The sequence below is a fragment of the Streptomyces sp. NPDC051218 genome, from assembly GCF_044455475.1.
Taxonomy (GTDB): Bacteria; Actinomycetota; Actinomycetes; order Streptomycetales; family Streptomycetaceae; genus Streptomyces.
The window spans coordinates 1-54,547 of the sequence record NZ_JBITEU010000013.1 but is presented as its reverse complement, the minus strand read 5'-3'; the positions used below and the strand labels follow the sequence as shown (position 1 = coordinate 54,547).

The window sequence follows — 54,547 nt, the reverse complement described above, 5'->3', positions numbered from 1 at the left end:
CGACCCGCCGGCTACCCCTCCCGGGTCCCCGCGGCAGCGAACTGGATCTCGGCGCGTGTTCCGCGGCCGTCGGGGACCTCGTCGAGTCGCAGGGCCGCTTCGTGCAGAGTCGCCTGCTGCGCCACGAGGGCGAGCCCGAGACCATGCCCGTCGCTGTCGGGCGCACGATGAAACCGTTCGAGGACCGTCTGCCGCAGGTGGGGTGCGATGCCCGGCCCGCTGTCGTCGACCCGCAGCACCACGACGCCCCGTGCGGCACACAGGGAGACCGTGACGCGCGCCTGCCGACTGTCCGGATCACGGCCGTGGCTCAGGGCGTTCGCGAGCAGGTTGTCGACCAGGGTGCGCAGTCCGTGCTCCCAGCCACGGATGACGCATGCTCCGGTCGGCAGGTCCAGGCGCAGGTCCGCTTCCGGGCGACGGCGCCTCGCGTCCTCGGCGGCGGCTTCGACGATGTCCGCCATGTCCACGGGAACCATGGCTTCGTGGCTTGCCAGCTCTCCTCGGCCGAGCTCCCGCAGCATGACCAGCAGACCCAGCATCCGGTCGTGTTCATGGCGCAGGTCATCGATGATCTCGCGGAGTTCGCCGGGCTCCAGCCCCTCCCATTCGGCGAGCACATCCAGATTCGTGCGCATGCTGGTCATAGGGGTGCGCAGTTCGTGACCGGCCGTGGAGGCGAAGGACCGCGCTGTCTCCAATGCACTGCGGGCGCGCAGTACTTGCTCGTCGTAGCGGGCGAGCACTGTGGTGAGGGTGCCGGCCAGTTCGTCCACCTCACTGACCCCTGTGGGCGCGTGCTCGAGCCGCGCCGGGCCGACCGCCGGATCAAGGCCACCGGCCTGACGCTGAAGCAGACGCAGCGGGCGGCTGGCCCGGGACGCCGCGAGCCAGGCCAGCAGGGCCGAGAGCGGTGCCGCGCCCAGCGCCACCCATACGACGCGGCTGCGGACCGAATCGAGTTGTTCACGTCCGGCGCTGTCCGACGCGAACAGCCACAGCCGCCCGTGCACGCCGGGGTGCGAGCCGTCGATCTCACGCACCAGAACCCGCCAGCTGTCACTGCGGTCGCCGCCTGCCGACGTGCTCGCCTCGACGGTGACCGGTCCCGTCGCCGCGGTCGGCAGCTCCGTGCCCGCGGGTGGCTGCGGCCCACCGGCGACCACTCCTGACGGCCCTTCGACACGCACACCCACGTCGAGGGCCGCACCGAACATGGCGCGCTCGCGCTGCTGGGCGATGACCGGCTTGCCGTCCGCCGTGACGCGCAGCATCCGACGGGCGTCCTCGACGACGCTCGCCGCCCGCTTGCGCAGGTGCGCGTCCTGCTCCGTATGCAGGTCGCGCGCGATGAGCAGGAACAACGACCACCCGCACAGCACCACGAGAAGCGGCACTCCGAGACCGGCGATCAGGGTGATGCGCGTAGCGAGCCTCACCCGGTGCCCGCCCGGTCGTCACGGAGTACGAAGCCGACACCGCGCACGGTGTGCAGCAGCCGGGGCCGTCCCCGGGCCTCCGTCTTGCGCCGCAGGTAACTCACGAACGTATCCACCACATCGGTACGTACGGCGACGTCGTACCCCCACACTCTGCTCAGCAACTGGTCACGGCTCAGCACGAGACCGGCGTTCCGGGCCATCACTTCGAGCAAGGCGTACTCACGCCGGGTCAGGTCCAGGGCATGGTCGTCCAGCACCGCACGGTGCGCGGCCGGGTCGAGCACCAGCCCGCCCACCCGCACCGTGTGCGCGCCTCTCGCGTCACGTTCACGCGCCCCGGCGCTGCGGCGCAGGAGTGCGTCGAGGCGCAACACGAGTTCCCGCAGGGCAAAGGGCTTGACCACGTAGTCGTCCGCCCCCGCCTGGAGGCCGGCGATACGGTCCTCGGTCTCGTCCAGCGCCGAGAGCATCAGGAGCGGTACGTCGTTGCCCTCTTCGCGCATCCTGTGGCACACCTCGATGCCGCTGACGTCGGGCAGCGACACGTCGAGGACCACGGCGTCCACGCTCTTCCCGCCGAGGATCTCCAGGGCCTCGGCCCCTCGGCCGGTGAGCTCGACGTGGAAACCATGCACGCGCAGCCCTCTGCCGAGCGACTTCAGGATGGCCGCGTCGTCGTCCACCACCAGGACCCGCCGCAGGCACGCTCCATCGCCGGAACCCCTGCTCGTGGCCGCAGCCGGCATGCACCCTCCCGCCCCAGGCACTCGCGTCACCGAGAAGCCTAGCCTCCGCATCCGACGGGCCCCTGGTGCGGGTTGAAGGCCGAGAACGGCGCTCCGCGGCGGAAATCCCAACTGAAGGAGTGATGTATGTGCTCGCAGGAGTGACGCTCCTTGCTGGGGCGCCGACAGAGTTGTGACCATCGCCGGATGAACGGACAGAAGCGGAAGGCCGAGTTGGATGGCGTCGCCGAAACGACGCTATGGACGTTGCACCACCGCGCTCTGGCCGCGAAGCACCCTCGCTCGGCACTGCGGGACCCGAAGGCGATCGAAGTGATCGACGCGGTCGACTACCCCTTCGAGGGGCGGTTCGGCACCGGCAACTGGGGTTACGCCCAAGGGATGGCCGTACGGGCGCGGTGTTACGACCGCGAGGTGCGACGTTTCCTCAGGGACCACCCGGACGGCATGGTCGTCTCGCTCGGGGAGGGTCTCGAAACGCAGTTCTGGCGGGTGGACAACGGCCAAGTGCGCTGGCTCGGGGTCGACCTGCCCGAGGTCGCGGCCCTGCGCCGACGGCTGCTGCCGGACGAGCCACGGCACCGGATGCTGCCCTGTTCGGCCACCGACACACGGTGGATGGACGAGGTCGACGCCTCGCGCGGGGTGCTGATCCTCGCCCAGGGAATGCTGATGTACCTCCCCCGGGATGTCGTGCACCGGCTCATCGAGGACTGCGCCGCCCGATTCCCGGGAGCGGAGCTGGTGTTCGACACCCCGCCTGCCTGGATGGCCGCCCGCACCGAACGCGGTCGGTGGAAGTACCCCGCGGGGTACCGTCCGCCGCCGATGCTCTGGGGGATGACACCGGCGGAACAGCGCACGCTGCGCGCGGTGCACCCGAACGTCGCCGCCGTGCGAGCGGTGCGCGAGCCACGGGGCCGGGGCTTCCTCTGCGGGTGGGTCCTGCCCCTGGCCAACGTCCTTCCTGCGTTCCGTGCGCGGAAACCACTCTGGGTCACGCGCGTGTCGTTCGGCCCGACGAAACATCACCAAGGAGTCAGCAGATGACGGAACGCCTGGAAGCCGAGCGAGAGCAGATCCACCTCTGGCCTCCGCGGGAAGCGCCCCTGGCACGCGTCGATGAACGGCCGCCCCCGGTGCCGGAACAGCGCGGGGTGCTCATCGAGGGCGGCACGCTGCGACTGCGGGAGTTCCTGCCCAGCGACGTCGACGGCGTACTCGGCATCTTCGGCGACCCCCGTACGACCCGGGAGTTCGGTATGCCGCCCTTTCGGCGCCCCGACGCCGCCGCACTGGTCGAACAGGCCAGGGCAGGCGCCCGGCGGACGCCCCGCACGCACTACCGCCTGGGTGTCAGCGAGATCGCCACGGGTGAGTTGATCGGCTCGGCGAAGCTGATCGTCGAGGATCAGTCGGGTGAGGGCGGGATGGTCCGCGTCGGTTACCGCAGCGCGGAAGTGGGGCTGGCCCTGCGCGCCGACCGGGTCAGCGTGGGCCACAGCGTCGAGATCGGCTTCCTGCTGGGTGTCCTCGGCTTCGACCGGCTCGGCCTGCACCGCGTCTGGTCGGGATTCATGCCGTCGAACGTCGCCGCGCAGCGGGCCATCGAGAAGGCCGGCATGGTGCGGGAGGGGCGGCTGCGCCACTACGGGCACGTGGACGGCGTGTGGCACGACATCGTGCAGTACTCGATTCTCGAGGACGACTGGAAGGCGCTGCGCGGCCGCTGAGCGCGTGACGTCGGCTGCCGGTCGGTACGCGGCGACGATTTCCTGTCGCCAACTTGTTCCCCCGCACGAACGTCGGTGACAGTCGCCCCTCTTAGCCTGAGGTGGTGACCAGCGACGTGCCGACGAACCTTCGCACCAGCCTTGCCCGTGTGCTCGACGATTTCGGCCCTGCCCTGCTCGATCTCGTGCACGGCAGCACCGAGCCGGCGGAGCCGTCCGAGCGGACCGATCTGACTGACGGGGTCGGCGGGGTGGTGATCCATGACCCGGGGGACGTGGTCGCGTACCCGCCGCGCGCCATCGTGCTGGGCGTGGGCGTCTACGGGACGGAGGCGATCACCCGGCTCCTGCGCGAGCTGGGCGAGCACGGTGCGGCGGCCCTCGTGGTGCGCGGCCCGGTGGAGCGGGACGAGGCGCTGGCCGCGGCTTCGGCGGCCTCGGGGGTGGTGCTGGTCAGCCTGACGCAGGGCGCGTCGTGGTCGCAGCTGACGGAGCTCCTGCGGACGGTGCTCACCGAGGGGGACGTCGGCGACGCCGAGGTGGAGTCGCTCGGGGGAGTGCCTTCCGGTGATCTGTTCGCGCTGGCCAACGCCGTCGCGACGCTGCTGGACGCGCCCATCACGATCGAGGACCGGCGCCAGCGCATCCTGGCGTTCTCGGGCCGTCAGGACGAGGCGGACCAGTCGCGTGTCGCCACGATCCTGGCCCGCCAGGTGCCGGACGGATATCTGCGGATCCTGGAGAGCCGCGGCGTCTTCAGTGAGCTGTACCGCAGCGACCGCCCTGTGCACATCGCCCCGGCCACGGTCGAGGAGGGGGAGACGGCCATCCCGCGCGTGGCCGTCGCGGTGCGCGCCGGTGACGAGTTCCTCGGGTCGGTGTGGGCCGCGGTCGAGGAGCCGTTGGCCTCCGATCGCGAGCAGGCGTTCCAGGACGCGGCGAAGCTCGTCGCCCTGCACCTGCTGCGCCACCGGGCGGGCGCCGACGCGCAGAACCGGCTCAGGGCCGACCTCGTGAGCACCGTCCTCGAAGGCGGCACGGGCGCGGTGGACGCCCTGGCCCGTCTCGGCCTGGTGAACGAGCCCACGGTGGTGATGGCCATGGGACTCGCCGGGGAGAAGAGTGATCACGCTCAGCTGGCGGCGGAGCGACAGCGGCTGACCAGCGCCCTCGGTATCCACCTCAACGCGGTGCAGCCACGGTCGGCTCTCGCTCTCCTCGGCGACGTGGCCTACGCGGTCGTCCCGGTACCCGCGGACCCGGCAGCCGGGCGGGAGCGGGCGGTGCAGATCGCGGACAACTTCCTGGAACGTGCCGGAAAGCGGACGCGGGTGGTGATCGGCATCGGGTCGGTGGCGACCGACCCGTCGGCGCTCGGCCACTCACGCACCAGGGCGGACCGGGCGCTGCGGGTGCTGATGAGTGACCTGGGCAGCAGGCGGGTCGCCTCGATCAGCGACGTGCACGTCGACGCGCTGCTGCTCGACCTGCGGGACCTGGCCGCCGCGCAGGGGGACGAACTGCTCGGCCCGGTGGCCCGGTTGGTGGAATACGACGCCAGGCATCGCTCCCACCTGGTCGAGACGCTGCGCGCGTGGCTCGACGCCTTCGGCGACGTCATCGCCGCGTCGGCGAGCGTGTTCGTCCACCCCAACACCTTCCGCTACCGCATCCGGCGGGTCGCCGAGGTGGCGCAGATCGATCTGGGGGACCCCTCGGTGCGTTTCGCTCTCATGCTGCAGCTGCGATTGATGCAGCCCGCCGTCACGTAGCGCCGCCCGGGGGCCGACTCAAGTACCGTCTCCGGGCGTCTCATCGATGGCGGGCATCGGCTCTTAGCGTCGGCGCACGGATCGAGCTCGTCGACCTGAGCAGGCAGGCCGCTTTCCTCAGCGGATGGCATCCGGGCGGGCCCAGGCGCCGCGAACCCTGCCGTACGTCGCTGGTCCAGAAGCCGATGTGATCGAACCTGGCTCCGCCGGACGAGTCCCAGGGGCTGCCCGGAGCCCCTTCGATGAGCTCGATGAAGGGCGGCAGTCATCCGTCCATGATCCCGCAGAGCCCCTACAGCTGGATCCACTCCTTGGCCGTCGTCACCCCTTCAAGGATCGCGTCCACCGGCTCCACGCCGAGCCCCGGTCCGGTGGGTACGTCGAGGTGACCGTCGGCGAGTTCGAAGGGTTCGGTGATGTCCGTGGCGAAGTAGCGGCTGGAGCCGGAGGTGTCGCCGGGCAGGGTGAAGCCGGGCAGCGCGGCGAGCGCGACGTTGGCGGCGCGGCCGAGTCCGGTCTCCAGCATGCCTCCGCACCACACCGGGACGCCGTGGGCCACGCACAGGTCGTGGATGGCCTTGGCCTCCAGGTAGCCGCCGACCCGGCCCGGCTTGACGTTGATGATCGAAGCGGCGCCCAGCGTGATGGCGGCGGCGGCGTCCTCGGCGGACTCGATGGACTCGTCCAGGCACACCGGCGTACGCAACTGCTTGGCGAGCGCCGCGTGTTGCACCAGATCGTCGTCGGCCAGCGGCTGCTCGACCAGCAGGAGGTCGAAGGCGTCGAGTTTGGCTAGCTGACGTGCGTCGGCCAGGGTGTAGGCGGCGTTGGCGTCCACCTGGAGCAGCAGGTCGTCGCCGAAACGCTCGCGTACGGCGCGGACCGGCTCGATGTCCCAGCCGGGTTCGATCTTGAGCTTGATGCGCACGTAACCCTCGTCGATGAAACCGCCCACGGAGTCGAGGAGTTCGGGGATCGAGTCCATGATGCCTACCGAAACACCGCACGGCACGCGCTCGCGCTCGGCGCCGAGGAAGCCGCCGAAGGACTGCCCCGTGGCGCGCAGTTGGGCGTCGAGCACGGCCGTCTCCAGAGCCGCCCTGGCCATCTTGTGGCCCTTGAACGGCTTCAGGGCGCGCTTGACGGCGTGGGCGTCCGCCACGGCGGGCAGCGCCGGGATCAGGAAGCGGCGCAACACGTCGGCCGCCCCGTCGACGTACTCGGAGCAGTAGCGCGGTTCGGACATGGCGACGCACTCGCCCCAGCCCTCGCCGTCGGGCGTGACCACGCGCACGAGCAGGACGTCGCGCGCGGTCTCGACGCCGAAAGAGGTCCGGAACGGCGCCCGGAGGGGCATCGCGATCCGCCGCAGTTCAATTCCGTTGATCTTCATGGTGCTTGAGCTCCTGGGGGATGGGCGAGGGAGGGGACGGGAGGCTACGCGGTGGTGTCGCGCGTGACGACGTACGAGGTCCGGTCGTGGAAGCCGGTGACGCGGGCGCCCTCGTCAAGGAGACCGCCGAGCACGTCGCGCAGCGCGAGGCGCCACTCCTTGGCCGCGCCGGGGTAGGTGCGCCGCAGCCCTTCGATGTCCGGTGGGACCTCGACCAGCAGCGTCGAGGCGTCCCCGCGGCCGACTGCGGGCAGGCCGTCGCGTACGGACAGTGCGGTCGTGGCATGGTCGGGGACCGCCACGGGTGCGGGGCGAGACTCCGAGGCGGCGATCGCGGCCTCGTCGTTCAACTCCCAGGCGATGAGCGCCCGATCGGTGTCGTCACCGCCGTTGATCACGTCGTCCATCGGCCCGTAGAAGCTGGTGAGGTACTCGACCGGCCGGCCGCCCAGCTTGGTCAGATTGAAGTGGGCGTTGCGCCGCACCAGCGGGTCGTAGGTCCACGTGATCCGGCGCAGTCCACGGGCCAGGGCCCACTGGCGCTGGTGGAGTTTGAGGGCGAGGCCCGCTCCGCGTCCGGGCAGCGCACCGGTGACATGCGAGTGCAGGGCCTCGCCCGCCGGGGCCGCGAAGAAGGCCACGGACGCGCCGACGAGCCGGCTGTCGTCGAAGGCTCCGGCGACGTAGTTGCCCGCGTGGGAGAGCGCCCGCATCTGCTCGACACCCATGGGAGAGCTGCCGGGGGAGCTGCCCCAGATCTCCTCGAACAGCGCGTTGGCACGCTCCAGTTCCCGCAGTTCATGCAGCTCCCGTACGACTAGACCGTGCGGCGTGGGCGACTCCTGTACGCCGATGGTGCTCACCGGGCCACCTCCTCGACGAGGGCGGCGAGCAGCCGGGCGCGCGGAACCATCTCCGCGACGATCAGGTGCTCGTGGTCGGCGTGAGCTCCGCCGCCGACAGCGCCCAGGCCGTCGAGCGTGGGGCAGTCGAGCCCGGCGGTGAAGTTCCCGTCGGACGCCCCGCCGACCGCCGCCGACGACAGCGTGCCGAGGCCCAGGTGGGCGGCGAGACGATCGGCTCTCTCGAACAGGTCGGCGGATGAACTGGTCTCCAGAGGAGGCCTGTTGGGGCCGCCACGTACGACGAGGCTCGCCCCGGGCACGGTGGTCTTCAGCGCACGCATCGCCACGTCCACCCGCTCCTGCGCGCTGAGTGTCGGGACACGGACGTCCACCGAGACGCGTGCCTCTGCGGGCACCGTATTGGTCGTCGTGCCCGCTCCGACCACCGTGGGGACCACGGTGGTGCGCCAGTCCTGCGGGGCATCGATGTTGATCTCTTCGGCCAGCGCGTCAAGGGCGAGGATCAGATGAGCGGCCTCCACCGCCGCGTTGATGCCCTTGTCCGGCTCGAGGCCGGAGTGGGCCGCCTTGCCCCGGACCACCAACTCGTAGGCGGAGGTGCCCTTGCGTGCCGTCTTCAGACCGCCGCCGTCCGCCGACGCCTCCAGGACGAAGGCCGCCGCGCACTGCCGTGCCATCTCCTCGATCAGCGGCCGCGAGGCGTCCGAACCGACCTCCTCGTCGCCGGTCACCAGGACGCAGACCCCTTCCAGGGACGGCAGGGAGGCCAGGGCGTGGAACATCTGCACGAGGCCGGCCTTCATGTCGAAGATCCCCGGGCCGCGCGCGATGCCGTCTCTCACCGACCACGGGTGAGTGGCCAGCGAGCCCATCGGCCACACCGTGTCGTGGTGTCCGAGCAACAGCACCCGGGGTGTGCCGAAGGACCAGCGTAGGTGTGTGACGCCGTCGACGACGATGCGTTCGGGCGGGACGCCCAGGTGTCGGGTTCCCTGGGCGGCCACCACGTCCGCGCTGCGCGCCACCGCGTCCAGGTCGGACGAGAAGGACTCGCACACCACCAGTTCCTCGAGATCCGCGAGCATCTCGGGAAGGTGAAGCGCCCGCTGCCCCGGCATCGCGTCGCTCACTGCGTCCTGCCCCGGCATCGCACCGCTGACTGGGTGCGTGTCGGCGACGACTGTTCGGCTGTTCGGATCCTCGGTCACCTGCGACTCCTCCTCGAATACATGCCTACGACGCTATTCGAGCCCGAAGCGACGCAGTTCGTCGAGGCGAACCAACATCCAGGAGCCGTTCCGTATCCCTGGACGACTCAGCCGTCAGTCCTCGTGACCCACCGCCTTGGCGTTGCGCCGGAAGTCCGACCAGACAGGTGAGGTGCACGCGGTGCAGACGTCGAAGAACTCGATGCGGGCCTCTTGGTCGCCCATCAGGAAGTAGCGGAACCAGGCGGTGACCGGCCCCCGGAACCCGCCTCCGTCCCCGGCGGGAGTGACGTGCGAGGCGCCCGCCAACTCCCCGTAGACAGCGGGGACATGGCTCGCGCTCTGGTAGCGGGGGATCACCAGGAGTTCGGGGATCACCACCGGGTCGTGCTCGCCGCCCAGGATGAACATGGGGCCCTTGAGATCGCTGATCCTGCCCTGAGGGCCCGGCTCGACGGGAACGGTCACGTCGACGCGCGGGTCGGCACCGGCGTTGATCGCTCCGCCGCCGCCCTGCGAATGCCCCGACGCGCCGACCTTGTCCAGGTCGACCTTGCCGTAGTACGGGCTTCGGGGATCGGCGTCGGCCTTCTTCAGCACGTCCAGGCCGTTGAGCATGGCAGTGCCGGATCCGGACTGCGTGGTGTTCGCGGCGACCACGATGAACCCGTGGGAAGCAAGGTGCTTCAGGAGCCCGTCGTAGACCACCGGCGTCACGAACGAGCCGTTGCCCCAGATGATCACCGGGTGCTTCGCGCAGCCTCTGCTGCCGAGTTCGGTGGGGCGCAGGATGGTGTGGCCCAGCCCGGCGCGCTCCTTGGTCACGGCGAAGGGACCGTCGTCGGCCCAGCGTCCGCCGACCGACGGGCAACTGTCGGCCGTGCGGGCGGCCGTAGCGGGACCGGTGGGCGGCTGCGCGACTCCTTGGCCCGTCAGCGCGGCCGACAGCGCGAGCGACGTGGCCAGCACGGTGGCGGATCGGCGCACCCTGGAGGTGGCGGGCACGGTGGCGGACCGCCACAGCCTGGAGGTGGCCGGCACGGTGGCGGACCGCCACAGCCGCTGCTTCTTCGGCATGGGGATCTCCTGTCCTGGGGTGCGGGTCCTGGGTCGGGGGGCCGTCACGGACGCGCCGCGGCCTCGGCGACGGCTGTCCCGAAGGCCGCCATCCCGCGGGCGTTGGGGTGCAGCGGCGCCGCGACGCTGGTGGGCACCAGGCCCTCGATGTAACGCTCGGCCGGGGCGGCGCAGGTGTCGTGCCCGGCGCTGACGGCAGCGGTGTCGACGAACGTGGCGCCGTGGGCCCGGCTCTGCTCGGCGAGCACGCCGTTCAGCTGGTTCACGCGGGCCTGGAGGTAGTTGGCGTCCTTGTCCCAGAGGGGCTGGGTGGGCCAGCAGCCGTCCTTGCGGATGTAGGTGGCGTACCCCGCGACGACGATCCGGGCGTTCGGTGCGCGCCGATGCACCTCGTCGAGGGCCTTGCCGAAGGTGGCGCTCCAGGCGGCGATGGCTTTCGCGGTGGGGTCGCCCTTGGCCGCGGCGGTGTCGGCGCAGGAGATCCCCGTCGGCTTCGGCAGGAGGTTGACGCAGCCGAGTGCCTTGCTGACGAGGCTGACGTCGTTGCCGCCGATGGTCAGGGTCACCAGGTCGGTGCTCGGTTCGAGGGCCTCGTACTGGGGCGGCAGCAGGCCGAACTGGCGGCCGGAGAAGTCGCTGACCTTCGCGCCCGAGCAGCTGACGTCGGTGAGCCGCGCGTCCAGCGCCTCCGCGACGACGGCCGGGTAGTTCCGCCCGGAGCGCAGGCACGACCACTGGCTCTGGTCGGGGATGAGGGGCCCTGCCGCGAACGAATCGCCGATGGCGACGTACTCCAAAGGGTCCTCGGCCTGCGAAGACATCTGCGAAGACATCTGCGACGGCACCTGCGAAGACACCGCGCCGGCCGGAGACACTCCGAGGACGCAGGCGGACAGGGCGGCGGCCATGACCGCGGTGGTGCGGGCGCGTGTGGGGCGCACGGGCTCTCCTGGGTGGGGTGTACCGGGGGTAACGGACGCCCTTATGATCCGGGCCATCGCCGCCTTGGTGTTCTAGGCGCGCAACCAGACTTTCCGAGGGATCAGTTGTGACCGGTGACAAAAGCGTGAGCCGCTTCCTGATTGCCGACGTGCCGAGGCTGGCCGCGACCGTCACCCGGCGCATCGCGGACGACCTGCCGGTCTACGGGCGACTGCCCGCCGAGGAACTGCACGGGGACGTCCGGGCCATCGTCGACATGACGATCCGCGCCTTCGCCGAGGTGCTGCGCACCGAACGCATGCCGCCCCCGGAGTTCCTTGAGACGGTGCGCCGCTCGGCGGCCAGACGCGCGGAGGAACGCCTCCCCGTGGAGGCGGTCGTCAGCGCCTACCACTACGGGGCCCGCATCTGCGTGGAGGAGGTGGCGGCGACGGTCGAACCGCACGACCTGATCGAGGCACACCGGTTGCTGCTCGACTGCCTGCGGGAGATCACGGCAGCCGTCACCTCGGGCTACGTCGAGGAGAGCCAGTCGCTGATAGGGGAGCGCGACGCGGCCCGCCACACCGTCCTGTCCGCCCTGCTCGACGGCAGGGGACCCCAACTCGACTCCTCCCACCTGGGGATACGCCTCCCGCCGTGCTATCTGGTGCTCGCCTTCACCATCGGACGCCACCCCGACGAGGACCGCGAGGACGTCGACGCCACCGTGGCATCCCGCCGCAAGATCAGACGCCTGCGTACGGAGCTCGACCGCGCCCTCGGACACCCCGTCCTCTCCCGCCTGTCCGCCGACGAGGGCCTCGCGCTCGTCCCGTCCGACGCGGCGCCGGACCGGGCGGCCGACATTGACCGGGCCCGCATCGAGCGGCTGACGGCGTCCCTCATCACCGTCAGCGGAGTTCCCCTGATCGCGGGTGTCGCCGCGAGCACCCCGGCCGACGTCCCGCACGCCGTCCGCCTCGCCACCGAACTGCGCGACACCGCGGCGGGCACGGGACGACCGCCCGGCGTCTACCCCCTGACCGCGCTGCTCCTCGACTACCAGCTCACCCGCGCCAGCCCGGCCCGCGCACACCTGGCCGCGCTGCTGACCCCGTTGGCGGACGGCCCGGACCTGCCGACGACCCTGCGGACGTACTTCGCCTCGAACCTGGACCGCCGCGAGACGGCGGCGCGCCTGCACGTGCACCCCAACACCGTGGACTACCGCCTGCGTCGCATCGCCACCCTGACGGGCCTCGACCTCGCGGCCCACACCGATCTCCTGACGCTCCGGGCGGCACTGAGCGCGTACGACGCGACGAGCGTGAGGCGTGCGAGAAGGGCAGAATCCTGAACCGTGACGATCACCGCGCGTGAACTCAACCGAGCGACCCTCAGCCGCCAACTGCTGCTGGAACGTGAGCCACTGACCGTCCAGGAAGGCATGCGGCGCGTGGTGGCGCTCCAGGCACAGCAGCCGGTCTCGCCCTACCTCGCTCTGTGGAACCGGCTCACCGGTTTCACCGCGGCCGACCTCGACGCGGCGTTCACCGAGCGTTCACTGGTCAAGGCGACCCTGATGCGGATCACGCTGCACGTCGTACACGCCGGTGACTATCCCGCCTTCCGTGCGGCGATGCAGCCGACGCTGTACGCCTCGCGGCTCGGCTTCCGCTTCGCCGCATCGGGGCTGACCCCGGCGGACGCCGACGAACTGGTGCCGGAGCTCCTCGGCTTCGCCGACCGGCCGCGGACCTCGGCACAGATGCAGGCGTGGGTCGAGGAGCGGCTCGGCGCGGAGAAGAAGGAGGGGGCGTGGTGGGGGCTCAAGGCGTACGCGCCGTTGCACCATGCCCCCACGGAGGCGCCCTGGTCGTTCGGCCTCCGGCCGTCCTTCGTGGCTGCCCGAAAGGGGCCCGTGCCGACAGGCCGGGCGGTGGACCCTCAGGCGCTGCGGACTCTGATCCTGCGCTACCTGGCAGGGTTCGGACCCGCGTCGGTCGCGGACGTGGCGCAGTTCGCCATGGTGCAGAGGGCACCCGTCCGCGCGGCGCTCCTCGCTCTGGGCGACACCGTCGAGCGGCTCCAAGGCCCGGAGGGGGCGGTGCTGTTCGACCTTCCCGGCGCCTCTCGGCCGCCCGCCGACACCCCCGCACCTGCCCGGCTCATGGCCATGTGGGACAGCACTCTGCTGGCGTACGCCGACCGCAGCAGGGTGATACCTCCGGCCTACCGGCCGTGGGTGATCAGGCGCAACGGCGACGTACTGCCCACCTTGCTGGTGGACGGGCAGGTCGCCGGTGTGTGGCGCCCGCTGCATGACGGCATCGAAGTCACGGCCTTCCACCCTCTGGCGCCCGCCACGTGGGACGAGATCGCCGGTGAGGCCCAGTCCCTGACAGCCTTCATCGGTGACCGCGAGGCCGCGGTCTACAGCCGCTTCCACCACTGGTGGGCGAAGCTCCCCGAGGCCGATACCGAGGTGCGGATGCTGTAGCGGCGCCGCCGGGACTGCGCGGCGTCATCGGTTCCGGTGGGTGTTCCAGAGAGGCAGTTGCTCGAAGAGGGCGACGGCTTCGCCGTTCCAGTGCCGGTGCCAGGTGCTCGCTTCGGCCGACGCGGCGTGGGCGTAGTGATCGATGGTCTTCTGCAGGCGGGTGTGGACGTCGTGGCGGTGGGCGATGTCGCGGATACGGTCGACGGTCCGATGCGGGGAGTCGGCGCTGCCCAGAGCGGACTTGACGGTCTCGTGATCGTCACCGCTGGTGACGGCGAGGAGCTCGCGGGTCAGGTAGGTGTGGCGGCCGGCCCGCAGATCGGCGCCCGCGGGCTTGCCCGTGACAGCGGGGTCGCCGAAGAGGTCGAGGTAGTCATCGCGTATCTGGCCGCTGAGACCGGCCAGTTGGGCATAGCGGCGCAGGCTTTCCTCGTGTTCCGCGAGGTTCTGGCCCGCGGCGAGCAGGCCAAGGCGCAAGGGGGCGAGGACGGTGTAACGCGAGGTCTTGTACTCGCACACGGTCTCCAGCAAGCCGTCGTCGGCCGAGGACCTCGATGCGTTCACATCGCGTTCCAGGTCGAGGACCTGGCCGAGCACGGTGTCGGTCGTCACCCCGAGCTGGACGTCGAGTAGGCCCTGTTTGCGGTCGGCGGGCAGGTCGGCCCGGGACAGGACGCGCAGGGCGAGGAAACCGGCGAGATCACCCGTCATCATGGCCAGTCCCAGCGCGGCCTGCGGGTGGTTCGGGAGGTCCTCGCGGCACGCGTAGTACGTCGAGGGGCCACCGCGTCGCGTCGGTGAGTCATCCATGATGTCGTCGAGGATGAGCGCATGGCTGTGCAGCAACTCGAGGCTCAGCGCGGCCTCCACAAGCCCCGGGACCTCTTCCCGGGTGACGAGACCGGCGGCCTCGTGGAGCAGGGTGGTCCGGATCCGTTTACCTCCGCGCAGCGACAACTGTGCGAGAAGGTCGAGACATCGAGCCGGGAAGCGGCCGAGCTGCGCCCCGTTGAGGTCGTCCGCGAGTTCGGCGAAGTATGTCGCGAAGGACACTTCGAAGCGTTGCTGGTGAGCGGCGGCACGCTCCAGGGCGCTGACGGCGTGGCTGTTCATGGGCGTTCGGGCCGGCCTTCCTGCTGGGTCACACTGCCGCTGGGCGCTCGGCTGAGGTCGACCACGCAGAAGAGGTTGTCGTCCGGGTCGGCGAGAACTACGAAGTCCGGGTCGGGCGGATAGAGGTCCCTTGGGACGGCTCGCGCACCCAGTGAGACCAGCCGCTGGACCTCTGTCTCCTGTTCCTCAGTGGTGTCGGTGAAGAGGTCCAGATGGAGACGGGGCCGGGCTTCGGCCGGCGACGCGCTGTGCATCAGACCAAGAGCCCGGCCCGATCCGTCGGCGTGGTCGAGCGTCCGCCATTCCTCGCTCTGCCACTCCTCGGTGGCGACCAGGTCCAGCGCCTGTGTCCAGAAGGCGACCGCGCGGGGGATGTCGGCGACGCCGATGACGGGGATTCCGAGCTTCAGCATGCGTATGAGCCTAGAGCCCCGTCACGACTGCCGAGAGCACTGCCACGTCTTGTCACATGCGTGGCTAGACCTCTGTGGGGCGGGGGCTCACGGTGGTTCCTTCCACCCACGCGGAGGGATTCAGCGATGAAACGAAGACGGTTTGTGGCAGGGGCCATCGGCACACTCTCAGGGATCACGCTCGCTTCGGGCCAGGCACGGGCCGACGCCCCGCCGGTATCCCGTACTCAAGGCTGGCAGCCCGTACCGGCACCTGGCAGCACCCCGGCCGCGCAGTTACGCCGCATCGCCGCCGCCGGGCCCCAACTGGCCTGGGCCGTCGGCGAGGAGGGGCGCGCCGGGCCTTCGCAGGGGCGGGCACTCGCCATGGTCTGGAACGGCAGCGCCTGGTCGAAGACCGACCTGTCGCATCTGGACTACGCCGGGCGGCTGAGCGACGTCGCCGGCACCTCCGCCGGCGCGGCGTGGAGCGTGGGTCTGCCCGCGGGGAACGCGAGCCCGCTGCTGCGCTGGGACGGAACCACCTGGCGCGAGGCGGAGTTCCCCGGCAAGGGCGAACCGGGAGTCCGACTCGAATCGGTGGCGGTCGGTCCCGACCAGCGCGTGTGGATCTGCGGCAGCCGGGACGGCGCTGCCCGCCTGCTGCTGGGCGAGGGACAGAAGTGGCGATGGCTGGAGCCCCTGCCTGTCGCGAGCGCCAGTCTGTACCGGATCGTGCTGCGCGCACCCAACGAGGTCTGGGTCAGCGGCGACCAGGCTTCGGGCGGCGGCTGGTCGGGACTCGTGGCCCGCTGGAACGGTACGTGGACGGTGCTGCCGCCGATCGCGGGCGCCCGCCTGAGCGTCAGCGACGTACACGCCGCCGCCCCGGACGACGTATGGGCCGTGGGCGCCGACGCCGGTGTCGGCGGCCCGCCGGGACGTCCGGGCAACCCTGTCCTGGCCCACTGGGACGGCACGGCCTGGACAAGGGTGCAACCCGGCTTCACCGTCGGTGCGTTGAGCGGTATCGCGGCCGACGCGCAGGGCCGCGCCGCATGGATATCGGGCTGGAACTACCAGGACCAGAGCCGCAGCACGTACCTGCGCCGGGACGGCAGCACCTGGTCCGTCGTACGAGGCCCGGCGAACGCGGCACCCGCCCCGTACCTGAACGACGTGACGCCCATCCCCGGCACCGCGGGATTCTGGTCGGCCGGCATGACGAGCCCCACCCCGGCCCCTCCGACGGCGGCCTACACGGAGCGCTTCGGCACCTGAGACGGACAGCGTCAGGGCATGCCCGGGGCGCCGTCCCCCGGGTCATGCCTCTCTTCGGTCCTGTGCTGCTCCGCCAGCAGCCCGTACACACCAAGGAGCTGGAGGATCTGCCGCACGGCCCTGGAGGGATGCAGCACGACGAGCCGGCCGCCCGCGGCTCGGCACCGTTCGTGATGCGACAGCAGGACGTTGACGCCGGAGGAGTCGATGAAGGTGACGTTCGCGAGATCCATCTCGACACTCTTGGCCAGCAAGGGCTCAAGGACGGTCCTCAGCGAAGCCGCGCTGTCCATGTCCAGGTCTCCGCCCACACGCATCAGCACGGGGTCGAGACCCAATACCGTGTCGACATGCAGCGGCTGGGGTGTGGCGGGAGCCATGCTTCGTGGTCTCCTCGGTACGCGGAACGGCTGGCCGGGCGGTAGATCGCTTCGTCGCGCATGAATATGCCCCGAAATGCCGAGCCGCACGCACGACGACACAGGGGGAACGTTGCTTGCGGGAACACGGCTAGGCTGACGCGTGTTCGAGCGGTACGTGCGTGAGGGACAGGAGGCCGAGGTGGCCGGGACGGCCTTGGCCGAGGTGATGGCCGAGCTCGGCGAGCTCGAGGACCCGAAGGCACGCGTGGCGAACGAGAAGCGCGGTGACGATCACGGCGTGAACCTCGGCAAGCTGCGCGCTCTCGCGAAGCGGCTGAAGACGCAGCACGAACTCGCGCGCGAACTCTGGGAGACGGACGACACCGCGGCGCGGCTGCTGGCGCTCCTGATCTGCCGCCCGAAGTCGTTCGAGCGTGCCGAGCTGGACGCCATGCTGCGCGAGGCGCGCGCACCCAAGGTGCACGACTGGCTCGTGAACTACGTCGTCAAGAAGAACCCGCACGCGGAAGAACTGCGCCTGGCCTGGTCCGCCGATCCGGATCCAGTGGTCGCGAGCGCCGGCTGGGCACTGACCACCGAGCGCGTGGCGAAGAAGCCTGAGGGTCTGGACCTCGTAGGACTGCTCGACGTCGTCGAGGCCGAGATGAAGGACGCTCCGGATCGCCTGCAGTGGGCGATGAACCACTGCCTCGCCCAGATCGGTATCGAGCACGCCGAGCACCGCGCCCGAGCCGTCGACATCGGTGAACGCCTTGAGGTGCTCAAGGATTACCCGACGCCCCCGGGCTGCACATCTCCGTTCGCCCCCGCCTGGATCTCCGAGATGGTGCGGCGACATCACTGACCCGTCTGATCCAGGAGGAAACACAGTGCAGAGCATCGGTATCAAGCGCATCGGCATCATCGGGGTGGGCGAGATCGGCCGGGCCGTCGTGACGGGCCTGTGCGACGGGGGCGACCAGTCGCCGGAGGTGTTCCTCTCCCCGCGGGGGGCCCGTACGGCGGCGGAGCTGGCCGCGCGTTATGAGGAAGTGGAGGTCTGCGCCGACAACCAGGAGGTGGTGGACCGCTCCGAGGTGGTGATCATCGCCGTACGGGCCAGGGACCGGCACGATGCTCTGGACGGCCTGCGGGTGGACGGCGACAAGACGGTGATCAACGTGATGGCCGGTGTCGCCAACGACGACCTGCGCCGGACCCTGGCGAGCGACGCCGCGTTGGTCCGGGCCATCCCCCTGCCCTCCGTACGCGAACGCCGCTCCGTCACCGTGACGTTCCCGTCCCACCCGGTGGCGGACGCACTCTTCGAACGGCTGGGCGGGGCGCAGCCGGTGGCGGACGAGGAAGCCTTCAACGTCTGCTCCGCGCTGACGGGAACGCTGACCACCCACTACTCGTACCTCGCCACGCTCACGACGTGGGCCGTCGGCCACGGCATCGCGCCCGAGGACGCCGAACGCTACGTCCGCGGACTGTTCCAGGGCGTCGGCCGGGCCCTGAGCGACGAGTCCCGCTCCCTGAACCAACTCGCCGCCGACCACGAGACCCCGAACGGAAACAACGAACGCATCCGCACCACGTGGTTCGGCCCGGCCAACTCCCAGGCACTCCACCAGGCCCTGGACGGCCTCCTCACGGATCTGAGGTGAGCCGGAGAGCCTGGCGGGGGCGGAGCGTGAGCTTCAGACGCGTTCCAGGACCATCACCGGGATCTCCCGGTCGGTCTTGCGCTGGTAGTCGTCGTAGGCCGGCCATGTGGCGGCCATGGTCCGCCACATGTCCGGCTTCTCGTCCGGTCGCGCCGTACGTGCGCGGGCCGTGTAGCGGTCGTCCTTCACCTGCACCTGGACCTCGGGGTTCGCCTCGATGTTGCGGTACCACAGGGGCGGCTGGTCCGCGCCGCCGTTGGAAGCCACCACGAGCACGTCGTCACCGTACGGCTGGTAGATCAGCGGGGTGCTGCGCTGCTCGCCGCTCTTGCGGCCGATGGTGGTGAGGATCAGCACCGTGGTGTTCTGCCAGTCATGGCCTTCCTCGCCGTCAGTCGCCACATAGCGCTCGACGTGCTCTTTACCGAACAGCATCTGCCGTCTCCTTCGTGTACATGTGGGGTCGTGCGGGTTCTGCCTCCGCCGACCAACTCTTCATGGTCACTCTGCGGTTTCCCAGCGGAACACGCATCAAGGCGTCTCGAACGACCGGAAGAGGCCCAACTCGGCGGTGGTGAAATCGCTCCTTCTACCCGCTCTTCGCCGACTGAAGACACCACGGGGGGAACTTCAGGCGTATGGACGGCGTGTGGGGGCAGAGCGGCCGTCGACCCCAGAACCCGGTACATTCGGGCCTCGTTGACCGGGGCATGGACGATGGGACGAGAGATCCGCTGCCCGCTCCGGAGCAAGGTCAACTGCTCACCGGTGCCTACTGGTTGGACTCTCCCGCACACGTGGGCGACGAATGCACATGGTGCACGCAGCTGGAGCGGGAGGGCGTGGCGCCCGACCAACGGTTCGGCGTGCAGGCCGAATGACGCCGCACGTACGGCCCACGGCCCGTGCTTCGGCGGGGGAGTGCTCGGGACGGCCGGACGCCGGGCCGGTCACCACTGGTCGATGGCAGGGGCATCGGGTTCGTGCCGTGGCCACATCGCGGTGAGGCGGGCAAGGCGTTCCGCGGCGGCGAAACCGTGCAGCGCCGCGACCTTGCCGTCGCTGACCTGGAACGCCACCGCGCCTACGACGCGGCCTTCGAGCACGGCGAGCACCGCCGGCCAGCCGTTGACCCGCCCGACGTGGATCGTGGGAGAGCCGCCGGCCAGGCGCCGCTTCGCGGGCGTGGGTTTGAAGGCGGTCCGCATCATGCTCGCAATGCGCGCCGGGGTCTCGAAGCGCAACAGCTTCTTGACGAGTCCCGCGCCGTCGGAGACCGCGATCGCGTCGTCCGTGAGCAGCGCCACCAGCCGTTCGGTACGACCCGACGACGCGGCGGCGAGAAACTCGTCGAGGACCTTGCGCGCCGACGCCGGGTCGGCCTCACCACCTCCGCGCCGCGCGGCTGCGACCCGGCGCCGGGACCGGTGGACGTGCTGCTGGCTCGCGGACTCGGAGATGTCGAGGATCCCGGCGATCTCGGAGTGGGGGTAGGAGAACACCTCGTGCAGGACGTAGGCGGCCCGCTCGACCGGTGAGAGCCGCTCCATCAGGGTCAGGATCGCGAGCGACACGGATTCGCGCTGCTCGAAGGTGTCGGCCGGGCCGAGCATCGGGTCCCCGTCGAGAAGCGGCTCGGGCAGCCAGGTGCCGGCCGCGCGCTCGCGGCGCACCGGTGCCGATCGGAGCCGGTCCAGGCACAGGTTGGTGACGACCTTGGCCAGCCATGCCTCCGGCACCTCGATCCGCTCGCGGTCGGCGGCATGCCAGCGCAGGTACGCCTCCTGCACGATGTCCTCGGCGTCGGCCGCCGAGCCGAGCAGACGGTACGCGAGCGAGGCCAGCCGTGCCCGGCCGGCCTCGAAGCGATCAGCGACGGTGCTTTCCACGCGGAGCACCCTATGCGGCGGCATTCTCGGACGCGACATCAACGACCGGGGTATCGACGGCTGTTGGGCCGACAGGCACTGTGGTGGCCGGCACTGGCGCGGTGGTCAGGCGGCGCTTGCGCTTCGGAAGGCCGAACGTCGGGTGCGAGACGGACCACAGGCTGCCCTTGAGAATGCCCGCCTTCAGCCGCGCCGCCTTCCGGCCGCGCACGGACCAGGACTTCGCCCGTGCGTCGCCGTCGACCATCTGGAAGATCGCGTCGTACCGTCCCAGGCTGATGTGGTTGCCGACGTAGGACTTCTTGACGTTCGGAACCGGGCGTCCGGTCAGCCGTCCGATGATCGCCTCCGTCGCCTGCATGTTGGTGAACCCCGCCGAGGCGCAGGACATCGGCAGCGGCCGTCCGTTGTCGCCCATCGCGTACGCGCTGTCGCCCGCCGCGTAGACGTCCGGGTGCGAGACCGAGCGCATGGTGGCGTCGACGACGATCCGTCCTTCCTCGGTGACCTCGAGACCGGCGGCTTCCGCGAGGGGGTCGACGGCGAACCCGGCCGTCCACACCGTCGCGTCGGCCGGGTAGGAGGTGCCGTCGGCGCCGACGGCGTACGTCTCCCCGACGGCTTCGATGCCGGTGTGCTCGTGGACGGTGATACCAAGCCTGTCGAAGGCCTCGCGCAGATGGAGCCTGGCTCCCGGGGAGAGCCAGGCTCCCAGCTCACCACGGGCGGCGAGCGCCACGGAGAGGCCGGGACGCGACTCGGCGATCTCGGTGGCGGTCTCGATGCCGGTCAGGCCCTCGCCGACGACCAGTACGGAGCCGGCTCCGCCCAGGGCGTCCAGGCGTGCGCGCAGCCGCAGCGCCGACGGCCGTCCCGCGACGTCGAAGGCGTGCTCGGCCACCCCGGGGACGCCGTGGTCGGCGACCCTGCTGCCGAGGGTGTAAAGCAGCGTGTCGTAGCCGAGTTCGGCGTCGCCTTCCGCGCTTTCCCCGCCGGTCACGGTGACGGTCCTGCGCTCCGGGTCGACCGAGGTGACGCGGGCCACGCGCAGGCGTACTCCGGTGCCCGCGAACACGTCGGAGAGGCGCCGGGTCGCGAGTTGCCGTCCGGTCGCGAACTGGTGCAGGCGCATCCGCTCGACGAAGACCGGCTCGGCGTTGACGACGGTGATCTCGGTGTCGGCGGGCGAGAGCCGCCGGGCCAGGTTCCCGGCGGCGAAGGCCCCGGCGTAACCGGCGCCGAGGACGAGGATGCGGTGCTTCATGGGTGTGGCTCCTGTCTGAATCGCTTGCCCTTCGGCCCTTCGCCCACTTGAGCGGGACAGCGCGGCGATTCCTGACAGGGAGGCGGTGTGAGGTGGGTCACACGGCCTGGTCACAGTCTCTAGACGTGCCCCTCGACGACGAGGTTGCCGTCTTCGGTGAGGCGCGCGACCTCGCCGGTCTTGAGGAAACCGTCGGGGGTGAAGACGCGGGCGTTCCGCTCGGGGGCCTTGTAGTAGCCGCGCACGGTGCAGGGGCCGCGCGTCCAGAGTTGCCCGGGGGCTCCCTGGGGGACGTCGTTGCCGTTCGGGTCGGTGATGCGGATCTCGTCCCCGGGTGAGAGCGCGCGGCCCTGCGTGTGGTGGACGACGTCGTCGGTGTCGGTGGGACGGGTGAGGGAGAGCAGCCCCTCGGCCATGGCGAAGACCCGCTGGAGGCGGCAGCCGAGGACCGGTCGGACGCGGGCCGCGAGATCGGCGGGGAGGGGCGCGCCGCCGATCTGGACGAGGCGCAGGCTGGAGAGGTCGTACTGGCCGTCCGCGAGGGCGTCCAGCCATGGGCGGGCGTCAGCGGGGCCGAGGGAGGTGACGGTGACCTTCTCGGTCTCGATCACGCGCAAGGCGTCGGCGGGACCGGGCACATCGATCAGCACGACGGTGCCTCCGACGGCGAGGGTGCCGACGATGCCGGGGCAGCCGAAGGCGAGGTTGGCCGCCGCCGGGAGGGCCGCGAGGTAGACGTCCTCGGGGCCGAGGCCGATGAGTTCGGCAGCGGCTCGGGCCTGGTACGCGTAGTCGTTGTGGGTGCGCGGGACCAGGTCGGGCAGGGTCGAGGTCGCGTTCGGCGCGGTCGTGGTGGCGTCCGTCGGCAACAGGAACGCGACGTCGTTGGGGTCGTACGTGCGGTCCGGGCCGCGCGGCGCGTCCAGGGAGCCGAAGGGGAAGAACAGGCAACCGCTGGGGGCCGTGCCGAAGCCGCCTTGAGTGCCGTCGGGGCCGTCGAGGGTGAAGGCGAGGCGCAGACGGGGATGGTCGTCACTGACCGCGGAGGCCATCTTGGCGTGGTCGAAGCCGCGGTGCTCGGTGGGGCCCATGTAGGCGGCGGCTTCGGTGACATGGGCGAGGTGCCCGATCTCTTCGGTACGGAGTGAGGTGGACGCCGGTACCGGGACGGCGCCGGCACGCATGATGGCGTAGACGGCGATGACGAACTCGGGCACGTTCGGAAGCTGGACGATGACCCGGTCGCCCGCGCGGACGCCCCGGAGGGCGAGCCCGGCGGCCATGCGGTCGACGGAGCGGTTCAGCTCGCGGTAGGTGAGACGCCGTGCGCCGTGGACGAGGGCGGTGCGGGTGGCGTGCGCGCGGGCCTGCTCGGCGAGGAGTTGGGGCAGGGCGGCGCCCTGGTAGTAACCGAGGTCGTAGTAGCGGCCTATGGTCTCGGGCAGGTGCGGGGTGCAGCCGCGCAGCATGGTCCGGACTCCTTGCGGGTGGCGTGGGGGATGTGGATCACGGCCGCTCAGACTGGCACGCGGGATGCGGAAGCGACAACCAGCATTTGTCCCCGGCCCCTTGCCCATCGGCTGCTACTGGCTGGAGGCGCGGGCCAGTTGGTGGAGGTCTTCCAGTGCGTCGACGAGGACGGTGTGCTTGTGCCACTTGATCCACGTGCCGAGGGCGCGGCTCGTGGCGTCCAGGGTCTGGAGCTGTGCCTGGGTGAAGCCGACCAGAGGGTGGGCGTGGTGGGAGGAGATGACGCCGCGGACCGTGTCCTGTTCGTCGACGAGCGGGACGCTGTGGCAGGCGCGGCTGCCGGCCATGAGGATCACTCGGCGCGTCTCGTCGTCGAAACCGGCCGATGTGGCCACGTCCTTGACGGTGACCTGTTGGCTGGCGGCGGCCGCTCGCGAGCATGCGGTGTTTCCGTCGACGAACGCGAAGTAGTCGGTGAACTGCCGGGGCAGCCCCGCATGCTTGGCCATCCGGAGCACACCGTCCTCGACGAGCTGCACGTTCCCCATGTCCGTACCGGTCACGGCCAGGACGCGATGCAGGGCCGCGCCGAGGACCTCGCCCTGGTTGGCCGCGTTGAGCGTGCCTGCGTCGAGCACCGTCAGGTCGGGTATCGGATGCTGGGCCCGTCCGCTGAACCACGTCTTGGCCCCCGGTGCCGGTCCCGGCGTCCGGGCCACCGCGGCGGCCAGCTGGTGCAGCTTGATGTTGGCCCGCTGGGAGGCCTGACGCAGCAGCGTGAACGCCGCCTCCGCGTTCGCCAGGCGGTACCGCTCGACCAGGACGCCCTCGGCCATCGCGATCCTGGGGCGCGCACGCGCCTGGACCTCCAGCTCGGACACCTGCTCGCGCAGCTGCTCGGCGGTGGCTCTCAGCTCGTCCTCCGTCTCTTCTCTCCGGGACGGAAGGCCGTCGGACGAGGGCTGATCCTCGGGCGGGGGCGCGGCCGGAAGGTTCGTCACGCTGTCTCCCACGGCGGCACCCTGCTCCCTCGTCCTCGTCGATCGGTGAGCAACGGACGCGAACATCGCCGACGCCGCCCACCCCAGCCCCGTTCGCTGGAGGGGCCCGCTGACCACCACACCAGGGTGACCTTAACCCGGCGTGTGCACGGTGTGACGACCCCCCTGGAACTCATGGGTGGGGAGGTGTGGTTGGGGCTGTTTTGCCGGAGATCCACCAAATCTCGGTACCTCTCTGATCCGGCGTATGGCCGGGCACCCGAGGGCACCCGGGAAGCCACCCAAAGCCAAGGTGCTGGGCAAGCCGAAGGCACCGGCCACCGTCCTGGCCGGTGAACTCGCCCAGGGCGAGGCCGTCACCATCGACGCCGACGACAGCGCGGACGAGATCGTGGCGACCAAGACGCATCACAAGGTGCGGCGACTTCCCGTCATCGACGGTCACCGGCTCGTCGGCATGATGGCCCTCGCCGACGCCGCACGAGCGCGTCAGGGCCGCCGAGCCGTTGGCGGCCGACATCCAAGGGCGACTGGAGCCGCATCACCGACAATACGGCCCCAGCCTCCGCCCACCAGGCGCGGCGAGGCAACTCCCGCAACCCTCGCACCGCCGGGGGCATTTCGCGCGAGAGCCGACCAGGGGGGAGCCTCGGCTTCTCACGCTCCCGGACGCTGCCGCGCCAGGGCGGCGACGCCGGACACTCCCAGCGTCCCACTACGAGCGCGGCCTGTCCCCATGCCTGCGCAACGCCTGTGCCGTGCCCGCGAGTTCCGGGACGCGCCCCGGTCACGGGGCAGGCCGGGCTGCCTGCTCGCGCACCCATGCGGGATCGGGGTTGACGTGCGCCCGGCCCGCCACGACGACGGTCGGAACGGTCTCATTGCCCTCGTTGGCCGCCCGCACCGCTGCCGCTCCAGCAGGGTCACGCCAGATGTCGACCCAGTGCAACTGGCGGGCGCTGCGCCCCAGTCGGATACGCAGCCGCACGCAGTACTGGCAGCCCGACCGCCAGTAGACGATCGGCCGGCCGTCGACCGCGCTGCGGCGCTGGGCCTCCGTAGCGCCGATCGACCGCGGAAAGAACAGCGGCGAGTGCACGCCCGCGAGGAGCAGGAACACCAGGAGGAATGCTGCGGCCGTGCCAGGATCGCCCCTGAAGGCCAAGCCGACCGCAACGGCCGAGCCGCCGATCACCAGCAACATCGGAAGAACCCAGGCGCGCATCATGGACGCAGGCTACCGATGCGTACGGGCGTAACTGGGCCCGCCGGCCGGTCATTTCGCCACGATTCCCTCGATGATCTTCATCAGTCGCTCCCCCGTCCGATCGATGCTCCCGTTCTGCGTGCTGACCTGCGCGCCTTCGAGCACGAACGTGATCTCGGCAGCGGTCTGTGCGGGATCGGGCAGTCCGGCCTCGGCACACATGCCGACCAGTCTGCGGGTCTGGTGCGCCTTGTGCTCCTCGATCAGCTGCCGGGCGGGATGGTCGCGGTCGGGCAGCTCGGCGAGGGAGTTGATGAACGGGCAGCCCCGATGCGAGATCGTCGGCAGTCCCTCGGCGATGAAGCGGGCCAGGCCCAGGATCTGCTCCCTGGGCAGGCCGGGGTGTTCGGCCTCGACCCGGTCGAAGGCGGCTTGGTAGTCGGCGGCGACGATCCGCAGCCACTCCACGACCAGTGCGTCCTTGGTCTCGAAGTGGCGGTAGATGGCCATCTTGGTGGTCTTTGCCCGCTCGGCGATCGCCTGGACGCCCACCCGCCCGATCCCCTCGTTCTGGAAGAGCTCTTCCGCCGCGTCGAGGATGCGCTCGCGAGGTGGCAGCTTCGCCACCCTGCCGGGCCTGCTGGCGGTCGATGCCATGACTCCTCCGTGACGTCCGGTCAGTTGGGGCGCTGTGGGGGTCCCAGCCAGTCTCAACGCCCCTGCTAAGGTACCAGTCCGTCCCGCACGATACCGATCGGTATCGTCAGGCACTCGACGGTATCGTTCGTTCTCTTCCGCTGGGAGTGACAGTGAAAGTTTCCGAGTACGTGGATTTCGACGCGGTCGGGCTCGCGCGGCTGGTGGCCACGGGCCAGGTGACCTCCGCCGAACTGGAAGCAGCCGCACATGAGGCCGCACAGGCGGTCGGGCCGCGCGTCAACGCCGTCGTGGAGACCTGGCAGGCGGATGAGGTGCAGGACCCCGGCAGTGCACCTCTGGCCGGGGTCCCTTTCCTGATCAAGGACATCGGTGTGGCCATGGCGGGCAGGCGCATGGAACTGGGCAGCCGTCTCGCGGCCGGCAACGTCGCCGGCGCCGACTCCTCCCTGATGCTTCGCTTCCGCCGCGCCGGCCTCGTGACCATCGGACGAACCGCGACTCCGGAGATGGCCTACAGCATCACGACGGAACCACTGCTGTACGGGGCGGTCCGCAACCCGTGGGACCTGGAGCGGAGCGCAGGTGGTTCCAGCGGGGGAGCGGGCGCGGCTGTCGCTGCCGGGGTGGTCCCGATCGCGCACGCCACCGATGCCGCGGGCTCGCTCCGCATACCCGCTTCCTGCAGCGGCCTCTTCGGTCTGAAGCCCACCCGCGGCCGGGTCTCCATGGGCCCCGACGCGGACGAGATCTTCAACGGTCTCGCCGTGCACGGCAGCGTCAGCCGCACGGTGCGCGACAGTGCCGCTCTGCTCGACCAGATGCGTGGTCCCGAGCCGGGCGACCCCTACTTCGCTCCGGAGCCGACCCGCCCGTACGCGGATGAAGTCACGCGCCACCCGGGCTCATTGAGGATCGGTGTCATGAGCCGGGCATGGGGTGGGCGCTGTGCGAGTCCGACAGTGGCCGACGCGCTCACTCGCACCATGCGTCTGCTCGAATCCCTCGGCCATGAGGTCGAGGAGGTCGAGGTCGGCCTCGGGGTCGACCGGGAGGAGTTCGTCCTGGCCAACGCCCGTCTGATGACGGCGAATCTCACGGCCTCGGTCGACGGACTTGCTGCCGCCTTCGACCGGCCCATCGACACCTCGACCCTTGAGCCGGAGACCTTGGCCGGTTACCACTACGGCCGGCGGGTCAGTGGCAGCCAACTCGTCAGTGCTCTCGGCATCCGGAACAGGGTCGCTCGCAGCCTGGCACGGTCCTTCGACGTGCACGACGTGCTGCTCACTCCGACGCTGCCGGAGCTTCCCATGCCCTTGGGGGCCTATGGGGAGGGCGGGGAGGAGCTGGACGGCCTCGGCTGGATCGACCGGCTCAACGACCGCTCGCCGTTCACCATGGCGTTCAACATGGCGGGCACGCCCGCCATGTCCGTGCCGGTGACAGCCGACGCGGAGACGGGGCTCCCTGTCGGCATGCAGTTCGCCGCGGGTTACGGCCTCGAAGGGCTCCTCTTCCGCCTCGCCGGACAACTCGAACAGGCGAGCCCGTGGTCGGCCCGGACCCCACCGGTGTGGGCAGGGTGCTGAGCGCGGGCCCTTCTATCTCCAACCCGGGTTGTTCCTAGACTGGCCGGGTGGAGGACATCGATGTGATCGCGGTGCTGCAAGATCCTGTGCGGCGCCGACTGTACGAGTACGTGGCGGCGCAAGGCCGTGAAGTCGGCCGCAATGAGGCCGCCGAGGCGGCCGGGGTGGCGCGCACGCTCGCCGCGCACCATCTGGACAAGCTGGCGGACGCAGGGCTCCTGGAGAGCGGCAGTCGTCGCCTGACGGGTCGCTCGGGGCCGGGGGCGGGCCGCCCCGCCAAGGTGTACACGCGGTCGCGGGCCGAGCGGTCGGTCTCGCTGCCCGCCCGTGACTACCGCACCGCCGCCGAGCTGCTCGCCGAGGCCGCCGAGCAGGCCGGTCTCGACGCCGGGCTCTGCGCGGCGGCGCGCCGCCGGGGCGAGGCTCTGCGCGGGTCGGCCGAGCCCTGCGGCGGCCTCGACGAAGCCATGGAGATGCTGACGGCGCGCGGCTACGAACCGCACAGGGAAGGTGCCGAAGCCGCCGAAGAAGAAGCGCCGGTCATCCGTATGCGCAACTGCCCCTTCCATGCCGTGGCCGAGCGCTTCCCACCGCTGGTGTGCGGAATGAACCTCGCGCTCCTGGAGGGGTTGCTCGGCCCGGATGGTCCGGTGCGCGCTCGCATGGACGCTCGACCCGGGGAGTGCTGCGTAGTGCTCGACTCTTCTAAAAACAATGAGCGTTGACATAGAAAAGCGGGCCGTGCTGGGATGAGGCCATGACCGCATCCGCCGCGCACGGCGCCCACACCCCCACAGACGGCCACGCCCACCCGCACGCCCACCTCGCCGAGCTCAACATCGCCACGCTTCTTCACCCCATCGACGACCCGCGCATCGCGCCGTTCGTCGAGTTGCTCGACCCGGTCAACGCCGCCGCCGACGACGCGCCCGGCTTCGTGTGGCGGCTCGTGGAGGAAGGGGCGGCCGACGCCACCGGACTGCGCCCGGCGGGTGACGACGTCATCGTCAACCTGTCGGTGTGGGAGACCCAGGAGGCGCTGTGGGACTTCGCCTACCGCAGCGGGCACCTGGAGGTGATGCGCAGGCGGCGCGAATGGTTCGAGCGGCACGTCAAGGCGCACATGGTCCTGTGGTGGGTCCCTGCCGGCCACCTCCCGACAGTCGCCGAGGCCCTGGAGCGGCTCGCGGACCTGCAGGCGCACGGCCCGTCCCCGCGAGCGTTCACGTTCACCTCGTCCTACACCGCGGCCGAGGCCGCCGAGCACCTTCAGGTCGCCCGGCGATGAGTTCCGTGGCGCTGGGTCGTCTACCTGTCGGGAACATACTTTCCGCGCCGGCGGATGCCCGATGAGGTGACAAGGAGCGAGCGCATGGTGGACCAGGAGAACGTGAGTGCCACCCTGACGCTCGCAGCGCCCGCCGCGAGGGTGTTCGCGGTACTCGCGGACCCGACGACGCACTCCGCGATCGACGGCACCGGCTGGGTCCAGGAAGCCGCCGACCGGGCGCCGCTGACCGAGGCGGGGCAGATCTTCCGGATGGACATGTACCACCCGAACCATCCGAACGGCGACTACCAGGTGGCCAACAGGGTCGAGGTGTTCGACCCGCCGCGCGCCATCGCCTGGCTGACGGGGGAGGAGAAGGAAGGCGGCCGTCTGGAGTTCGGCGGCTGGTTCTGGCGGTACGACCTCGTCCCGCTCGACCCGGCGCGGACCGAGGTCACGCTCACTTACGACTGGTCGGCCGTGCCGCAGTTCATCCGCGAGTACCTCCAGTTCCCGCCGTTCGGCCCCGAGCACCTCATCAATTCGCTGCACCACCTGGCGAAGCTGCTCCCGGGCCACCGGACGGACGCGACGTGATGTGGGGAGGCCCGGGTCCGGGCAGCACGCTGCCCGGACCCGCAGCCCCGTAGCCCGTAACCTCGCCGACTTCTCCTAGTCGTAGGTGAGCAGACCGGTGCGGAGGACGGCGAGGGTGGCTGCCAGGAGCCGTGAGACGTGCATCTGCGAGAGCCCCAGGGCGGCTCCGATCTGCGCCTGGGTCATCTCCTGGCCGAACCGCATCTCGATGATGCGGCGTTCGCGTTCGTCGAGTCCGGCCAGGAGCGGGGCCAAGGCGTGCAGGTCCTCGAACACCTCGATGGCCGGATCCTCCTCGCCCATGACGTCGGAGAGGGAGCGACCGGTGGTCTGTGCCCCGCCCTCCTCTCCCTCGCTGCGCGGGCTGTCCAGCGAGCCTGCGGCGTAACCATTGGCCGCCACGATCACCTCCAGGACCTGGTCCTCGGTCACCGAGAGATCGGACGCGAGCTCCGTGACGGTGGGTTCGCGGCCGAGCGTCGAGGACAACCGCTCCTGGGACTTGACCAGTTGAAGCCGCAGTTCCTGAAGTCGGCGCGGTACGTGCACGGCCCAACTGGTGTCACGGAAGTAGCGCTTGATCTCCCCGAGGATGTACGGAACCGCGAAGGAGACGAACTCGAAGCCGCGGTCGATGTCGAACCGGTCGATCGCCTTGATCAGGCCCACGATGCCGACCTGGACGATGTCCTCCAGCTGGCCGTTGCCGCGGTTGCGGTAGCGGCCGGCCACGTAGTGCACCAGCGAGAGGTTCATCTCGATCAGGGTGTTGCGCGTGTACAGGTAGCCGGGGGAGTCCTCCTCAAGCGCCTTCAGCTCCTCGAAGAAGAGCTTCGACAGCTCCCGGGCGTCCCTCGGCGCGACCTGGTCGGCTTCCTCGATCCACGGCAGCCCGACGCTGTCGCCCCGTCCCCGTCCACCCGGCTCGGCGACCTCGTCCACGTCCGGCGCCTGCAGAAACATCGTTTGACTCCTCACTCTCTCGTTCTGCGTTGCTCAGTTCGCGACGACCGTGAAGGGGTTGCCCTCACGGTCCGCCAGCACGGCTTCGCGCCGGCCGCGGGGGCCTTCGGGCGGTGAGATGACCCGCCCGCCCCAGCCGGTGGCCGCCACGGCTGCCACGCCGACGTCGGCCACGCGAAAGCACGGCTGCCAACCGGACGTCGTGGCATCCCTGAACGCGGCGACCGTGCGCAGCCCGTCACGCACCTCGATCTGCCCGTTCGTGTACTCCACGTCGCAGCAGTCGCCCGACGTGCCCGCCCAGCCCAGTACGTCCCCGTAGAAGTAGGCGGCGGCGAAGATGTCCCGAGTGCGCAGCTCGAGCCGGGCGACGGGGCCCGTGCCCACCTGCCAGCGGGGATCGGGGGCCTGCTGGCGCAGTCCGAACACCGCTTGCTGTGGACCCGCGGCCACGGCCAGCCGCCCGGTTTCCGTGGTCAGCGGCCCTACGGCGACGGTGGCGCCGCGCTCGCGCAGCCTGCCCACCATGGCGTCCACGTCATTGACGCCGAAGTAGGGAATCCATCCGGCGGAGACGCCCAGGTCGCACGTGGCCTGGCTGAGTGTTCCCACCGGCGCTCCGCACCGCAGCGCCAGGAAGCGAGCCCGGTCCGGCGCGCCGATCAGCGGGACATGGCACCAGCCGAGAACGCGGGCATAGAACTTCTTGGCGGCCAGGACGTCACCGGAGGCCAGACTGAGCCAGCACGGCGCACCCCGTGCCTTCTGCGAAGCGTGCGGCGACGAGCTGTTGCCGGGCACGGCACCGCGCCGTTCACCTGGCGGCGGAACAAGGCGCAGCCCCCCGCCCCGCCGGAACGGCCGGACGCCGGTCCACACCCGCCCCGCATCCCGGCCCTGCCCCCTCGCGCGCGGAGCAGGCCTCTCCCGCCGCTGCTGCTCACGCTCGCTGCTCACACCGATGTCCCTTGGCATAGCGCCCTCTCCCCATCTGGTTCGCGGTCTCGCCAGGTGGTTCCGCAGACGGGAGGCGCCATACCGGGACCTTCCTCACCCATCCCGAGGACCAAGGCCCTGCCCTGCCCAGTGCCAAAGCCCTGCTCCCCTTACGGGCAGGGGACACCGCTAACGGGCAGGGGACACCGCGCCCGCTATCAAGCGCGCTGTCTCTCGCCCGATACGCGATACGGACGGCTCGTCCGTCGCCAGGCACCGGTGCGTGGCCGGGTCGTACACACAGCCGAGCACCCCGGCGTGGTCGGTCACCGGCTCGGAGAGTTCGGAGTCCCAGCCGTGAGCGAGCAGGGCTTCGTGCAGTTCGCGCGAGGAGTCGACGGGCACGACCTCGTCCGTGGTGCCATGCACGAGCCGTAGGGGTATCGGTGCCACCGTCCCTCCGACGGCTTCGAGGGGCGCGGTGCCCGTGGTGGGTGCCGGGCGCCGATAGCCGCCCGCCACGCCCACCACCGCGGCGGGCCTCCAGCCGCCGACGACCTCCGGCCGCAGAGCGACGCCCACCGCGGCGGCTGCCCCGGCCGACCACCCCGCCAGGACCAACCGGGCGGCTCCGTCGGTGGACGCGCCCACGTGGTCGCGGGCGAACCGCAGGGCGTCGGTGAGGTGTTCCCGGCCGCCGTCGGGACGGTCCGAACGCCAGTCGGGAACGAGGACGGTGGGGCCGAACCCGGCGATCTCCCGAGCCAGCGAGGCCATCACGTCTCGCTCGTCGGGGCCCATGCCGTGCCAGAGCAGCACGCATCGCTCATCCCGCTGCCCGGAAGGACAGCTGGGCGTATAGAGGTCGAGGAGCTTGCCGGCGCCGCCGGTGGCGTAACGCGCGGTCCGGGTCGTGATCGTCAAGACTGTTCCTCCGAGTCTCCGGGCCGGGCGCTCCTCGAGGGAATTCGAGAAAAGTCGCGCGGTGATGTCGAGAATCCGAATCCCGCTCCGTCCCCGTGGTGAACGCGACCACAATGGGCCGCACCAGCACCGAGGAGAACACCATGGCGAAGTACCTGCTCCTGAAGCACTACCGGGGCGCCCCGGCCGCGGTCAACGACGTACCCATGGAGCGATGGACGCCCGAGGAGATCTCGGCCCACATGCAGTACATGCGCGACTTCGCGGACCGCCTGGAGAAGACCGGGGAGTTCGTCGACGGCCAGGCGCTCGCTCCCGAGGGGACGTTCGTCCGGTACGACGGGGAGGGCCGCCCGCCGGTCACCGACGGCCCCTTCGCCGAGACCAAGGACCTCATCGCCGGCTGGATGGTCATCGACGTCGACACCTACGACCGCGCACTCGAACTGGCCGGGGAACTGTCGGCCGCCCCCGGGGCAGGCGGGAAGCCGATCCACGAATGGCTCGAGATCCGCCCGTTCATGGGCGCGAAGCACACCGCCACGGAGTGACACCGCAGATGGATGAAGCCCAGCTCCGGAGCCTCACACCGGGCGTGCTCGGAATCCTCGTCCGCCGCGGAGCCGACTTCGCGGCGGCCGAGGACGCCGTACAGGACGCCCTGGTCGAGGCGGTCCGCGTCTGGCCGGACGAGCGGCCCCGGGACCCGAAGGGCTGGCTGGTCACGGTGGCCTGGCGCAAGTTCCTCGACGCGACCCGCTCGGACACCGCACGCCGCCGGCGTGAGGACCTCGTCGACGAGGAACCGGCGCCCGGCCCCGCGTCCGCCCTGGACGACACGCTCCAGCTCTACTTCCTGTGCGCCCACCCGAAGCTGACGCCGTCGTCCGCGGTCGCGCTCACGCTGCGCGCCGTCGGCGGTCTCACCACCCGCCAGATCGCCCAGGCGTACCTGGTGCCCGAGGCGACCATGGCGCAACGCATCAGCCGGGCCAAGCGAACCGTCTCCGACACGCGGTTCGACGAGCCCGGCGATGTCGCCACCGTGCTGCGGGTCCTCTACCTGGTCTTCAACGAGGGCTACTCCGGCGACGTCGACCTGGCCGCCGAGGCCATCCGGCTCACCCGGCAGCTCGCGGCAGCGATCGACCACCCCGAGGTGGCGGGCCTGCTCGCCCTCATGCTGATCCACCACGCCAGGCGCGCCGCCCGGACCGCGCCCGACGGCAGCCTCGTGGCGCTGGCCGAGCAGGACCGCGGCCGGTGGGACACCACGTCCATCGCCGAGGGGATCGGGATCCTGCACGCGGCCCTCGCCCGTGACCGCCTGGGCGAGTTCCAGGCCCAGGCCGCCATCGCCGCACTCCACGCGGACGCGCCCACCGCCGACGAGACCGACTGGGTGCAGATCGTCGAGTGGTACGACGAGCTCGTGCGTCTGACCGACAGCCCGGTCGTCCGGCTCAACCGCGCGGTGGCCGTCGGCGAGGCCGACGGACCGCGCGCCGGTCTGGCGGCGCTCGCGGCCCTCGACGACTCACTGCCACGGCACGCCGCGGTGGCGGCGTACCTCCACGAGCGCGACGGGGACCTGAAGGAGGCGGCGCGGCTCTACGCCGAGGCGGCCCGCAAGGCGCCCAACCTCCCCGAACGTGACCACCTGACGCGTCAGGCGGCCCGGCTCAACGCGGCCACGTAGCCGGCCACGCGGCTCAGTTCTCCCCGCGCTCCCTGACCACATCGGCCGGGTTCTTGTCGTCCCGCAGCCCCTGGAAGCGTGGGTGGCGCAGCATGCCGTCGCGCGTCCACTCCGTGAAGGCGACCTGCGCCACGAGACGCGGCTGCGCCCAATGGGGTCTGCGCTCCGCAACCGCGTCCGCGAACGGCGATTCCCGTACCTGGAGTTCGTCGAGTCGCCGTCGCAGGGACAGCAGGGTGCGCGCGTCGAACCCGGTGCCTACCTTGCCCGCGTAATGCAGCCGTTCGCCCTCGTAGTAGCCGATGAGCAGTGCGCCGATGCCCGACCTGCTGCCCGCGGGCTCGGTGAACCCGCCCACCACGAACTCCTGGCCCCGGGAGCACTTCAGCTTGAGCCAGTCACCCGAGCGGCGCGCCTGGTAGGCGCTGTCGGCCCGCTTGGCGATGAGGCCCTCCCATCCGCGCCCGCACGCGTCGGCGAGGAGCTCGGGACCGCCTTCGTTGCGATGGGTGCTGAACCGCAAGGGCGCGGTGAACGTGATCGAGCGCCGCAGCAGGGACTTGCGGGTGCGCAACGGCAGCCGCCGGACGTCCATGCCGTCCAGGCGCAGCAGGTCGAAGACGTAGTAGGTCACCGCGACCTTGCTCGCCGCCACGTCGGCGGGCCGGGTGAGCCCCATGCGCTGTTGCAGTCGCGAGAAGTCGGTCCTGCCGTGCGAGTAGGCGACGATCTCGCCGTCGACCGTGAAGTCCGCACTGTCCTGCCCGGCGAGCGCGTCGATGATCTCCGGGTACGTGGCGTCGAGCCGTCGCCCGGACCGGGACCGGAGCGTCAGCGTGCCGTTCTCGCGCACCGCGAGCGCCCGGATGCCGTCCAGCTTCCGTTCGAAGATCCAGCCGGCCGGAAACTGCCGCAGGTTGGTGAGCGTCGCCAGCATCGGGGACGCCGCGAGGTCGACGCCCGGTGCCGCCTCGCGGGTGCGGGCGGCCAGGTCGGGCGGCAGCGAGTCCAGCAGGCCGGTCATTCCCGCTCTCCCCGGTCGGAACGCCAGGTCGGCGCGTCCGGCGCCTCGGCGACCTGGCGCAGCGTACGGCCGCTGCGTGCCGAGCGCGCCCGCCGTGGATCGGGGGTGCCGCCAGCCGAGTGGTGGCCGGTGCGCACGAGCAGCCATGTCGGCTTCGCGGACGACCCTCCGCTCTTCTCCTCGCGGCTGTGGAAGCGGGTGAGCGCGTACTCCCCGCGCAGTTTCTCGCCGCGCAGGACGAACGTGGCGTGACCGTTCTCCAAGGCCTGGTCGAAGGGCACCGGCCGGTTCCGTTTGTCGTGACTGGTCGGCCGGTACGTGCCGTGGTCCCAGACGATGACGGTCCCGCCGCCGTACTCGTCCTTGGGGATCACCCCCTCGAAGTCCCGGTACTCCATGGGGTGGTCCTCGGTGGGGATGGCGAGCCGCTTGTCGTGCGGGTCGGTGGAGGGGCCCTTGGGGACCGACCAGGACTTCAGTACGCCGTCGACCTCGAGGCGGAAGTCGAAGTGCACCGAGCTCGCGTCGTGGATCTGCACCACGAACGCGGGCTCGTCGGCCGGAGTCCGCCCGGCGTCCCGCGTCCCGCGCTCACCGCGCGGCTCGCTCGTCCGCTCGAAGTGCCGCTTCTCCCGGTAGGTCCGCAGCTCGTCCTTCTCGCTCACCTCAGCTCCCTTCCACCGACTGGTCCGGAGGCCGCGTACAGGTTATGCACCCCCGATCTCACCCGCACGGCGAGCGGAACGGAATGTGTGGGACCCCGGCCCGCGGGACACCCGGTGCCCCGATGGCTCGCGCTCACTCAGGCCGTGTGCCGTGAGCGGAGTCAGGCGTTCGCGCCCCCGAGAGGTGCGGAGCAAGCTGGAGACAGTGGACCCGAGGAAGGAAGCGCACCGATGAGTGACAGCCCCCAGGACCCGACGACCAAGCACCCGCAGCCGGAGTTCGCCCAGCAGGACCAGCAGACCCCGGGCTGGACCGGGCCGATGGACCCGTCGCCCGACCACGGCGAGGAGTCCTACCGGGGAAGCGGACTGCTGGAGGGCCGGGCAGCTGTCGTGACCGGCGGCGACTCCGGCATCGGCCGGGCCGTCGCTCTCGCCTACGCGCGCGAGGGCGCCGACGTCCTGTTCACCTATCTGCCCACGGAGGCGGAGGACGCCCAGGAGACGGTCGGGCTCGTCGAGAAGGCGGGTCGCCGTGGTCTGGCCGTGCCGTGCGACATCCGGGAAGAGGAGCAGTGCCGACGCCTCGTCGAGCGCGCCGTGGCGGAGTTCGGACGCATCGATGTGCTGGTGAACAACGCGGCGTACCAGATGTCGCAGCCCGAGGGCATCACGGAGATCTCCACGGAGCAGTTCGACCGTGTCGTGCGCACGAATCTGTACGGCATGTTCTGGCTGTGCAAGATGGCCGTCCCGCACATTCCGGCAGGCGGCTCCATCATCAACACCACGTCGGTGCAGGCCTACAAGCCGAGCCCGCACCTGCTCGACTACGCCATGACCAAGGGCGCCATCGTCACGTTCACCCAGGGCCTCGCGCAGATGCTGGTCGAGAACGGAATCCGCGTCAACGCCGTCGCTCCGGGGCCGGTGTGGACGCCGCTCATCCCGGCCACGCTGCCGGACACCAAGGAGTTCGGAAAGCAGGCCCCGATGGGCCGGCCCGCCCAGCCCGCCGAGATGGCGCCCGCGTACGTGTTCCTTGCCTCGGAACACGCGAGCTTCATCACCGCGGAGATCATGAACGCCACCGGAGGTACGCCGCTCCCGTAGTCCGGACCGGGAGTGAGGGGGCAGCACAGGCATCCGCGCGAAGGAGGCGGTGACGTGAGTTCCAGCGTTGAGCTACGGGTCGGACGGCGCAGGATCGAGGTCAAGCGAGCCGAGAAGGAGCTGTTCCCCGAGGACAACATCACCAAGGCCGACCTCGCCGAGCACTACCGGCGTGTGGCGCCGCGCATGCTGCCCGAACTGCGCGGCAGGCCTCTGATGCTGGAGCGGATGCCGGACGGGATCGACGGGGACCGCTTCTACCAGAAGGAGGTCTCCGACTACTTCCCCGACTGGATTCACCGCACCACGGTGCCCAAGGAAGGCGGCGAGGTCACCCATGTGGTCTGCGACGACGCGGCCACCTTGGTGTATCTCGCGGGCCAGGCCTGCATCACCCCCCATCGCTGGCTGAGCCGCGCCGACCGGCCGCGCCGCCCCGACCGCCTCGTCTTCGACCTCGACCCGTCCGGCGACGACTTCGAGCCCGTGCGCCGCGCGGCGCACCGCCTGCGCGAACTCCTCGATGAGCTGGACCTTCCGTCGGGTCTGATGACCACGGGCTCACGCGGTCTGCACGTCGTCGTGCCGCTGAACCGGCGCGACGACGCCGACGACGTGCTCGCGTTCGCCCGCGCCGCCGCGGACGAACTGGCCGCGCGCCACGAGCGGGAGCTGACGACCGAGCCCCGCAAGGACGCACGCAAGGGGCGGCTGTATCTCGACGTCGCACGCAACGGCTACGCCCAGACGGTGGTCGCTCCGTTCGCCGTCCGGTCACGGCCGGGCGCCCCCGTGGCCGCGCCGTTGAGCTGGGCCGAACTGGACGCACCCGATCTGACCGCGCGCCGCTGGACCGTCGGCGACCTCGGTGACCGCCTCGACAAGGACCCCTGGGCCGGACTCGCCCGTCACGCGCGTGGCGTGACCGCGGCAGCCCGGCGTCTGCGAGAACGTACCCACGCATAGTGACGCCCCCACGGGAGACCCGCAGGGGCCGAGCGTCACCGCTATCGAAGGAGAGCCCGATGCGCGCACTCACCTGGCACGGCAAGCGAGATGTCCGTGTCGAGACAGTCCCCGATCCTGTGCTGCGGGACCCGACCGACGTCATCGTGCGGGTGACCTCGACCGGCGTCTGCGGTTCCGACCTGCATCTGTACGAGGTCCTTGGTCCCTATCTCGACCCCGGCGACATCCTGGGGCACGAGCCGATGGGCATCGTCGAGGAGGTCGGCCCCGGAGTCACCGAACTGTCGGCGGGCGACCGGGTGGTGGTGCCGTTCAACATCTCCTGCGGGAACTGCTTCATGTGTGACCGAGGCCTGCATTCGCAGTGCGAGACCACCCAGGTCAAGGAGCGCGGCACGGGCGCCTCCCTCTTCGGATACACCAAGCTCTACGGGCAGGTGCCCGGCGGGCAGGCGGAACTCCTGCGGGTGCCGTTCGGCAACACCCTGCCCATCAAGGTGCCGGAGGGCCCCGCGGACGACCGGTTCGTCTTCCTGTCGGACGTGCTGCCCACTGCCTGGCAGGCCGTGGAGTACGCCGACATTCCGCCGGGCGGCACGGTGACCGTCCTCGGACTCGGCCCGATCGGCGCCATGGCCGCGCGCATCGCGCTCCACCGGGGCGCGAGCCTCGTGGTGGGCGTGGACCTGGTGCCCGAGCGGCTGAGCCGCGCCTACGGCGACGGTGTGAAGGCTCTGGATCTGCGTCGCTACGGCAAGGACCTCGGCAACAAGATCCGGGACCTGACGGACGGGCGCGGCACGGACGCCGTCATCGACGCCGTCGGAATGGAGGCACACGGCGCGCCCCTGGCCAAGGCGGCCCACTGGGGCGTCGGCCTGCTGCCGAACGCCGTGGCCGAGAAGCTCATGGACCGCGCCGGCATCGACCGGCTCAGCGCCCTCTACGCGGCGATCGACATCGTCCGTCGCGGAGGCACCGTCTCCATCTCCGGTGTCTACGGCGGCTCGCTCGACCCCATGCCGCTCCTGACCATGTTCGACAAGCAGATCCAGCTCCGCATGGGACAGGCCAACGTCAGGCACTGGGTGGACGACATCCTCCCGCTCCTCACCGACGAGGACCCGCTCGGCGTCGACGACTTCGCCACCCACCACATGACCCTGGAAGACGCCCCCAAGGCGTACCAGATGTTCCAGGACAAGGAAGACGGCATGATCAAGGCGCTGCTCAGGCCTTGAGCCGGGTTGCTCAAGCCGTGAGCCGGGTTGTTCAGGCCTTGAGCTGGGTGACGACGAAGCGTGCTCCGTCGGGATCGCTCAGGAGCGCCTCCGTCGCGCCCTCCGCGCCGTGCAGGAGGGTGCCGCCGTAGGCTCGCGCGGCCTGGACGCAGGCGTCCACGTCCTCGACCGTGAAGTGGATCTGCCAGTGAGGGCGGACCTCCGGATCGGGCGCGGACTCCACCGCGCCCGAATGGATGCGGGCCACGACATCGCCCCCGCTGCGCAGGACGACCTTGTCGTCCTCGTAGTGGACCTCGCAGCAGCCGGAGGCGGTCGAAGCCCAGCCCAGGACCTCGGCGTAGAAGATGGCCGCGTCGAAGGCGTCCCGGGTGTAGAGCTCCACGAAGACCGGGGCGGCGCGGCGCCATTCCTCCCAGTCGGACACCAGCTCGCCCTCCCAGATGCCGAATACCGCTCCCTCGCGGTCGGCCAGCAGCGCCGCTCGCCCGGGAGGGAACGAGATGGGCCCCACGGCGGTCGTCCCGCCGCGTTCCTGACTGCGGGCCACGGTCTCGTTCGCGTCGGACGCGGCGAAGAAGGGAGTCCAGGCGACAGCCGTCCGCCCCACGGCATCCACGGCCGAGACCCCAGCCACCGGCACGCCGTTCACACTCGCGAATCTGTACTCATCACCCAGCTTGCCGATGCGCCAGTCCCACCCCAGGACGGCGTGGTAGAACTCCTCCGCAGCCCCTAGATCACGCGTGGTCAGACTGACCCAACAGGGTGCTCCGAACACCGAGCTGCTGGCTACGTTCTGGTTTGCAGGTGCCTTTTCGCTGTTCATCTTCGTACCGTTCTGAGGTCGATGGGCGCCCCACCCTCCGGGTTACCGGCGCCCGACCTCGCGAGGCCGGGAGACGACCCGCGTCAGCGGCCCGCGCCCGTGATCCCTTTCGGCTCCATCATCCCCATCACGGGGCCTCACGTCGCGCTGTACTCCGGCATCGGGCCGGGGGGCAAGACACACGGCTCCGTACGCCCCATCCCACTGGCGGGCGCTTTTTCTCCTCGGACGGGGTAGATCATCGGTATGCGTACTCACAGCTATACCGTTCTGGCCGTCGAGGGCGGCGGCTCGTTGATCTTCATCATCGTCGGCCTCTTCGTGGTCATCGGGCTGCTCGCCATGTTCGTCAGCGGCCGGCGCCGCGCGGCCCGTCGCACCGAGCCCACCACACCCCCGCACGACGCCAACCCGCCCAGCGGCGAAGCCCAGCGCGGCACCACCTGGCAGACCCCCGACGACGACCCCGACCAGGGACACCCTCACCCCTGAGCGGATGATGGCCCGAAGCCCTTCACCAGAAGGCGACCAGGAGGGGAGACACCATCGTCATGCCATCTCAGCAAGGACTCGGTGTGGCCGTCATCGGCACCGGAAAGATGGGCGCGGACCATGTGCGCCGGCTCCACGAGGTCATCAGTGGGGCGCGGGTGGTGGCCGTGGCCGACATCGAGGCGGAGCGGGCGAAGACCCTGGCCGCCACGATCGACGGGTGCACGGCCTACACCGATCCGGTGGCCGCCATGGCGGCGGGAGAGGTGGACGCCGTACTCATCGCCTCTCCCGGCGACGCCCACGAGGCGGCCCTGATCGAAGCCATCGGCCGCGATCTTCCGGTGCTGTGCGAGAAGCCGATGACGCCGGACACGGCCTCTTCCCTGCGCGTCCTCGATGCGGAGCAGCGGCTCGGTCATCGGCGCGTCCAGGTGGGCTTCATGCGGCGCTACGACGCCGAGTACGTCAAGCTCAAAGGGCTGCTCCACAGCGGGGAGTTGGGCGCGGCCCTGATGCTGCACCAACGCCACCGCAATCTGGCGATGCCGCCGGGGTTCACCGACGAGATGCTCATCACCAGCTCGGTCTCCCATGAGGTGGACGCGACCCGCTGGCTGCTCGACCAGGAGATCGCGGCGGTCACCGTGCTCAAGCCAACGGCTTCCTCGCTGGCACCGGCAGGCATGAACGACCCTCAGTTCGTCCTGCTGGAGACCTCGTCGGGCGCGCTCGCCGACGTCGAGATCTTCGGCCACTGCGGTTACGGCTACCAGGTCCAGGCGGAGGCTGTCTGCGAGCGGGGCGTCGTGCGCATCGGGGACGAGCAGGGCCCCCGGGTGAGCACCGAGGGCCGCTGGGGAGGGCGCGTACCCCCCGACTACGTCGAGCGTTTCGAGGACGCCTACGACCGCGAGGTACAGGCCTGGGTGGACGCGACCCGCAGGGGTGAGGTCACAGGGCCGAGCGCCTGGGACGGCTATGCGGCCGCGGCCGTGTGCGAGGCGGGCCTGGCATCCCAGCGCGATGGCGGGCGCGTCGAGGTCGAGCTGGTCGAGCGACCGGAGTTCTACGGGTAGTGCGGCAAGGGCGGGCGGCGCCGAATCCGGTGCCGCCCGCCCTGTCGCGTAGTGCCGTGGCGCCCGGCGCCTACGGGCGGACCGTGAGCACCAGCTTCCCCGTGACGCGGCCCGTCTCGCCCTCGGCGTGCGCCTTGGCGGCATCGGCGAGGGCGTAGGTCTCCGAGACATGCACCCGCAGCTGCCCGGCCTCGACGAGTGCCGCGATCGCCGTCATGCCCGCCTGGTCGTGCTCCACCAGCATGTCCGTGGCCCGCACGCCCAACTCGGCTGCCCGCTCGGCCACTTCGCCGAAGTTGCCCGGCAGGATCGACACCAGGATGCCGCCCGGCCGCAGCACCTCCAGGGAGCGCAGCCGGTCGTCGCCGCCCAGCGGGTCGAGCACGACGTCGACGTCGTGGGCCTCCTTCACGAAGTCGGCGGTGCGGTAGTCGATGACCTCGTCCGCGCCCAGGCCGCGCACGAAGTCGTGCTTGGCCGCGGAGGCCGTACCGATGACGTACGCGCCGCGGGCCTTGGCGATCTGCACCGCCGCATGGCCCACACCACCGGCCGCCGCGTGCACCAACACCCGCTGACCCGGCTCCACTTGGGCGTTGTCGACCAGGGCCTGCCAGGCGGTCAGCGCGACCAGCGGCAGGGCGCCCGCCTCGACGTGGCTCAGCCCCGCGGGCCTGGGCACGAAGGCGCGCGTGGGTCCGGTCACGTACTCGGCGTGCGAACCGGCGCCGTACGGGTACGGCAGCATCCCGAACACCTCGTCGCCCGGCTTGAACAGCGAGACGCCGATGCCGACCGCCTCGACGACGCCCGACACGTCCCAGCCGAGCGTGAACGGCGGCTCACCCAGGAAGGCGCCGAACCGGCGGTGCTTCCAGTCGGTGGGGTTCACGCCGGCGGCGTGCACGGCGACGAGGATCTGTCCGACGCCGGGCTCGGGGCGTGCGACCTCGATCTCCTTCAGTACGCCGGGGTCGCCGAGGACGTCCTGGCTGGTGGCCTTCATGGCCGGCTGGGTCGAGCGAGTCGGCTCGGTGGGCTGAGACGCGGTGTTGTTGGTCATGGATCCAGCGTGCGGCACGGGCCTGACCTGGGCAATGGCACGATTGCCATTAAGCGATAGGATCGTGCCATGGCTTCAGTGTCGATGGAACTCCTCGCCCGTCGCCCGCACCGGGTGGTCGTCCTCGCGCTCGACGGCGTCTACCCCTTCGAGCTGGGCATCCCCAACAGGGTCTTCTCGCTGGTCCCCGGGGCCTACGAGGTGGTGACCTGCGCGGCGACAGCGGACCGCACGGTGGCCACCAACGCCGATTTCACCGTCAACGTCGGGCACGGCCCCGAGGCGCTGGAGAGCGCGGACACGGTGGTCCTGCCGCCGTACGACCTGCGGTACCTGACCGCCGAGCTGTCGGATCCGGTGCGCGAGGCCCTCGCCCGGATCAGGCCCGGCACGCGGTTCGTGTCCATCTGCACGGGGGCCTTCACGCTCGCCGCGGCCGGCCTGCTCGACGGGCGGCCCGCGACGACGCACTGGGCGCTCGCCGATCACTTCCGGAAGTTGTTTCCCCAAGTCGACCTGGATCCCGACGTGTTGTTCGTGGACGACGGTGATGTGCTCACCTCGGCGGGGGCCGCGTCCGGAGTCGACGTATGCCTGCACGTGGTGCGTTCCGACCACGGCAGCGCCGTCGCCAACCGCGTCGCCCGGCACTGTGTCGTGCCCCCGTGGCGAGAGGGCGGCCAGGCTCAGTACATCGAGCAGCCGATCCCGGACGAGGGCGCCGCGGGGACCGCGGCCACCCGCGCCTGGGCCCTGGAGCACCTCCACCGGCCGCTCGCCCTGCGGGAGTTGGCCGCGCACGCGCGGATGAGCCCGCGCACCTTCGCCCGCCGCTTCCAGGAGGAGACGGGCACGAGCCCCGGCCGTTGGCTGATCCAGCAGCGCGTGCACCGGGCCCGGCATCTGCTGGAGTCCAGCGACCTGTCGGTGGACCGGGTCGCCGCGGAGGTCGGTTTCGCCACCGGCACGTCACTGCGACAGCACTTGCACGCGGCCATCGGGGTCTCGCCGCAGATGTACCGGAAGACCTTCCAGGCGGGGATGGCGGCCGGCGGGGCATAGACGGTTTCTACCGCTCGGAGTGCTGACATGGGCGCCGCGGAGCACCCTGGAGACATGCAGACCGCGCCAATCATCGTCCACGCGCTCTCCCCGACGGGCGGGCGCAGAGTGACGGCGCGCGGAAAGATCCTCGGCCTCGCGCACTCCGATGCGGATGTCATCGAGTTCCTGCGCCGGGCCGGCCTGCCGGACGCGGAAGTGCTGCTCGACGATCCGGCGTGGGTGAAGTGGCGTGGCGGTCGGGCTCACCACTATGAAGCGGCCTAGCCCCATGGGGCGCTGACCAGGTCTTATGGCATGGTCAAGCGCCGCCCGAGCGGTACATGTAGCGGCCAGCTTTCGGGGGTGGCGTTGCACTGGATTGGTCACCGCACGCGAAGATGCGTGCACCGAAAGTAAGGAACGACCATGGGTAACCGTCAGTCTCCCCGGGACAAGCGTCGCGCCCGCGATCAGGAGCGTGGCAAGCAGCAGCCGCGTAGGCAGGACCAGCAGAGCGACGCGCAGGGGGCCGAGGAGAACCGGCGCCCCGAGCGCGACGGCAAGCCGGGCAGCGACGTGGACTTCTAGGCTGTCGAGCCCGACCGAGGCGTCTCACCGGCCCACTGAGGGGGCGGTGGGGCGCCTCAGTCCATGATCCCGACGTCGTAGAAGAAGCGGTAGCGGTCCGGGTCGTCCGGGAGGAACCAGTGGAAGCCCTCCAGGAGGAAGACAGCGACCAGGTTCACCGCGATCACCAGGGCGAGGAAGCCGAGCACGATGCGGCCGGCCATGCCGTACGCACCCTGCCCTCCCCGCGTTCCCCGCATGGGCACCGTGGTGTCGGCCGTGGAGTGGGCGAACGCCATCACGATGCCGATCGCCACCACTGAGGCCATGAAGAGGATCCAGGCCCAGACGTACATGTGCAGACCGAGCACGGGGGCGCCGTAGCCCTTGTCGCCCGGCAGGATGTGCAGCATCGTCTGCCGCCAGGAGGCGAAGGCGCCGCACATCACGGCGACCAGAGCGAGCCCCCAGCCCATCATGTAGTCGCGGCCCGTGACCGTGCCGGTCATGCCCCGGCGCACGATGTACGCCGCCCCCAGCGCGGCGAGCAGCATGAACATGCGCTGCACCATGCACAGCGGGCAGGGGTAGTCCCAGGAGATGAACTGCACGCCGAGTCCGCCGCAGACCACGCCTGTCCAGCCGACGGCGAAGAAGCAGGCGAACCAGTACTGGACCTTGCCGAGCACGCTGAAGCGCTCGGTCCCCGGCAGGGGGCCCGTCAGAGTGCTCATCAGTAGTTCAACCCCAACTTGAGGCCGCTGGTGATGTGATGAGCGAGCAGGAGGATCGTCAGCACGAGCATGATCCACCAGCCGCCGAGCAGCACGGCACGTGACCGCTGCCGGTGAAGGGCGTACAGGGTGGCCAGGAGGCCGCCGAAGATGAGGGTGTCCATGGCCGCGGAAGGTAGCCGGGACGGCGGCGTCACCGCCGCAGGACGGTCGGGACGCGCCACCGGTTCCACGGGAAGGGACCAACCAGGGCCCCTGACACTCACATGGGGTGTGCCGCTCGCCAGGCCGCCATGGAGAGATTCCACTCCTCGCCGTCGAGCGCGGTGAGCGAGGCCGGAAACAGGCCGTCCTCCTCCTTGGCGATATGCCGGTGCAGCTCGTCGACGGCTTCGGTGAGGGTACGTACGTCGTCGGCGTCCGCGAGATCGAGAGCGGGCAACAGACGCGCGAGCTCACGGTGTTCGCGCTCCAGGCTCGCGATGTAGTCCGCGTACTCGGGGTCCTTGCGCATCACCTTGAACAGGCCGTTCTCCTCACCTCGCCAGTGCGCGTCCAGCTCGCGGGCCATGACGTCCACGAGCGCCTGCGCACGGGCGATGTCCCCCCGCTCCAGGGCACGGACCGCGTCCCCCGCCGCATCGGTGACGCGCTCGTGTTCGGCGATGAACTCCTTGATCAGAGGAATCTCCCGGCAACCGCAGTAGTGACACATGAAGGCGTTTCTAGGCGAAACACGGCTCCGGATGCCGAACCGCCACGCGTCGCGTGAGCGGCTGTCACGCGTCGGCTCCGTACGTGCCGTATTCCGGGTGGCCCGTCGATTCGTAGACGTGGACCGCCAGCCCGCCCGGCGTCGTCTCGTTGCTCAGAAGGCGTAGGCCGGTGGGTGCGCCGCCGTCCGGGAGCAGGCGACGGCCCGTGCCGACGATCACGGGGGCGATCGCCAGGCGCAGCTCGTCCACCAGGCCGACCGCCAGCAGGGACTGGCCGAGTCGTCCGCTGCCGTGGATCTGCAGTTCGCGGCCCGGTTGCCGCTTCAGCTCGGCGACCTGGGCGGGGATGTCGCCGGACAGGATCGTGGTCGGGTCCCACTCGGCCGAGGTCAGGCTGTGTGAGGCGACGTACTTCGGCAGGCCGTTCAAGATGGCGGCCGCGGGGTGCTCGGTCATCTTCGGCCAGTCCCGCGCGAAGTTCAGATACGTACGACGGCCGAACAGGAAGGCGTCGGCCTGGCCGAGCCAGGTGCCGACAAGCCGTTCGAACTCCGCGTCCAGGTGCGGCACGAACCAGCCGCCCCGGGTGAACCCGTCACTGGTGTCCTCGTCCGGCGCACCCGGGCCCTGGTAGACGCCGTCGAGGGACAGGAATTCCTGCAGTACCAACCTCATCGCGCATCACTCTCCTGAATGGGGGACATGGCCGGTGACCGTCCCTCTCACTCTTCAGACATCGTCCGGCACGCATACTCATCGGTCCTGCCGCTGCCGCATCGTTTTCCCGGCCGGGACGCGGCCGTCCCCGTTTGACCTGCGATGGCCGCATCGGAGCGGCTTGACGCCTTACGTACGGTCCGTCCCGCGTGGGGGAGCGGCGGTGCGGGGTACCGCTCTCTTCCTCAGGTCCAGGAGCCATACTGGTCGGGCCCCGACCACTCACAGAACGACTCCATGGCCAAGAAAAGCACCTCCTCGACCACCGTCCCCGACACCGCGTGGCTGGGGCGCGGGCGCCACATCGGGCCCGAGCCCGAGCAGGACGTCCGGCGCAACCTGATCGCCCTCAAGGCGGCCGGGGTGCTCGACGACTTCCTGGACCTCGATCCTGTCGAGGCGGCCCGCTCCACCGTCCTGCATCCGCGGGACGAGTCCGCCGACCCCGGCCCGTTCGCCCGCCGCCTCTTCGAGGCCCGCTGGCGCGTGGCCGACGAGGTCACGGTCCGCGCGCAGCTGACGCTGTACGACCCCGAGAGCCGCCGCAAGGAGAGTGAGGGCGTCACCTGGGTCCTCGCCGCCGAGGCGGAGCGGTCCTGGGAAGCGCACTGGCCATCGCCCGCCTTGATGTTCTGGCCCGACTCCGACCGGGTCGCCTGGGACCACGACACGGTGCCGGGCGTGCGCCTGCGGACGACGAACCACTTGCCGAAGGACGACGACGAGCTGCGCCACCGGCTGCGGGACTGCACCCGCCAGAGCTGGTACATCCATCTCGTGGTGCACGAGGCGATGACGCCGGACGCGGTCGGCCAGCGGCCGCTCTCCACGTTCCTGCCCCCGAGCCTGCGGCACAGGGTGGTCGAGCACCGGGGCACGCCGGAGCAGGCACAGATCGCCGACTTCGCGATGAAGCGTGAGCTGAGCGTACGGATGCCGCGCGGCGGCGCCGTGGTCCTGCCCACGACGCCGCGGACGGAAGGGTACGACGCGGAGCGTTTCTCGGTGCGCACCGTCTTCCTTGACGGCTCGGAACCGACCGAACTCCTCGACAGGATCAAGGAGTTCGCCGCCCTGCCGCGCCCGTTGCCCGCCGAGGCCGAGCAGGCCCTGACCCGGCTGCGCCAGGGCTGGCACCTGCTCACCCCGGACGAGGAGCTGACCCACGCCCAGGGCATGGTCACCAAGTACGCCGAGGCCCTGGAAGCCATGACGAACTCCCGCGACCTGTACCAGCAGGCGGCCGAGGCGGCGCAGGCCGCGCTCGCCGAGGTGACCGGCGGCGACGGAGTGCCCCGGCCGTCGACGCCCGGACACGTCAAGGCGGAGGGCTCGCCGCTGAGCGCCCTGACGAAGGCGTTCGGCCGTTTCCGGGACCCGAACAAGTAAGCGGGCCCGTTAGGGTGCCGTGCATGGTGACGAACGTGCCGTTCATCGGCGCCGAGAAGGAGAGCCTGTACGCCAGCCTCGACCGGCACCGTGACGCGGTGCTGTGGAAACTCGACGGCCTCGACGACGAGCAGCTGCGCCGGCCGATGACGCCGTCGGGGACGACTCTGCTCGGCCTGGTCAAGCATCTCGCTGTCGTCGAGTACGGATGGTTCTGCGAGACCTTCGGGCGCGCGATGGAGCCCTTCCCGTTCGATCCGGAGGACGACGGCGCGGACCTGCGGGTGGAGTCGCACGAGAGCACCGCCGACGTCGTGGATTACTACGGGCGGGCGCGGGCCGCCGCCGACGAGGTGATCGGCGAGGTCGGGATCGAGGAGCTCGGCACGGCGCGGTTCGGCGCGAGCATGTCGCTGCGGTGGGTGCTCATCCACATGATCGAGGAGACCGCACGGCACGCGGGCCACATGGACATCCTGCGGGAACTCATCGACGGCGCGACCGGCGATCACGCTATGTGACGAGGCCGCCCCGCGGCCCGCGACCCGGGTCAGCTCCCGCTGATGCATGCGAGCGCCGAGACCGCCCAGCACGCCGGCCACGGGGACATCCCTCGCGGGTCCACCATGAAACTGCCAAGGGTCCGAGCACGCCGCAGGAGGCCGCCCATGACCGTTCTCGACAGCCGGGCGCTCAACCGCGCGACGCTCGCCCGGCAGCTGCTCCTCGAGCGTGCCGACGTACCGGCACTCGACGCCGTCGCGCATCTCGGCGGTCTGCAGGCGCAGGAACCGCAGGAGCCGTTCTTCGGCCTCTGGTCGCGGCTGCGGGCGTTCGACCCGACGGAGCTCTCGGACCACCTCGTACGGCGACGCGTGGTGCGCACCCACCTCATGCGCCGCACCATGCACCTCGTCACCGCCGACGACGCCCTGGCCTGGCGCGCCCGACACGACACGATGCTGCGTCAACGCGTACTCGGGGTCTACCGCAGCGAACTCGACGGGACGGACCTCGACGAGCTCGCGGCGGCGGGCCGCGAGGTCATGGCCGACGGTGAGCCACGCTCGATGACCCAGCTCGCTCGTGCGCTCGCCGAACGCTGGCCGCAGCCAGGGCCGCGGGCCCTGGGGGAGATGCTCTTGGCCGTCGTTCCCGTGGTGCAGCTGCCGCCGCGCGGACTGTGGCGGACGAAGGCGGGAGTTCGCTACCTCCCGCTGGCGTCCTGGCTGGAGCGCGAGGTCGTTCCTCCCTCATCGGACGGCTCCGACCCCGTGGGACAGGCGCTGCTGCGGCGCTACCTCGCCGCCTTCGGCCCCGCCGCGTCGGCCGACCTGCGCGCCTGGTGCGGACTCGCCGGGCTGCCGGCCGCCGTCGCCGCACTGCGCGATGAGCTGGTCACCTTCCGGGACGAGCGGGGCCGGGAACTCCTCGACCTCCCCGACTCACCACGCCCTGACCCCGACACGCCTGCTCCGGTGCGGTTCCTGCCGGCGTTCGACAACGCCATCCTCGGCTACCACGACCGCAGCCGGATCATCGACGACGCCCACCGAGGCTTGTCGGTCGCCGGAGCACGTGTCGTCCTGGTCGACGGAAGGGTCGCCGCCACGTGGACCGTGGAGGCAGAAACCGTGACGGTCACCCCACTGGCCCGCTTCACCCGCGCGGACCACACCGCGGTCACCGAAGAGGCCCAGGCCCTGGCAACGTTCCTTTCCGCCGACGCCGCCAACTCCGCCGACGCCGCCGACTCCGAGCACACCTTCCACCGGGTGCGGATCTCGACCTCCGGCCCGGGGCAGTGAAGTAACTGATGGAGACGAAGGGACGGGCAACATGGCCATCACTCTGGTGAATCCCGATGGGCTGCCGAAGATCGATGCCTACCGGCAGGTGTCGGTCGCGACGGGGTCGAAGTTGGTGTTTCTCGCCGGGCAGGTCGCCTGGGACAAGGAGGGGGTCACGGTGGGGGAAGGTGACCTCGCCGCTCAGGTCGAGCAGTGCTACCTCAATGTCGCCACCGCCCTCGCGGGAGTCGGTGCTTCCTTCGACGACGTGGCGAAGCTGACCGTGTACGTCGTCGACTGGACTCCCGACAAGATGCCTCTCTTCGGAGAGGGAGTCGCAAGGGCGGCCGAGAAGTTGGGGATCACGCCGGTGCCGCCCGGCACACTGGTGGGCGTCGCGGCGCTGGACATCCCCGAACATCTCGTAGAGGTCGAAGCAACCGCCGTCATTGACTGAGCGGTAGAGCCTTTCGCGCCGGGGTTATCGTGCGCTGACCCAAGACGGCGGAGGAGAAGAGCTGTTGACCACTTTCCGGCAGCACATGGGGGAGATGGCCGCGCGCGCCCTGACGGGATTTCCCGAAGAGTCGACCTCCGATATCTACGCGGTCACCTTTCGGATCGACAGCGTCGACCAGGACCCGAGGTTCCCGTACCTGGCGATCGGCTACAACACCGAGACGAGGTGGCCGAGCTGCTTGCCGGGGACGGCGCGTCGGAGCCGTGGGATGCCCGCTGGAACTACGCCTACTTCCCGCCGTCAGCCCTGGAGGGCGTCCGCGTCATCGGCCACGACCCGGATCACGATCCGGTCGGTGCCGAACTCCAACGAAGTGAAGCGGCGGCCCAAGGCCTTTGGTACGAAAACGAGGACGAGGGCGAGGATGAGGACGAGGAGCGTGGTGACGCGCTCATGGAAGAGTTCCACGCAGTCTGCGTGGACGTGGCGCGTCGACTCCACACGGATGGGCACCTCGTCGGCGCGCTCGGACGGCCCCTGCCGGTCATCCTCTACGACATGTCCGACCCGGACGAGATGTTCGCCCTGACCCGCGCCGCCAACCCGCCGGAACTGGTCGCGGAGTTCCTGAGCGAGGACCCGCAGGGGGAGAGCGGCTCCCTCACGCGGACTTGATCGGCCTCAGCCAGAGAGCCGCCAGCGGGGGAAGCGTCAACGCGATGGATGTCGCGAAACCGTGGTGGGGCTGGGGGTCCGGACTGCACGGGCCTTCGTTTTCGACGCCGCTGCCGCCGTAGCGCGACGCGTCGGTGTTGAGGATCTCCTCCCAGGCATCGCCCGCCTCGGGAGGCACGCCGAGCCGGTAGTCGTGGCGTACCACCGGCGAGAAGTTGAAGACGGCCAGGAGCGGGCTGCCGTCGAAGGCGTGGCGGAGGAAGGCGAAGACGTTGTCCTCGGCGGAGTCGGCGGTGATCCAGGTGAAGCCGGACGGGGAGGTGTCCCGCTCCCACAGGGACGGCGTCGCGACGTAACGGTGGTTCAGATCGGCCACGAGACGCTGGACCGCGCGGTGTTCCAGGTGCGCCGGATGATCCTCATCGAGCACCCACCATTGGGGCCCCTCGGCCTCCGACCACTCGGCGCCCTGCGCGAACTCCTGCCCCATGAAGAGGAGTTGCTTGCCGGGGTGGGACCACATGTAGGCGAGGTAGGCGCGGTGGTTGGCGCGCTGCTGCCACCAGTCTCCCGGCATCTTCGACACCAACGCCTGCTTTCCGTGCACGACCTCGTCGTGCGAGAGAGGCAGGACGTAGTTCTCGCTGTAGGCGTACACCATCGAGAACGTCATCTCGTCATGGTGGTACTTGCGGTGCACGGGCTCGTGGGAGATGTACGCCAGGGAGTCGTGCGACCAGCCCATGTTCCACTTCAGCCCGAACCCAAGGCCGCCGAACCCGCCCGCCCCGGGCCGGTCCGTGGGCCGGGTGACCCCGCCCCATGCGGTGGACTCCTCGGCGATGGTGACGACGCCGGGGCAGCGGCGGTAGACCGTCGCGTTCATCTCCTGGAGGAAGGCCACCGCGTCCAGGTTCTCCCGTCCCCCGTGGGCGTTGGGTGACCAGCCCCCCTCCTCGCGGGAGTAGTCGAGATAGAGCATGGAGGCGACGGCGTCGACCCGGAGTCCGTCGATGTGGAACTCCTCGCACCAGTAAGTGGCGTTGGCAACGAGGAAGTTGCGGACCTCCTTGCGGCCGTAGTCGAAGACGAGGGTGCCCCAATCGGGGTGCTCGGCTTGCCGCGGGTCCTGCGGCTCGTACAAATGGCGGCCGTCGAACGAGGCCAGCGCCCAGTCGTCGCGAGGGAAATGGCCAGGGACCCAGTCCAGGAGGACACCGATCCCGGCCTGGTGCAGTGTGTCGATCAGGTACTTGAAGTCGTCGGGAGATCCGAAGCGTGCCGTGGGGGCGTAGAAGCCGGTGACCTGGTAGCCCCAGGAGCCGCCGAAGGGGTGCTCGGCGACCGGCATCAGCTCGACGTGGGTGAATCCCAACTCCCCTACGTAGGAGACGAGTTCATCGGCCAGTTCACGGTAGGTGGCTCCCTGTTTCCACGAGCCGAGGTGGACCTCGTACACGGACATCGGTGCCTCGTGGGCCGGACGGTCACCCCGGCGCTCCATCCACTGGGCATCGCCCCACTGATGGTGGCTGCTCGTCACGACGGAGGCCGTCGCGGGCGGAGTCTGCGTGCGGCGCGCCATCGGGTCCGCGCGCTGCGTACGCGAACCGTCCTCCCGGGTGATCTCGAATTTGTACATCGCCCCTTCGCCCAGGCCGGGTACGAAGAGCTCCCACACACCCGACGACCCGAGGGACCGCATGGGCAGCGCGGTTCCGTCCCAGTGACAGAAGTCGCCGCAGATCCGCACGCCCAGCGCATTCGGGGCCCACACGGCGAACCGTGTGCCCTGGACCCCTTGGTGCTCTCCCACGTGCGCGCCGAGCGCCGTCCAGAGTTCCTCGTGACGCCCTTCGGAGATGAGATGCAGATCCAGCTCGCCCAGGGTGGGAAGGAACCCGTAGGGATCCTCCACCTCCAGGACGGCCTCGGGGTACCGCACGCGCAGCCTGTAGGGCGCGGGTCCCTGGACGACCGGGATACCGCCCGAGAACAGGCCGTCGCCCTCGTCGTGCAGCTCCCACACGAGGCCGTCCATGACGGCGGACACCGCCATCGCGCCGGGCCGCAGGCACCGCAGATGCACCCCGTGGGGCACGGGATGCGCACCGAGCACGGCGTGCGGGTCGTGATGCGCGCCGCGCAGCAGCCGGTCCCGGTCGCCGGCGGCCAGTGGAGGCACCGCGCACGCGCCGCGGACGGCCGCGGTCGCTGGGTCGGCTGTTGCGGCGGGGGACACGTCGGTGACGGCCATGTGTGCTGCTCCTCGAACCGTGGGCGGGCGATCAGATGGCGGGCGATCAGTGGTGGCGGGCGAGACGTGCGACGGCCCGCAGGGGGACGGTGATCCAGTCGGGGCGGTGCGTCGCTTCGTAGAGGACCTCGTAGACGGCCCGGTCGGCTTCGTGTGCGTGCAGAAGTACCGGTACGTCCTGGGGATCGAAGAGGCCCGTGTCGCCGTATCCGTCACAGAAGGCCTTGCGGCAGCGTGACGCCCACTCCGGCCGCGCCCCCTTCTCGACGTGGGCGGCGTAGTCGAAGGAGCGCAGCATGCCGGCGATGTCGTGGATCGGGGAGCGATCGGCGCGCCGTTCCGCCAGGGGTTTGGCGGGCTCGCCCTCGAAGTCGACCACGTGCCACCGGTCGTCGGCGTGCAGCACCTGGCCCAGATGGAGGTCGCCGTGGATGCGCTGCAGGTGCAGACCGCCGTCCGCGGTGGCGAGCTTGATGAAGACCTCGCGCACGCCCGCCACGTGCGAGCGCAGTGCGGGCACGGTGGCCGCGGCGTGCAGCAACCGATGTGTCATCTGGTCGGCCAGGCGCGTGTGGTGCTCCGCGGTCGGCTCGCCCACGGGGAACGACTCGGCGAGCGCCACGTGCAACTCGCCCGTCAACCGGCCCAGTTCCCTCGCCTGCTCGGAGAAGTCACCCTGGCCGACCGCCGATTCCAGGGCCAGCGTCCAGCCGTCCGTCGCTCCGCGGAGGAAGCGCTGCACGACGCCGAGCGTGCCCCAGAACGGCTGGGAGGTGTGGAACCACGCGACGGGCGGCGGCACGCGGGTGTACCCGTGCCGGGCCAGGACCCCGGGAATCTCCAGGTCGGGGTTGATGCCGGGCTGGACCCGGCGGAACAGCTTCAGGATGATCTCGTCGCCGTACACGATGGACGTGTTCGACTGCTCTGCCTCCAGGACGTGGGGCATGAGACCCGCGGGTACCGAGGAGCGGGGGAACGACTCGAAGCGGAGTGCTCCCATGACGCCGCCGCGCCTTATCCGGTCGAGGAGCAGGATCGTGGCCCGAGGGTCGTACAGCGCGTCGTAGACCTGGAGGTCCTGGCCGCGCGGCCCCTCCATCCGGCCAAGCAGGCAGCCGTTCAGGCGGGGTGGCAGATCGGTGACGGCGCCCAGCAGCAGCTGGTAACAGGCGGAGTCCTGCGGGAGGCCGTCCTGTTCGACCCGCACCAGCAGATGAAAGATGTCGGGGGCCAGCTCCGTCGCGGCGGTCACGCAGACGCCGGTGACGGCACGCTCCCGGTGAGCGAACCACCTTTGCCGTGGCAGCCAGCGGCTCAGCAAAGCCGTCAGCGTCGGCCCGGCGATGGGGTGAGGCTCGGTGTCGTACGACAGCAGCAGAGGCGAAGACATGACGTCACGTCCGATCACTTTGTGGAACGCACGGTCCGAGGCGCTCTTTCGCAGAGTCGGAACCAGTAGGAGCCGTGGCCGGCGAGGGTGAGGAGATAGGGAAGTTCGCCGATGGCGGGGAAGCGCACGCCGCCGATGAGCTCGACGGGGTTGCGGCCGTCGTAGGCCCGGAGGTCGAGCTCGGTGGGCTGTGCGAAGCGGGAGAAGTTGTGCACGCACAGGACCAGGTCGTCGTTGTATTCGCGCAGGAAGGCGAGGACGGCGGCGTTGGAGGAGGAGAGCTCGAGGTACGAGCCGAGTCCGAAGGCGGGGTTCTGTTTGCGGATCTCGATCATCCTGCGGGTCCAGTGCAGGAGTGAGGAGGGTGATGACATGGAGGCTT

At 70.5% G+C, this 54,547-nt stretch carries 58 protein-coding genes and 1 pseudogene; 28 read left to right on the top strand and 31 right to left on the bottom strand.

The window, feature by feature from the left end; genetic code table 11:
* Positions 1-11: 11 nt before the first annotated feature.
* Together ACIBCK_RS33770 and ACIBCK_RS33765 are read right to left on the bottom strand one after the other, a co-directional pair.
* Positions 12-1,439 (bottom strand): sensor histidine kinase, encoded by a 1,428-nt coding sequence (locus tag ACIBCK_RS33770; protein WP_399396453.1) that lies wholly within the window; start codon positions 1,437-1,439, stop codon positions 12-14.
* Complete coding sequence (locus ACIBCK_RS33765) at positions 1,436-2,188, bottom strand: response regulator transcription factor (protein ID WP_399396451.1); 753 nt, start codon at positions 2,186-2,188, stop codon at positions 1,436-1,438. The genes ACIBCK_RS33770 and ACIBCK_RS33765 overlap by 4 nt, the downstream gene beginning before the upstream one ends.
* Before the next feature lie 186 nt (positions 2,189-2,374).
* Between ACIBCK_RS33765 and ACIBCK_RS33760 the strand changes: the two genes are divergently transcribed.
* The 3 genes from ACIBCK_RS33760 to ACIBCK_RS33750 all read left to right on the top strand — a co-directional run bounded on the left by ACIBCK_RS33760 (position 2,375) and on the right by ACIBCK_RS33750 (position 5,693).
* Entirely contained in the window at positions 2,375-3,238 is an 864-nt protein-coding gene (locus ACIBCK_RS33760; protein WP_399396449.1) for a class I SAM-dependent methyltransferase, read from the top strand.
* Positions 3,235-3,921: a GNAT family N-acetyltransferase gene (locus ACIBCK_RS33755; RefSeq protein WP_399396447.1), complete on the top strand. Its 687-nt coding sequence runs from the start codon at positions 3,235-3,237 to the stop codon at positions 3,919-3,921. Before ACIBCK_RS33760 ends, ACIBCK_RS33755 begins: the two co-directional genes overlap by 4 nt.
* Before the next feature lie 104 nt (positions 3,922-4,025).
* Positions 4,026-5,693: a PucR family transcriptional regulator gene (locus ACIBCK_RS33750; RefSeq protein WP_399396445.1), complete on the top strand. Its 1,668-nt coding sequence runs from the start codon at positions 4,026-4,028 to the stop codon at positions 5,691-5,693.
* Positions 5,694-5,985: 292 nt separating this feature from the next.
* Here the strand turns inward: ACIBCK_RS33750 and menC are convergent, their stop codons facing one another.
* The 5 genes from menC to ACIBCK_RS33725 form a co-directional block, all read right to left on the bottom strand.
* Positions 5,986-7,086 (bottom strand): o-succinylbenzoate synthase, encoded by a 1,101-nt coding sequence (gene menC, locus ACIBCK_RS33745; protein ID WP_399396443.1) that lies wholly within the window; start codon positions 7,084-7,086, stop codon positions 5,986-5,988.
* 44 nt (positions 7,087-7,130) lie between these two features.
* On the bottom strand, positions 7,131-7,949 hold the full coding sequence (locus tag ACIBCK_RS33740; RefSeq protein WP_399396441.1) for a GNAT family N-acetyltransferase: 819 nt from the start codon (positions 7,947-7,949) through the stop codon (positions 7,131-7,133).
* Positions 7,946-9,037: a M20 family metallopeptidase gene (locus ACIBCK_RS33735; protein WP_399396682.1), complete on the bottom strand. Its 1,092-nt coding sequence runs from the start codon at positions 9,035-9,037 to the stop codon at positions 7,946-7,948. The genes ACIBCK_RS33740 and ACIBCK_RS33735 overlap by 4 nt, the downstream gene beginning before the upstream one ends.
* Positions 9,038-9,274: 237 nt before the next feature.
* Positions 9,275-10,237 (bottom strand): acetylxylan esterase, encoded by a 963-nt coding sequence (locus ACIBCK_RS33730; protein WP_399396439.1) that lies wholly within the window; start codon positions 10,235-10,237, stop codon positions 9,275-9,277.
* A gap of 44 nt (positions 10,238-10,281) precedes the next feature.
* On the bottom strand, positions 10,282-11,178 hold the full coding sequence (locus ACIBCK_RS33725; RefSeq protein WP_399396438.1) for an SGNH/GDSL hydrolase family protein: 897 nt from the start codon (positions 11,176-11,178) through the stop codon (positions 10,282-10,284).
* A gap of 107 nt (positions 11,179-11,285) precedes the next feature.
* On the opposite strand from ACIBCK_RS33725, the gene ACIBCK_RS33720 reads away from it, so the two are divergent.
* Both ACIBCK_RS33720 and ACIBCK_RS33715 read left to right on the top strand, forming a co-directional pair.
* On the top strand, positions 11,286-12,518 hold the full coding sequence (locus ACIBCK_RS33720) for a PucR family transcriptional regulator (RefSeq protein ID WP_399396436.1): 1,233 nt from the start codon (positions 11,286-11,288) through the stop codon (positions 12,516-12,518).
* A 3-nt stretch (positions 12,519-12,521) separates the two neighbouring features.
* Positions 12,522-13,661, top strand: a complete 1,140-nt coding sequence (locus ACIBCK_RS33715) for a winged helix DNA-binding domain-containing protein (RefSeq protein ID WP_399396434.1) — start codon at positions 12,522-12,524, stop codon at positions 13,659-13,661.
* Between the two features lie 24 nt (positions 13,662-13,685).
* On the opposite strand, the gene ACIBCK_RS33710 is transcribed toward ACIBCK_RS33715, so the two are convergent.
* The gene (locus tag ACIBCK_RS33710; RefSeq protein ID WP_399396432.1) at positions 13,686-14,774 is read right to left on the bottom strand and encodes a polyprenyl synthetase family protein; all 1,089 of its coding nucleotides are present in this window, start codon (positions 14,772-14,774) and stop codon (positions 13,686-13,688) included.
* Entirely contained in the window at positions 14,771-15,187 is a 417-nt protein-coding gene (locus ACIBCK_RS33705) for a VOC family protein (RefSeq protein WP_399396430.1), read from the bottom strand. Before ACIBCK_RS33705 ends, ACIBCK_RS33710 begins: the two co-directional genes overlap by 4 nt.
* Positions 15,188-15,313: 126 nt before the next feature.
* Between ACIBCK_RS33705 and ACIBCK_RS33700 the strand changes: the two genes are divergently transcribed.
* A complete protein-coding gene (locus ACIBCK_RS33700) occupies positions 15,314-16,447 on the top strand; it encodes a hypothetical protein (protein ID WP_399396428.1) in 1,134 nt (377 codons plus the stop codon).
* Between the two features lie 11 nt (positions 16,448-16,458).
* On the opposite strand, the gene ACIBCK_RS33695 is transcribed toward ACIBCK_RS33700, so the two are convergent.
* A complete protein-coding gene (locus ACIBCK_RS33695; RefSeq protein WP_399396426.1) occupies positions 16,459-16,827 on the bottom strand; it encodes an STAS domain-containing protein in 369 nt (122 codons plus the stop codon).
* A 208-nt stretch (positions 16,828-17,035) separates the two neighbouring features.
* Between ACIBCK_RS33695 and ACIBCK_RS33690 the strand changes: the two genes are divergently transcribed.
* Both ACIBCK_RS33690 and ACIBCK_RS33685 read left to right on the top strand, forming a co-directional pair.
* Positions 17,036-17,674, top strand: a complete 639-nt coding sequence (locus ACIBCK_RS33690; RefSeq protein ID WP_399396681.1) for a DNA alkylation repair protein — start codon at positions 17,036-17,038, stop codon at positions 17,672-17,674.
* A gap of 25 nt (positions 17,675-17,699) precedes the next feature.
* Entirely contained in the window at positions 17,700-18,479 is a 780-nt protein-coding gene (locus ACIBCK_RS33685) for an NAD(P)-binding domain-containing protein (protein WP_399396424.1), read from the top strand.
* Positions 18,480-18,512: 33 nt separating this feature from the next.
* Here ACIBCK_RS33685 and ACIBCK_RS33680 read toward each other — a convergent pair whose 3' ends face one another.
* From ACIBCK_RS33680 to ACIBCK_RS33660, 5 genes are all read right to left on the bottom strand, one after another.
* Positions 18,513-18,914: a nitroreductase family deazaflavin-dependent oxidoreductase gene (locus tag ACIBCK_RS33680; protein WP_399396423.1), complete on the bottom strand. Its 402-nt coding sequence runs from the start codon at positions 18,912-18,914 to the stop codon at positions 18,513-18,515.
* A 515-nt stretch (positions 18,915-19,429) separates the two neighbouring features.
* Entirely contained in the window at positions 19,430-20,392 is a 963-nt protein-coding gene (locus ACIBCK_RS33675) for a sigma-70 family RNA polymerase sigma factor (protein WP_399396421.1), read from the bottom strand.
* Positions 20,379-21,632, bottom strand: a complete 1,254-nt coding sequence (locus ACIBCK_RS33670) for an NAD(P)/FAD-dependent oxidoreductase (protein WP_399396419.1) — start codon at positions 21,630-21,632, stop codon at positions 20,379-20,381. Before ACIBCK_RS33670 ends, ACIBCK_RS33675 begins: the two co-directional genes overlap by 14 nt.
* A gap of 119 nt (positions 21,633-21,751) precedes the next feature.
* On the bottom strand, positions 21,752-23,101 hold the full coding sequence (locus ACIBCK_RS33665; protein ID WP_399396417.1) for an AMP-binding protein: 1,350 nt from the start codon (positions 23,099-23,101) through the stop codon (positions 21,752-21,754).
* A 114-nt stretch (positions 23,102-23,215) separates the two neighbouring features.
* Positions 23,216-24,103, bottom strand: a complete 888-nt coding sequence (locus tag ACIBCK_RS33660; RefSeq protein WP_399396416.1) for an ANTAR domain-containing protein — start codon at positions 24,101-24,103, stop codon at positions 23,216-23,218.
* Between the two features lie 289 nt (positions 24,104-24,392).
* Between ACIBCK_RS33660 and ACIBCK_RS33655 the strand changes: the two are divergent.
* Positions 24,393-24,590 (top strand): annotated as a pseudogene (locus ACIBCK_RS33655) (CBS domain-containing protein); the annotation flags it as partial.
* 300 nt (positions 24,591-24,890) lie between these two features.
* Here the strand turns inward: ACIBCK_RS33655 and ACIBCK_RS33650 are convergent.
* Positions 24,891-25,331: a glutaredoxin domain-containing protein gene (locus ACIBCK_RS33650; RefSeq protein ID WP_399396414.1), complete on the bottom strand. Its 441-nt coding sequence runs from the start codon at positions 25,329-25,331 to the stop codon at positions 24,891-24,893.
* A gap of 48 nt (positions 25,332-25,379) precedes the next feature.
* A complete protein-coding gene (locus ACIBCK_RS33645; RefSeq protein ID WP_399396412.1) occupies positions 25,380-25,967 on the bottom strand; it encodes a TetR/AcrR family transcriptional regulator in 588 nt (195 codons plus the stop codon).
* A 152-nt stretch (positions 25,968-26,119) separates the two neighbouring features.
* Between ACIBCK_RS33645 and ACIBCK_RS33640 the strand changes: the two genes are divergently transcribed.
* The 4 genes from ACIBCK_RS33640 to ACIBCK_RS33625 all read left to right on the top strand — a co-directional run bounded on the left by ACIBCK_RS33640 (position 26,120) and on the right by ACIBCK_RS33625 (position 29,426).
* A complete protein-coding gene (locus ACIBCK_RS33640; RefSeq protein WP_399396411.1) occupies positions 26,120-27,559 on the top strand; it encodes an amidase in 1,440 nt (479 codons plus the stop codon).
* Between the two features lie 47 nt (positions 27,560-27,606).
* Positions 27,607-28,284 (top strand): helix-turn-helix transcriptional regulator, encoded by a 678-nt coding sequence (locus ACIBCK_RS33635; protein ID WP_399396409.1) that lies wholly within the window; start codon positions 27,607-27,609, stop codon positions 28,282-28,284.
* Positions 28,285-28,316: 32 nt separating this feature from the next.
* The gene (locus ACIBCK_RS33630) at positions 28,317-28,847 is read left to right on the top strand and encodes a DUF3291 domain-containing protein (protein WP_399396408.1); all 531 of its coding nucleotides are present in this window, start codon (positions 28,317-28,319) and stop codon (positions 28,845-28,847) included.
* Between the two features lie 84 nt (positions 28,848-28,931).
* Positions 28,932-29,426 (top strand): polyketide cyclase, encoded by a 495-nt coding sequence (locus tag ACIBCK_RS33625; RefSeq protein ID WP_399396406.1) that lies wholly within the window; start codon positions 28,932-28,934, stop codon positions 29,424-29,426.
* A gap of 75 nt (positions 29,427-29,501) precedes the next feature.
* Here ACIBCK_RS33625 and ACIBCK_RS33620 read toward each other — a convergent pair whose 3' ends face one another.
* The 3 genes from ACIBCK_RS33620 to ACIBCK_RS33610 all read right to left on the bottom strand — a co-directional run bounded on the left by ACIBCK_RS33620 (position 29,502) and on the right by ACIBCK_RS33610 (position 32,249).
* Positions 29,502-30,389 (bottom strand): SigB/SigF/SigG family RNA polymerase sigma factor, encoded by an 888-nt coding sequence (locus ACIBCK_RS33620; RefSeq protein ID WP_399396404.1) that lies wholly within the window; start codon positions 30,387-30,389, stop codon positions 29,502-29,504.
* 33 nt (positions 30,390-30,422) lie between these two features.
* Entirely contained in the window at positions 30,423-31,190 is a 768-nt protein-coding gene (locus ACIBCK_RS33615; RefSeq protein WP_399396402.1) for a VOC family protein, read from the bottom strand.
* A gap of 324 nt (positions 31,191-31,514) precedes the next feature.
* A complete protein-coding gene (locus tag ACIBCK_RS33610; protein WP_399396400.1) occupies positions 31,515-32,249 on the bottom strand; it encodes an alpha/beta hydrolase in 735 nt (244 codons plus the stop codon).
* 143 nt (positions 32,250-32,392) lie between these two features.
* Between ACIBCK_RS33610 and ACIBCK_RS33605 the strand changes: the two genes are divergently transcribed.
* Both ACIBCK_RS33605 and ACIBCK_RS33600 read left to right on the top strand, forming a co-directional pair.
* Positions 32,393-32,800 carry a YciI family protein gene (locus tag ACIBCK_RS33605; protein WP_399396679.1) on the top strand — a complete coding sequence of 136 codons (408 nt, stop codon included), beginning with the start codon at positions 32,393-32,395 and terminating at the stop codon, positions 32,798-32,800.
* Positions 32,801-32,808: 8 nt separating this feature from the next.
* Positions 32,809-33,948, top strand: coding sequence for an RNA polymerase sigma factor (locus ACIBCK_RS33600; protein WP_399396398.1), 1,140 nt, complete (start codon positions 32,809-32,811; stop codon positions 33,946-33,948).
* 13 nt (positions 33,949-33,961) lie between these two features.
* Here the strand turns inward: ACIBCK_RS33600 and ligD (ACIBCK_RS33595) are convergent, their stop codons facing one another.
* Complete coding sequence (gene ligD / locus ACIBCK_RS33595; protein WP_399396397.1) at positions 33,962-34,972, bottom strand: non-homologous end-joining DNA ligase; 1,011 nt, start codon at positions 34,970-34,972, stop codon at positions 33,962-33,964.
* Entirely contained in the window at positions 34,969-35,637 is a 669-nt protein-coding gene (locus ACIBCK_RS33590) for a DNA polymerase ligase N-terminal domain-containing protein (protein WP_399396395.1), read from the bottom strand. Before ACIBCK_RS33590 ends, ligD (ACIBCK_RS33595) begins: the two co-directional genes overlap by 4 nt.
* Before the next feature lie 231 nt (positions 35,638-35,868).
* Between ACIBCK_RS33590 and ACIBCK_RS33585 the strand changes: the two genes are divergently transcribed.
* From ACIBCK_RS33585 to ACIBCK_RS33575, 3 genes are read left to right on the top strand one after another with little or no spacing between them, the layout of a single operon-like run.
* Positions 35,869-36,750, top strand: a complete 882-nt coding sequence (locus ACIBCK_RS33585) for an SDR family oxidoreductase (protein WP_399396393.1) — start codon at positions 35,869-35,871, stop codon at positions 36,748-36,750.
* Positions 36,751-36,804: 54 nt separating this feature from the next.
* Entirely contained in the window at positions 36,805-37,716 is a 912-nt protein-coding gene (gene ligD, locus ACIBCK_RS33580; protein ID WP_399396391.1) for a non-homologous end-joining DNA ligase, read from the top strand.
* Positions 37,717-37,775: 59 nt separating this feature from the next.
* A complete protein-coding gene (locus tag ACIBCK_RS33575) occupies positions 37,776-38,960 on the top strand; it encodes a zinc-dependent alcohol dehydrogenase (RefSeq protein WP_399396389.1) in 1,185 nt (394 codons plus the stop codon).
* 31 nt (positions 38,961-38,991) lie between these two features.
* Here ACIBCK_RS33575 and ACIBCK_RS33570 read toward each other — a convergent pair whose 3' ends face one another.
* The gene (locus tag ACIBCK_RS33570; protein WP_399396387.1) at positions 38,992-39,789 is read right to left on the bottom strand and encodes a VOC family protein; all 798 of its coding nucleotides are present in this window, start codon (positions 39,787-39,789) and stop codon (positions 38,992-38,994) included.
* Positions 39,790-40,035: 246 nt separating this feature from the next.
* On the opposite strand from ACIBCK_RS33570, the gene ACIBCK_RS33565 reads away from it, so the two are divergent.
* Both ACIBCK_RS33565 and ACIBCK_RS33560 read left to right on the top strand, forming a co-directional pair.
* A complete protein-coding gene (locus ACIBCK_RS33565; protein ID WP_399396385.1) occupies positions 40,036-40,281 on the top strand; it encodes a DUF6479 family protein in 246 nt (81 codons plus the stop codon).
* A gap of 59 nt (positions 40,282-40,340) precedes the next feature.
* Positions 40,341-41,360 carry a Gfo/Idh/MocA family protein gene (locus tag ACIBCK_RS33560; protein ID WP_399396384.1) on the top strand — a complete coding sequence of 340 codons (1,020 nt, stop codon included), beginning with the start codon at positions 40,341-40,343 and terminating at the stop codon, positions 41,358-41,360.
* 70 nt (positions 41,361-41,430) lie between these two features.
* On the opposite strand, the gene ACIBCK_RS33555 is transcribed toward ACIBCK_RS33560, so the two are convergent.
* On the bottom strand, positions 41,431-42,423 hold the full coding sequence (locus tag ACIBCK_RS33555) for an NADP-dependent oxidoreductase (protein ID WP_399396383.1): 993 nt from the start codon (positions 42,421-42,423) through the stop codon (positions 41,431-41,433).
* 69 nt (positions 42,424-42,492) lie between these two features.
* Here ACIBCK_RS33555 and ACIBCK_RS33550 point away from each other — a divergent pair, with 69 nt between their 5' ends.
* From ACIBCK_RS33550 to ACIBCK_RS33540, 3 genes are all read left to right on the top strand, one after another.
* Positions 42,493-43,485 carry a GlxA family transcriptional regulator gene (locus tag ACIBCK_RS33550; RefSeq protein ID WP_399396381.1) on the top strand — a complete coding sequence of 331 codons (993 nt, stop codon included), beginning with the start codon at positions 42,493-42,495 and terminating at the stop codon, positions 43,483-43,485.
* 54 nt (positions 43,486-43,539) lie between these two features.
* Positions 43,540-43,752: a hypothetical protein gene (locus tag ACIBCK_RS33545; RefSeq protein WP_367048065.1), complete on the top strand. Its 213-nt coding sequence runs from the start codon at positions 43,540-43,542 to the stop codon at positions 43,750-43,752.
* A gap of 141 nt (positions 43,753-43,893) precedes the next feature.
* Positions 43,894-44,055, top strand: a complete 162-nt coding sequence (locus ACIBCK_RS33540; protein ID WP_399396379.1) for a hypothetical protein — start codon at positions 43,894-43,896, stop codon at positions 44,053-44,055.
* A gap of 56 nt (positions 44,056-44,111) precedes the next feature.
* On the opposite strand, the gene ACIBCK_RS33535 is transcribed toward ACIBCK_RS33540, so the two are convergent.
* The 4 genes from ACIBCK_RS33535 to ACIBCK_RS33520 form a co-directional block, all read right to left on the bottom strand.
* Positions 44,112-44,768, bottom strand: a complete 657-nt coding sequence (locus tag ACIBCK_RS33535; protein ID WP_399396377.1) for a disulfide bond formation protein B — start codon at positions 44,766-44,768, stop codon at positions 44,112-44,114.
* Positions 44,768-44,932 (bottom strand): DUF5993 family protein, encoded by a 165-nt coding sequence (locus tag ACIBCK_RS33530; protein ID WP_399396375.1) that lies wholly within the window; start codon positions 44,930-44,932, stop codon positions 44,768-44,770. The genes ACIBCK_RS33535 and ACIBCK_RS33530 overlap by 1 nt, the downstream gene beginning before the upstream one ends.
* Positions 44,933-45,030: 98 nt before the next feature.
* Complete coding sequence (locus ACIBCK_RS33525) at positions 45,031-45,483, bottom strand: hemerythrin domain-containing protein (protein WP_399396373.1); 453 nt, start codon at positions 45,481-45,483, stop codon at positions 45,031-45,033.
* A gap of 64 nt (positions 45,484-45,547) precedes the next feature.
* A complete protein-coding gene (locus tag ACIBCK_RS33520) occupies positions 45,548-46,159 on the bottom strand; it encodes a dihydrofolate reductase family protein (protein ID WP_399396371.1) in 612 nt (203 codons plus the stop codon).
* Between the two features lie 279 nt (positions 46,160-46,438).
* On the opposite strand from ACIBCK_RS33520, the gene ACIBCK_RS33515 reads away from it, so the two are divergent.
* From ACIBCK_RS33515 to ACIBCK_RS33495, 5 genes are all read left to right on the top strand, one after another.
* Entirely contained in the window at positions 46,439-47,590 is a 1,152-nt protein-coding gene (locus ACIBCK_RS33515; RefSeq protein WP_399396369.1) for a hypothetical protein, read from the top strand.
* Positions 47,591-47,613: 23 nt separating this feature from the next.
* On the top strand, positions 47,614-48,111 hold the full coding sequence (locus tag ACIBCK_RS33510; protein WP_399396368.1) for a DinB family protein: 498 nt from the start codon (positions 47,614-47,616) through the stop codon (positions 48,109-48,111).
* 147 nt (positions 48,112-48,258) lie between these two features.
* Positions 48,259-49,398 carry a winged helix DNA-binding domain-containing protein gene (locus tag ACIBCK_RS33505; RefSeq protein ID WP_399396366.1) on the top strand — a complete coding sequence of 380 codons (1,140 nt, stop codon included), beginning with the start codon at positions 48,259-48,261 and terminating at the stop codon, positions 49,396-49,398.
* A gap of 31 nt (positions 49,399-49,429) precedes the next feature.
* Positions 49,430-49,837 carry a RidA family protein gene (locus tag ACIBCK_RS33500; protein ID WP_399396364.1) on the top strand — a complete coding sequence of 136 codons (408 nt, stop codon included), beginning with the start codon at positions 49,430-49,432 and terminating at the stop codon, positions 49,835-49,837.
* A 228-nt stretch (positions 49,838-50,065) separates the two neighbouring features.
* Positions 50,066-50,515, top strand: a complete 450-nt coding sequence (locus ACIBCK_RS33495) for a hypothetical protein (RefSeq protein WP_399396362.1) — start codon at positions 50,066-50,068, stop codon at positions 50,513-50,515.
* Here ACIBCK_RS33495 and glgB read toward each other — a convergent pair.
* The 3 genes from glgB to ACIBCK_RS33480 form a co-directional block, all read right to left on the bottom strand.
* Complete coding sequence (gene glgB / locus ACIBCK_RS33490) at positions 50,502-52,772, bottom strand: 1,4-alpha-glucan branching enzyme (RefSeq protein ID WP_399396360.1); 2,271 nt, start codon at positions 52,770-52,772, stop codon at positions 50,502-50,504. The genes ACIBCK_RS33495 and glgB overlap by 14 nt on opposite strands.
* Positions 52,773-52,818: 46 nt before the next feature.
* Positions 52,819-54,165 (bottom strand): maltokinase, encoded by a 1,347-nt coding sequence (locus ACIBCK_RS33485; RefSeq protein ID WP_399396358.1) that lies wholly within the window; start codon positions 54,163-54,165, stop codon positions 52,819-52,821.
* A gap of 14 nt (positions 54,166-54,179) precedes the next feature.
* On the bottom strand, positions 54,180-54,547 hold a 368-nt coding region (locus ACIBCK_RS33480), incomplete at its 5' end, for an alpha-glucosidase C-terminal domain-containing protein (RefSeq protein ID WP_399396357.1).

Excerpts from the sequence above, each read along its gene's own strand:
- ACIBCK_RS33540 (WP_399396379.1), top strand. The coding sequence starts at position 43,894 with ATGGGTAACCGTCAGTCTCCCCGGGACAAGCGTCGCGCCCGCGATCAG.
- ACIBCK_RS33710 (WP_399396432.1), bottom strand. The coding sequence starts at position 14,774 with ATGAACAGCCACGCCGTCAGCGCCCTGGAGCGTGCCGCCGCTCACCAG.
- ACIBCK_RS33755 (WP_399396447.1), top strand. The coding sequence starts at position 3,235 with ATGACGGAACGCCTGGAAGCCGAGCGAGAGCAGATCCACCTCTGGCCT.
- ACIBCK_RS33515 (WP_399396369.1), top strand. The coding sequence starts at position 46,439 with ATGGCCAAGAAAAGCACCTCCTCGACCACCGTCCCCGACACCGCGTGG.
- ACIBCK_RS33520 (WP_399396371.1), bottom strand. The coding sequence starts at position 46,159 with ATGAGGTTGGTACTGCAGGAATTCCTGTCCCTCGACGGCGTCTACCAG.
- ACIBCK_RS33600 (WP_399396398.1), top strand. The coding sequence starts at position 32,809 with ATGGATGAAGCCCAGCTCCGGAGCCTCACACCGGGCGTGCTCGGAATC.
- ACIBCK_RS33675 (WP_399396421.1), bottom strand. The coding sequence starts at position 20,392 with ATGCCGCCGCATAGGGTGCTCCGCGTGGAAAGCACCGTCGCTGATCGC.
- ACIBCK_RS33555 (WP_399396383.1), bottom strand. The coding sequence starts at position 42,423 with ATGACCAACAACACCGCGTCTCAGCCCACCGAGCCGACTCGCTCGACC.
- ACIBCK_RS33705 (WP_399396430.1), bottom strand. The coding sequence starts at position 15,187 with ATGCTGAAGCTCGGAATCCCCGTCATCGGCGTCGCCGACATCCCCCGC.
- ACIBCK_RS33525 (WP_399396373.1), bottom strand. The coding sequence starts at position 45,483 with ATGTGTCACTACTGCGGTTGCCGGGAGATTCCTCTGATCAAGGAGTTC.
- ACIBCK_RS33500 (WP_399396364.1), top strand. The coding sequence starts at position 49,430 with ATGGCCATCACTCTGGTGAATCCCGATGGGCTGCCGAAGATCGATGCC.
- ACIBCK_RS33620 (WP_399396404.1), bottom strand. The coding sequence starts at position 30,389 with ATGTTTCTGCAGGCGCCGGACGTGGACGAGGTCGCCGAGCCGGGTGGA.
- ACIBCK_RS33585 (WP_399396393.1), top strand. The coding sequence starts at position 35,869 with ATGAGTGACAGCCCCCAGGACCCGACGACCAAGCACCCGCAGCCGGAG.
- ACIBCK_RS33730 (WP_399396439.1), bottom strand. The coding sequence starts at position 10,237 with ATGCCGAAGAAGCAGCGGCTGTGGCGGTCCGCCACCGTGCCGGCCACC.
- ACIBCK_RS33700 (WP_399396428.1), top strand. The coding sequence starts at position 15,314 with ATGAAACGAAGACGGTTTGTGGCAGGGGCCATCGGCACACTCTCAGGG.
- ACIBCK_RS33535 (WP_399396377.1), bottom strand. The coding sequence starts at position 44,768 with ATGAGCACTCTGACGGGCCCCCTGCCGGGGACCGAGCGCTTCAGCGTG.
- ACIBCK_RS33575 (WP_399396389.1), top strand. The coding sequence starts at position 37,776 with ATGCGCGCACTCACCTGGCACGGCAAGCGAGATGTCCGTGTCGAGACA.
- ACIBCK_RS33680 (WP_399396423.1), bottom strand. The coding sequence starts at position 18,914 with ATGCTGTTCGGTAAAGAGCACGTCGAGCGCTATGTGGCGACTGACGGC.
- ACIBCK_RS33645 (WP_399396412.1), bottom strand. The coding sequence starts at position 25,967 with ATGGCATCGACCGCCAGCAGGCCCGGCAGGGTGGCGAAGCTGCCACCT.
- ACIBCK_RS33665 (WP_399396417.1), bottom strand. The coding sequence starts at position 23,101 with ATGCTGCGCGGCTGCACCCCGCACCTGCCCGAGACCATAGGCCGCTAC.
- ACIBCK_RS33530 (WP_399396375.1), bottom strand. The coding sequence starts at position 44,932 with ATGGACACCCTCATCTTCGGCGGCCTCCTGGCCACCCTGTACGCCCTT.
- glgB (WP_399396360.1), bottom strand. The coding sequence starts at position 52,772 with ATGGCCGTCACCGACGTGTCCCCCGCCGCAACAGCCGACCCAGCGACC.
- ACIBCK_RS33545 (WP_367048065.1), top strand. The coding sequence starts at position 43,540 with ATGCAGACCGCGCCAATCATCGTCCACGCGCTCTCCCCGACGGGCGGG.
- ACIBCK_RS33565 (WP_399396385.1), top strand. The coding sequence starts at position 40,036 with ATGCGTACTCACAGCTATACCGTTCTGGCCGTCGAGGGCGGCGGCTCG.
- ACIBCK_RS33650 (WP_399396414.1), bottom strand. The coding sequence starts at position 25,331 with ATGATGCGCGCCTGGGTTCTTCCGATGTTGCTGGTGATCGGCGGCTCG.
- ACIBCK_RS33510 (WP_399396368.1), top strand. The coding sequence starts at position 47,614 with ATGGTGACGAACGTGCCGTTCATCGGCGCCGAGAAGGAGAGCCTGTAC.
- ACIBCK_RS33690 (WP_399396681.1), top strand. The coding sequence starts at position 17,036 with ATGGCCGAGCTCGGCGAGCTCGAGGACCCGAAGGCACGCGTGGCGAAC.
- ACIBCK_RS33625 (WP_399396406.1), top strand. The coding sequence starts at position 28,932 with ATGGTGGACCAGGAGAACGTGAGTGCCACCCTGACGCTCGCAGCGCCC.
- ACIBCK_RS33505 (WP_399396366.1), top strand. The coding sequence starts at position 48,259 with ATGACCGTTCTCGACAGCCGGGCGCTCAACCGCGCGACGCTCGCCCGG.
- ACIBCK_RS33485 (WP_399396358.1), bottom strand. The coding sequence starts at position 54,165 with ATGTCTTCGCCTCTGCTGCTGTCGTACGACACCGAGCCTCACCCCATC.
- ligD (WP_399396397.1), bottom strand. The coding sequence starts at position 34,972 with ATGACCGGCCTGCTGGACTCGCTGCCGCCCGACCTGGCCGCCCGCACC.
- ACIBCK_RS33560 (WP_399396384.1), top strand. The coding sequence starts at position 40,341 with ATGCCATCTCAGCAAGGACTCGGTGTGGCCGTCATCGGCACCGGAAAG.
- ACIBCK_RS33550 (WP_399396381.1), top strand. The coding sequence starts at position 42,493 with ATGGCTTCAGTGTCGATGGAACTCCTCGCCCGTCGCCCGCACCGGGTG.
- menC (WP_399396443.1), bottom strand. The coding sequence starts at position 7,086 with ATGAAGATCAACGGAATTGAACTGCGGCGGATCGCGATGCCCCTCCGG.
- ACIBCK_RS33630 (WP_399396408.1), top strand. The coding sequence starts at position 28,317 with ATGACCGCATCCGCCGCGCACGGCGCCCACACCCCCACAGACGGCCAC.
- ACIBCK_RS33735 (WP_399396682.1), bottom strand. The coding sequence starts at position 9,037 with ATGCTCGCGGATCTCGAGGAACTGGTGGTGTGCGAGTCCTTCTCGTCC.
- ACIBCK_RS33695 (WP_399396426.1), bottom strand. The coding sequence starts at position 16,827 with ATGGCTCCCGCCACACCCCAGCCGCTGCATGTCGACACGGTATTGGGT.
- ACIBCK_RS33765 (WP_399396451.1), bottom strand. The coding sequence starts at position 2,188 with ATGCCGGCTGCGGCCACGAGCAGGGGTTCCGGCGATGGAGCGTGCCTG.
- ACIBCK_RS33605 (WP_399396679.1), top strand. The coding sequence starts at position 32,393 with ATGGCGAAGTACCTGCTCCTGAAGCACTACCGGGGCGCCCCGGCCGCG.
- ACIBCK_RS33760 (WP_399396449.1), top strand. The coding sequence starts at position 2,375 with ATGAACGGACAGAAGCGGAAGGCCGAGTTGGATGGCGTCGCCGAAACG.
- ACIBCK_RS33570 (WP_399396387.1), bottom strand. The coding sequence starts at position 39,789 with ATGAACAGCGAAAAGGCACCTGCAAACCAGAACGTAGCCAGCAGCTCG.
- ACIBCK_RS33670 (WP_399396419.1), bottom strand. The coding sequence starts at position 21,632 with ATGAAGCACCGCATCCTCGTCCTCGGCGCCGGTTACGCCGGGGCCTTC.